67 protein-coding genes (1 of these 67 cut by a window edge) are annotated in these 54,638 nt (G+C 68.9%); 6 read left to right on the plus strand and 61 right to left on the minus strand.

What is annotated here, in order from left to right; genetic code table 11:
* Positions 1-121: 121 nt before the first annotated feature.
* From ACZ4UB_RS09640 to ACZ4UB_RS09745, 22 genes are all read right to left on the minus strand, one after another.
* Entirely contained in the window at positions 122-1,663 is a 1,542-nt protein-coding gene (locus tag ACZ4UB_RS09640; RefSeq protein WP_468069383.1) for a ParB/RepB/Spo0J family partition protein, read from the minus strand.
* A 62-nt stretch (positions 1,664-1,725) separates the two neighbouring features.
* Positions 1,726-2,358, minus strand: a complete 633-nt coding sequence (locus ACZ4UB_RS09645) for a hypothetical protein (protein WP_468069385.1) — start codon at positions 2,356-2,358, stop codon at positions 1,726-1,728.
* 25 nt (positions 2,359-2,383) lie between these two features.
* Complete coding sequence (locus ACZ4UB_RS09650; RefSeq protein ID WP_468069387.1) at positions 2,384-2,743, minus strand: hypothetical protein; 360 nt, start codon at positions 2,741-2,743, stop codon at positions 2,384-2,386.
* A 109-nt stretch (positions 2,744-2,852) separates the two neighbouring features.
* Positions 2,853-3,641 (minus strand): phosphoadenosine phosphosulfate reductase, encoded by a 789-nt coding sequence (locus ACZ4UB_RS09655; protein ID WP_468069389.1) that lies wholly within the window; start codon positions 3,639-3,641, stop codon positions 2,853-2,855.
* Entirely contained in the window at positions 3,638-4,684 is a 1,047-nt protein-coding gene (locus ACZ4UB_RS09660; RefSeq protein ID WP_468069391.1) for an N-6 DNA methylase, read from the minus strand. Before ACZ4UB_RS09660 ends, ACZ4UB_RS09655 begins: the two co-directional genes overlap by 4 nt.
* A 159-nt stretch (positions 4,685-4,843) precedes the next feature.
* Entirely contained in the window at positions 4,844-5,428 is a 585-nt protein-coding gene (locus ACZ4UB_RS09665) for a hypothetical protein (RefSeq protein WP_468069393.1), read from the minus strand.
* On the minus strand, positions 5,425-5,904 hold the full coding sequence (locus ACZ4UB_RS09670) for a hypothetical protein (protein WP_468069395.1): 480 nt from the start codon (positions 5,902-5,904) through the stop codon (positions 5,425-5,427). The genes ACZ4UB_RS09665 and ACZ4UB_RS09670 overlap by 4 nt, the downstream gene beginning before the upstream one ends.
* A 22-nt stretch (positions 5,905-5,926) precedes the next feature.
* Positions 5,927-6,409, minus strand: coding sequence for a hypothetical protein (locus ACZ4UB_RS09675; protein ID WP_468069397.1), 483 nt, complete (start codon positions 6,407-6,409; stop codon positions 5,927-5,929).
* 134 nt (positions 6,410-6,543) lie between these two features.
* A complete protein-coding gene (locus tag ACZ4UB_RS09680; protein ID WP_468069399.1) occupies positions 6,544-8,043 on the minus strand; it encodes a DUF3560 domain-containing protein in 1,500 nt (499 codons plus the stop codon).
* Positions 8,040-8,261 carry a hypothetical protein gene (locus ACZ4UB_RS09685; RefSeq protein ID WP_468069400.1) on the minus strand — a complete coding sequence of 74 codons (222 nt, stop codon included), beginning with the start codon at positions 8,259-8,261 and terminating at the stop codon, positions 8,040-8,042. Before ACZ4UB_RS09685 ends, ACZ4UB_RS09680 begins: the two co-directional genes overlap by 4 nt.
* Positions 8,258-8,671, minus strand: coding sequence for a hypothetical protein (locus ACZ4UB_RS09690; protein ID WP_468069402.1), 414 nt, complete (start codon positions 8,669-8,671; stop codon positions 8,258-8,260). Before ACZ4UB_RS09690 ends, ACZ4UB_RS09685 begins: the two co-directional genes overlap by 4 nt.
* Before the next feature lie 82 nt (positions 8,672-8,753).
* Positions 8,754-9,155 carry a hypothetical protein gene (locus tag ACZ4UB_RS09695; protein ID WP_468069404.1) on the minus strand — a complete coding sequence of 134 codons (402 nt, stop codon included), beginning with the start codon at positions 9,153-9,155 and terminating at the stop codon, positions 8,754-8,756.
* Between the two features lie 74 nt (positions 9,156-9,229).
* Complete coding sequence (locus tag ACZ4UB_RS09700; protein WP_468069406.1) at positions 9,230-9,541, minus strand: hypothetical protein; 312 nt, start codon at positions 9,539-9,541, stop codon at positions 9,230-9,232.
* 61 nt (positions 9,542-9,602) lie between these two features.
* Positions 9,603-9,911 (minus strand): hypothetical protein, encoded by a 309-nt coding sequence (locus tag ACZ4UB_RS09705; protein ID WP_468069408.1) that lies wholly within the window; start codon positions 9,909-9,911, stop codon positions 9,603-9,605.
* Positions 9,912-9,990: 79 nt separating this feature from the next.
* Entirely contained in the window at positions 9,991-10,362 is a 372-nt protein-coding gene (locus ACZ4UB_RS09710) for a hypothetical protein (protein ID WP_468069410.1), read from the minus strand.
* A gap of 96 nt (positions 10,363-10,458) precedes the next feature.
* Positions 10,459-10,950, minus strand: a complete 492-nt coding sequence (locus tag ACZ4UB_RS09715; protein WP_468069412.1) for a hypothetical protein — start codon at positions 10,948-10,950, stop codon at positions 10,459-10,461.
* A gap of 28 nt (positions 10,951-10,978) precedes the next feature.
* Entirely contained in the window at positions 10,979-11,527 is a 549-nt protein-coding gene (locus ACZ4UB_RS09720) for a hypothetical protein (RefSeq protein ID WP_468069414.1), read from the minus strand.
* Positions 11,528-11,584: 57 nt separating this feature from the next.
* Positions 11,585-11,917 (minus strand): hypothetical protein, encoded by a 333-nt coding sequence (locus tag ACZ4UB_RS09725; RefSeq protein ID WP_468069416.1) that lies wholly within the window; start codon positions 11,915-11,917, stop codon positions 11,585-11,587.
* A 110-nt stretch (positions 11,918-12,027) separates the two neighbouring features.
* Positions 12,028-12,894 carry a hypothetical protein gene (locus ACZ4UB_RS09730; protein ID WP_468069418.1) on the minus strand — a complete coding sequence of 289 codons (867 nt, stop codon included), beginning with the start codon at positions 12,892-12,894 and terminating at the stop codon, positions 12,028-12,030.
* An 89-nt stretch (positions 12,895-12,983) separates the two neighbouring features.
* Complete coding sequence (locus ACZ4UB_RS09735; RefSeq protein WP_468069420.1) at positions 12,984-14,135, minus strand: PD-(D/E)XK nuclease family protein; 1,152 nt, start codon at positions 14,133-14,135, stop codon at positions 12,984-12,986.
* 74 nt (positions 14,136-14,209) lie between these two features.
* Positions 14,210-15,301: an AAA family ATPase gene (locus tag ACZ4UB_RS09740; RefSeq protein ID WP_468069422.1), complete on the minus strand. Its 1,092-nt coding sequence runs from the start codon at positions 15,299-15,301 to the stop codon at positions 14,210-14,212.
* 39 nt (positions 15,302-15,340) lie between these two features.
* On the minus strand, positions 15,341-15,682 hold the full coding sequence (locus ACZ4UB_RS09745) for a hypothetical protein (protein ID WP_468069424.1): 342 nt from the start codon (positions 15,680-15,682) through the stop codon (positions 15,341-15,343).
* 228 nt (positions 15,683-15,910) lie between these two features.
* On the opposite strand from ACZ4UB_RS09745, the gene ACZ4UB_RS09750 reads away from it, so the two are divergent.
* On the plus strand, positions 15,911-16,105 hold the full coding sequence (locus ACZ4UB_RS09750) for an antitoxin (RefSeq protein WP_468069426.1): 195 nt from the start codon (positions 15,911-15,913) through the stop codon (positions 16,103-16,105).
* 68 nt (positions 16,106-16,173) lie between these two features.
* Here the strand turns inward: ACZ4UB_RS09750 and ACZ4UB_RS09755 are convergent, their stop codons facing one another.
* The 14 genes from ACZ4UB_RS09755 to ACZ4UB_RS09820 form a co-directional block, all read right to left on the minus strand.
* Positions 16,174-16,767 carry a hypothetical protein gene (locus ACZ4UB_RS09755; RefSeq protein ID WP_468069429.1) on the minus strand — a complete coding sequence of 198 codons (594 nt, stop codon included), beginning with the start codon at positions 16,765-16,767 and terminating at the stop codon, positions 16,174-16,176.
* 279 nt (positions 16,768-17,046) lie between these two features.
* Entirely contained in the window at positions 17,047-17,415 is a 369-nt protein-coding gene (locus ACZ4UB_RS09760) for a MazG-like family protein (protein ID WP_468069432.1), read from the minus strand.
* Between the two features lie 32 nt (positions 17,416-17,447).
* Positions 17,448-17,768 (minus strand): DUF6087 family protein, encoded by a 321-nt coding sequence (locus ACZ4UB_RS09765; RefSeq protein WP_468069434.1) that lies wholly within the window; start codon positions 17,766-17,768, stop codon positions 17,448-17,450.
* A gap of 15 nt (positions 17,769-17,783) precedes the next feature.
* Positions 17,784-19,706 (minus strand): ABC transporter ATP-binding protein, encoded by a 1,923-nt coding sequence (locus tag ACZ4UB_RS09770; protein WP_468069436.1) that lies wholly within the window; start codon positions 19,704-19,706, stop codon positions 17,784-17,786.
* 76 nt (positions 19,707-19,782) lie between these two features.
* Positions 19,783-20,961, minus strand: coding sequence for a methyltransferase domain-containing protein (locus ACZ4UB_RS09775; protein WP_468069438.1), 1,179 nt, complete (start codon positions 20,959-20,961; stop codon positions 19,783-19,785).
* A 201-nt stretch (positions 20,962-21,162) separates the two neighbouring features.
* The gene (locus ACZ4UB_RS09780; RefSeq protein ID WP_468069441.1) at positions 21,163-21,366 is read right to left on the minus strand and encodes a hypothetical protein; all 204 of its coding nucleotides are present in this window, start codon (positions 21,364-21,366) and stop codon (positions 21,163-21,165) included.
* 99 nt (positions 21,367-21,465) lie between these two features.
* The gene (locus ACZ4UB_RS09785) at positions 21,466-22,320 is read right to left on the minus strand and encodes a helix-turn-helix domain-containing protein (RefSeq protein WP_468069444.1); all 855 of its coding nucleotides are present in this window, start codon (positions 22,318-22,320) and stop codon (positions 21,466-21,468) included.
* A gap of 10 nt (positions 22,321-22,330) precedes the next feature.
* Positions 22,331-22,798, minus strand: coding sequence for a DUF6879 family protein (locus ACZ4UB_RS09790; protein ID WP_468069448.1), 468 nt, complete (start codon positions 22,796-22,798; stop codon positions 22,331-22,333).
* Positions 22,799-22,829: 31 nt separating this feature from the next.
* The gene (locus ACZ4UB_RS09795; protein ID WP_468069451.1) at positions 22,830-23,237 is read right to left on the minus strand and encodes a hypothetical protein; all 408 of its coding nucleotides are present in this window, start codon (positions 23,235-23,237) and stop codon (positions 22,830-22,832) included.
* Between the two features lie 172 nt (positions 23,238-23,409).
* The gene (locus tag ACZ4UB_RS09800) at positions 23,410-24,792 is read right to left on the minus strand and encodes a UDP-N-acetylmuramoyl-tripeptide--D-alanyl-D-alanine ligase (protein WP_468069453.1); all 1,383 of its coding nucleotides are present in this window, start codon (positions 24,790-24,792) and stop codon (positions 23,410-23,412) included.
* Positions 24,793-24,799: 7 nt separating this feature from the next.
* Positions 24,800-25,423: a C39 family peptidase gene (locus tag ACZ4UB_RS09805; RefSeq protein ID WP_468069455.1), complete on the minus strand. Its 624-nt coding sequence runs from the start codon at positions 25,421-25,423 to the stop codon at positions 24,800-24,802.
* A gap of 18 nt (positions 25,424-25,441) precedes the next feature.
* On the minus strand, positions 25,442-26,407 hold the full coding sequence (locus ACZ4UB_RS09810) for a D-alanine--D-alanine ligase family protein (protein ID WP_468069458.1): 966 nt from the start codon (positions 26,405-26,407) through the stop codon (positions 25,442-25,444).
* 593 nt (positions 26,408-27,000) lie between these two features.
* Positions 27,001-27,222 carry a DUF5999 family protein gene (locus ACZ4UB_RS09815; RefSeq protein ID WP_468069460.1) on the minus strand — a complete coding sequence of 74 codons (222 nt, stop codon included), beginning with the start codon at positions 27,220-27,222 and terminating at the stop codon, positions 27,001-27,003.
* A gap of 537 nt (positions 27,223-27,759) precedes the next feature.
* Complete coding sequence (locus ACZ4UB_RS09820) at positions 27,760-28,140, minus strand: ATP-binding protein (RefSeq protein ID WP_468069462.1); 381 nt, start codon at positions 28,138-28,140, stop codon at positions 27,760-27,762.
* A gap of 425 nt (positions 28,141-28,565) precedes the next feature.
* Between ACZ4UB_RS09820 and ACZ4UB_RS09825 the strand changes: the two genes are divergently transcribed.
* The 3 genes from ACZ4UB_RS09825 to ACZ4UB_RS09835 all read left to right on the plus strand — a co-directional run bounded on the left by ACZ4UB_RS09825 (position 28,566) and on the right by ACZ4UB_RS09835 (position 30,616).
* Positions 28,566-29,483: a helix-turn-helix domain-containing protein gene (locus ACZ4UB_RS09825; RefSeq protein WP_468069464.1), complete on the plus strand. Its 918-nt coding sequence runs from the start codon at positions 28,566-28,568 to the stop codon at positions 29,481-29,483.
* Positions 29,483-29,686, plus strand: coding sequence for a DUF397 domain-containing protein (locus tag ACZ4UB_RS09830; protein WP_468069466.1), 204 nt, complete (start codon positions 29,483-29,485; stop codon positions 29,684-29,686). Before ACZ4UB_RS09825 ends, ACZ4UB_RS09830 begins: the two co-directional genes overlap by 1 nt.
* A gap of 147 nt (positions 29,687-29,833) precedes the next feature.
* A complete protein-coding gene (locus tag ACZ4UB_RS09835; RefSeq protein WP_468069468.1) occupies positions 29,834-30,616 on the plus strand; it encodes a glutamate racemase in 783 nt (260 codons plus the stop codon).
* A gap of 39 nt (positions 30,617-30,655) precedes the next feature.
* On the opposite strand, the gene ACZ4UB_RS09840 is transcribed toward ACZ4UB_RS09835, so the two are convergent.
* From ACZ4UB_RS09840 to ACZ4UB_RS09895, 12 genes are all read right to left on the minus strand, one after another.
* Positions 30,656-30,934 (minus strand): hypothetical protein, encoded by a 279-nt coding sequence (locus tag ACZ4UB_RS09840; protein WP_468069470.1) that lies wholly within the window; start codon positions 30,932-30,934, stop codon positions 30,656-30,658.
* Positions 30,931-31,686, minus strand: a complete 756-nt coding sequence (locus ACZ4UB_RS09845; protein WP_468069472.1) for an N-acetylmuramoyl-L-alanine amidase — start codon at positions 31,684-31,686, stop codon at positions 30,931-30,933. The genes ACZ4UB_RS09840 and ACZ4UB_RS09845 overlap by 4 nt, the downstream gene beginning before the upstream one ends.
* 57 nt (positions 31,687-31,743) lie before the next feature.
* Complete coding sequence (locus tag ACZ4UB_RS09850) at positions 31,744-32,103, minus strand: hypothetical protein (RefSeq protein ID WP_468069474.1); 360 nt, start codon at positions 32,101-32,103, stop codon at positions 31,744-31,746.
* A gap of 97 nt (positions 32,104-32,200) precedes the next feature.
* Positions 32,201-34,699, minus strand: a complete 2,499-nt coding sequence (locus ACZ4UB_RS09855) for a hypothetical protein (protein WP_468069475.1) — start codon at positions 34,697-34,699, stop codon at positions 32,201-32,203.
* 1 nt (position 34,700) lies between these two features.
* Positions 34,701-35,798, minus strand: a complete 1,098-nt coding sequence (locus tag ACZ4UB_RS09860; protein WP_468069476.1) for a hypothetical protein — start codon at positions 35,796-35,798, stop codon at positions 34,701-34,703.
* Complete coding sequence (locus tag ACZ4UB_RS09865) at positions 35,798-36,733, minus strand: hypothetical protein (protein ID WP_468069478.1); 936 nt, start codon at positions 36,731-36,733, stop codon at positions 35,798-35,800. Before ACZ4UB_RS09865 ends, ACZ4UB_RS09860 begins: the two co-directional genes overlap by 1 nt.
* A 26-nt stretch (positions 36,734-36,759) precedes the next feature.
* Positions 36,760-37,653: a phage tail family protein gene (locus tag ACZ4UB_RS09870; RefSeq protein ID WP_468069480.1), complete on the minus strand. Its 894-nt coding sequence runs from the start codon at positions 37,651-37,653 to the stop codon at positions 36,760-36,762.
* Complete coding sequence (locus tag ACZ4UB_RS09875; RefSeq protein ID WP_468069482.1) at positions 37,650-42,599, minus strand: phage tail tape measure protein; 4,950 nt, start codon at positions 42,597-42,599, stop codon at positions 37,650-37,652. Before ACZ4UB_RS09875 ends, ACZ4UB_RS09870 begins: the two co-directional genes overlap by 4 nt.
* A 93-nt stretch (positions 42,600-42,692) precedes the next feature.
* A complete protein-coding gene (locus ACZ4UB_RS09880; RefSeq protein ID WP_468069483.1) occupies positions 42,693-43,037 on the minus strand; it encodes a hypothetical protein in 345 nt (114 codons plus the stop codon).
* 32 nt (positions 43,038-43,069) lie between these two features.
* Entirely contained in the window at positions 43,070-43,651 is a 582-nt protein-coding gene (locus ACZ4UB_RS09885) for a hypothetical protein (protein ID WP_468069485.1), read from the minus strand.
* Between the two features lie 119 nt (positions 43,652-43,770).
* A complete protein-coding gene (locus ACZ4UB_RS09890; RefSeq protein ID WP_468069487.1) occupies positions 43,771-44,262 on the minus strand; it encodes a phage tail tube protein in 492 nt (163 codons plus the stop codon).
* A gap of 309 nt (positions 44,263-44,571) precedes the next feature.
* Positions 44,572-44,841, minus strand: coding sequence for a hypothetical protein (locus tag ACZ4UB_RS09895; protein WP_468069488.1), 270 nt, complete (start codon positions 44,839-44,841; stop codon positions 44,572-44,574).
* A gap of 338 nt (positions 44,842-45,179) precedes the next feature.
* Here ACZ4UB_RS09895 and ACZ4UB_RS09900 point away from each other — a divergent pair, with 338 nt between their 5' ends.
* A complete protein-coding gene (locus tag ACZ4UB_RS09900) occupies positions 45,180-45,455 on the plus strand; it encodes a hypothetical protein (RefSeq protein ID WP_468069489.1) in 276 nt (91 codons plus the stop codon).
* 47 nt (positions 45,456-45,502) lie between these two features.
* Here the strand turns inward: ACZ4UB_RS09900 and ACZ4UB_RS09905 are convergent, their stop codons facing one another.
* From ACZ4UB_RS09905 to ACZ4UB_RS09950, 10 genes are all read right to left on the minus strand, one after another.
* Positions 45,503-45,931: a hypothetical protein gene (locus ACZ4UB_RS09905; protein WP_468069490.1), complete on the minus strand. Its 429-nt coding sequence runs from the start codon at positions 45,929-45,931 to the stop codon at positions 45,503-45,505.
* Positions 45,928-46,167, minus strand: coding sequence for a hypothetical protein (locus ACZ4UB_RS09910; protein WP_468069491.1), 240 nt, complete (start codon positions 46,165-46,167; stop codon positions 45,928-45,930). The genes ACZ4UB_RS09905 and ACZ4UB_RS09910 overlap by 4 nt, the downstream gene beginning before the upstream one ends.
* A complete protein-coding gene (locus ACZ4UB_RS09915) occupies positions 46,164-46,571 on the minus strand; it encodes an HK97 gp10 family phage protein (protein WP_468069492.1) in 408 nt (135 codons plus the stop codon). Before ACZ4UB_RS09915 ends, ACZ4UB_RS09910 begins: the two co-directional genes overlap by 4 nt.
* Positions 46,568-46,978 (minus strand): DUF6093 family protein, encoded by a 411-nt coding sequence (locus ACZ4UB_RS09920; protein WP_468069493.1) that lies wholly within the window; start codon positions 46,976-46,978, stop codon positions 46,568-46,570. The genes ACZ4UB_RS09915 and ACZ4UB_RS09920 overlap by 4 nt, the downstream gene beginning before the upstream one ends.
* A complete protein-coding gene (locus ACZ4UB_RS09925; protein ID WP_468069494.1) occupies positions 46,971-47,339 on the minus strand; it encodes a hypothetical protein in 369 nt (122 codons plus the stop codon). The genes ACZ4UB_RS09920 and ACZ4UB_RS09925 overlap by 8 nt, the downstream gene beginning before the upstream one ends.
* 375 nt (positions 47,340-47,714) lie before the next feature.
* A complete protein-coding gene (locus ACZ4UB_RS09930; protein ID WP_468069495.1) occupies positions 47,715-48,035 on the minus strand; it encodes a hypothetical protein in 321 nt (106 codons plus the stop codon).
* Positions 48,036-48,096: 61 nt separating this feature from the next.
* A complete protein-coding gene (locus ACZ4UB_RS09935; protein WP_468069496.1) occupies positions 48,097-48,300 on the minus strand; it encodes a hypothetical protein in 204 nt (67 codons plus the stop codon).
* Positions 48,297-49,346 (minus strand): major capsid protein, encoded by a 1,050-nt coding sequence (locus tag ACZ4UB_RS09940; protein WP_468069498.1) that lies wholly within the window; start codon positions 49,344-49,346, stop codon positions 48,297-48,299. Before ACZ4UB_RS09940 ends, ACZ4UB_RS09935 begins: the two co-directional genes overlap by 4 nt.
* The gene (locus ACZ4UB_RS09945) at positions 49,346-49,744 is read right to left on the minus strand and encodes a head decoration protein (protein WP_468069499.1); all 399 of its coding nucleotides are present in this window, start codon (positions 49,742-49,744) and stop codon (positions 49,346-49,348) included. The genes ACZ4UB_RS09940 and ACZ4UB_RS09945 overlap by 1 nt, the downstream gene beginning before the upstream one ends.
* A gap of 139 nt (positions 49,745-49,883) precedes the next feature.
* Complete coding sequence (locus ACZ4UB_RS09950) at positions 49,884-50,555, minus strand: hypothetical protein (RefSeq protein ID WP_468069500.1); 672 nt, start codon at positions 50,553-50,555, stop codon at positions 49,884-49,886.
* A gap of 93 nt (positions 50,556-50,648) precedes the next feature.
* On the opposite strand from ACZ4UB_RS09950, the gene ACZ4UB_RS09955 reads away from it, so the two are divergent.
* Positions 50,649-51,203 carry a hypothetical protein gene (locus ACZ4UB_RS09955; protein WP_468069501.1) on the plus strand — a complete coding sequence of 185 codons (555 nt, stop codon included), beginning with the start codon at positions 50,649-50,651 and terminating at the stop codon, positions 51,201-51,203.
* On the opposite strand, the gene ACZ4UB_RS09960 is transcribed toward ACZ4UB_RS09955, so the two are convergent.
* The 3 genes from ACZ4UB_RS09960 to ACZ4UB_RS09970 all read right to left on the minus strand — a co-directional run.
* The gene (locus ACZ4UB_RS09960; RefSeq protein WP_468069503.1) at positions 51,181-52,848 is read right to left on the minus strand and encodes a hypothetical protein; all 1,668 of its coding nucleotides are present in this window, start codon (positions 52,846-52,848) and stop codon (positions 51,181-51,183) included. The two genes, ACZ4UB_RS09955 and ACZ4UB_RS09960, sit on opposite strands and share 23 nt — an antisense overlap.
* 173 nt (positions 52,849-53,021) lie before the next feature.
* Positions 53,022-53,228, minus strand: a complete 207-nt coding sequence (locus ACZ4UB_RS09965) for a hypothetical protein (protein ID WP_468069504.1) — start codon at positions 53,226-53,228, stop codon at positions 53,022-53,024.
* A 1,330-nt stretch (positions 53,229-54,558) separates the two neighbouring features.
* Positions 54,559-54,638 carry the 3' portion of a terminase large subunit domain-containing protein gene (locus ACZ4UB_RS09970; protein WP_468069505.1) on the minus strand. The gene runs 1,459 nt beyond the window's last position, so the window shows 80 of its 1,539 coding nt (coding positions 1,460-1,539); the start codon falls outside the window, past its right edge — the gene reads right to left on this strand; the stop codon is at positions 54,559-54,561.

Consider the following 54,638-nt stretch of genomic DNA (forward strand, 5'->3'; position numbering starts at 1 on the left):
TAAAGGGTGCTCGTGTTGTTGTGCTTCCCCCCCCCCCCTCCCCCCCCCCCCCTCTCCCCCCCCCCCCCCCCCCCCCCCCCCCCCCCCCCCCCCCCCCCCCCCCCGGGAAGGGGAGTGGGAGCTACTTGGTCTTCTTCTGCTTGGGCTTGTGCTTCTTGATGCCCTCCGCCAGGATCTCGGCCTCGACCTCGCTCAGCTTGTAGCCCTGCTCCTTGAGGAACGAGAGCCAGGTCACCGTGTCCTGGTCGATGTGGCGCCACGCTCCGTCGTGCATGACCTCGCTCTCGAACATGGCGGCCACCTGGGCCAGCAGCAGGCGCCAGCGTCGCGTCTTGGCGGTGGTGGCGATCACCGGCTCGAACGGCTTGGTCACGCGCTCCCAGTGGGTGAGGCCCTCGTTCGGGTCCTTCATGCCGAGGAAGGAGCTGATCAGGTCCGTCTTCGGGCGGGATGCTGCGCGTCCGTAGCTGCTGGAGGTGCCGGTGATCGTGGACAGGATCAGCACCCACGTCGCGTCGTTCGCCTCACCGCCGGCCGCGCACAGCTGGGTGATGTACTCGCGGCGAACCTCGCGGGCGGTCCGCCACGCCTTGTTGTAGCGCCGCACCTGGCGCACGGCTTCCAACTCCTCGGGCGTCGACTTGGGGGCCTTGGCTGCGGCGCTCTTGCTGTCGGTGAGTTCGTGGTCGTACCTCTTCCAGTCGGTGCACAGCCACTCGACCTCGGTGTCTCCGGGGATCAGGCTGACCGCGTGACCCGGGCACTCCTGGTGCAGCTCGACCGTCATGGGGTTGCCGATGTCGCTGACGAGGTCGCTGAGGCTGCGCGAGGTGCCGTGCTCGCGGTGCGCGCTCCAGGCGACGACCGGGATGTCCTTGGCCTTGAGGTCGGCTATGAGGCGGGCCCGCTCCGCCTCGTCCTTCTGCTTCTGACGGAGCTCGGCAAGGGCGTGCGCCCAGTGGCCGCGCGAGGAGTCGCCTTCCTCCGAGTCCTTCGCCTTGGCGCGCTTGAGGATGGTCAGGGCCCCGCCGAGCGTCTCGACGGAGTGGTAGTCGGCCATCTCCACCAGGTCGAAGGCGGCGGCATTGGCTTCACGCAGTGCCCGGTCGCTGAGCTTGGCTGCCTGCGGGGCGGCGGCGACCTCCTCGGGCTTGATGCCCAGGGCGCGGGCGGCGCGCTTCTTGCGCAGCTTGCCGACGGGCATGAGCGACAGCTGCTCTGCGGCGTCCAGGACGTCGAGGGCGGTGGCTTGGCGGCGGTGGACGTTCTCGATGACGGACAGGGCCAGGGCCTCGTCGTCCACGTCGCGCAGGTCGTCGCGGACGATGGCCGGCACGAGGCGGATCTGCTGGCCCGCTTCGATGGCTCGTTCGGCGGCGATGATCGCGGCCTTCATGCGGCGCTGGCCGAAGACGACTCCGAGGGCGCCGTCCTGGGCCCCGGTCTGCGGGCGCAGCAGCAGCGGGGCGTTGACGCCGAACTCCATGACGGAGTCGATGAGGGCCTGGTCGGGTTCGGTGCCGTTGTCGTCCTCGCCCCGGGTCTTGCGGTGGTTGAACGGGTCGATGACCAGTTCGCGGGGGTCGTACCAGCCGAAGCGGCCTTCGTAGGCGGCGATGCCGGTCGTGGTGGTGCCGGTGGGCTCGATCGCGGTAGCGGTCATGTGAGAGGTCCTTTACGGGTTGGGGGTGCGGGCGGGGTCGCCGCCCGCACCGAAGGGGCTCGTCAGGCGGCGGCGGGGGTCTTGCGGGTCGCGGCGCGCTTGGGGGCCGTACTGGTCTTGGTGGTGCGGCGCGGGGTGTCGGTCTTCTTCGCGAGGGTCACCGGCTTCGCCCTGGCCGCGGGGGTCTCCTTCGCCGGGGACTTCGCGGCGGACGGGGCGGGCGGGGCGGGCGGTGCGACGGTAGCGGCGGGAGGGCTGACCGGCTCGGCGGGCTCGCTGCCGGCGGGGGAGTCCGGAGACGACTCACCTTCGGCCGAGGGCTGTGTGCTGGTCGCGTCCTTCGGCGGCCAACGGGTGCCGCTCTGCTGGAGCTTGGGGCGATGGCCGTTGACGGCGGGCAGGAGGCGTTCCTCGATGGCCTTGACGAGGGTGTCACTGGTGGCCTCGGTGTCGCTGAACACGACTCCGGCGTTGTAGGTGGGCTGGCCTTCCATGCGCAGGGAGGTCTGGGCACCGACGCCGTCCCACAGGCGCCGGACGGTGATGGTGTGGCCGTCAGCGTGCCCGAAGTTGATGGTGTGGGCGTCGGCGGTGTCGTCGAACTTCGTCCAGGGCTCGCCGAGCCTGGCGGCGATGAGGTCGCCCACGATGTAGAGGTCGACGAGGGACAGGCGCGGTGCGGTGTCGGTGCTCATGTGGTGCTCTCCAAGAGGTGGTTGGTCAGCGGTTCTGGCAGGCGGCGCGGATCACGGCGGCGGCGTCGGTGGGTAGGCCGGTGAGGTCTCCGGAGGCGGTGTAGCCGACGAAGACGACCTCACCCTCGATCAAGTGCGGAAGGGGGGCGGCGAGTTCGTGTACGGCTCGGGCGGCGTGCAGGTTGGGGGCCTGCCAGGAGCGGTGGGCGCGGGCCATGATCACGATGTCGGGGTCGGTGGGCTGCCGGATGAAGTCGACGGCCTGGATGTTGTCGAGGAGGGCGCGGCCGATGATCCGGATCTGCTGGCTGCGCACGGTGCCGATGTCGAGCTCGCGGATGTTGCCGTTGAGGTCGACGCGCAGTGCGATCTCCGGGTCGGTCACGGTGTGTTCCCTTCGTGGTGGCTGAGGGCTTCCCCCTCAGCTCATATCTAAATTCTACTATGCATAAGGGGGGTGTCAATCAGATCACCGCAGGTCAGGTAGGGGGTGGCTAGGTCATGCACCACCCGGAATCGCAGCCGACATCGAGCGGCAGCTCATCCTGCGCGGCCGATACGGCCTCCGCCAGCGGTCGACCGGTGCGCGTCAGGTACACCGGATCCCGATCCAGCGCGGCCCGCCGGGCGATCAGCGTCTCCTCCAGCTCACACGCCCGCTCGAAGAGGACCGGCCGATCCCGGAGCAGCTCCGACCAGCCCGCCCTCGACTTCAGCGGACAGAACCAGCACGCCGACTTGGACGGCACTTCAAGCCCCTCGTCCGCGATGACCGACAGGCAGTCCGCCCGCCGCATCTTCAAGTCCAGCAGCGGATAGGTCACCTGCTCGTACGGCTCGACGTGCCGGTTCGAAGCCCGGCCGATCTCGTCCAGGGAGATCCCGATCCCCACCTCGGCGGGCGTGCTGGGGCCGGCGCCGTGCGCGCGGAGCCACCTCCCCGTCACCGTGATCTTGAAGTCCTTCGTGCACGAGCGTGTGCCCGGAGCGCCGTTCGACATCCGGACCGGGATGGGCAGGGACCGCGATCCGGGCCGCATCAGTCGCCCCCACAGCGTCTCGCGGCGGCCGGAGCGCGTGACCCGGTCCAGGATGTGCAGGTCGAGGCCGTTCGCGCGGGCGTACGGCGCGGCCACCCGCTCCACGTAGTCGAGCGTGCGCGGATCCTCCGAGTCGTCGCCCACGTTGGCGAAGAGGAACGTACGGTGCGGGATCTGACCGCGGGCCGCCAGGACCATCAGCCCCATGCTCTGGGCGCCTCCGCCGAAGCTGATCGCCTTCACGCCGCGACCTCTTCCAGGAGGCGCTGCGTCCGACGGATGGCCGCGATGATCTTCGCCTTGCCCAGCATCTCGTCCCGGCCGGCGATCACCGCCCGGGCGTGAGCCATGGCATCCTCGACGGCGCGCGCGTTGACCAGGGCGTCGTCACGCGCCACGGTCACCCGCATGCCCATGCCCCAGACGATCATGTTGACGGCCCCGCAGGCGGCGGCGATCCGGTCGATGTCGACCATCGACCACTGGAAGTCGGCGGGGTCGAAGCCGCGGCGGCGCAGCGCCTGTGCGGCCGCGCGAAGCAGGCCGCCGCTTCCGCCGGCCGGGTCGTGGATGTGCTGGCCCGCCTCAGGCTCCTTCGACTCCAGCCCCACCAGTGCGGTGACTTCGGCCAGGGTCTCGGCGATCGGCGGGGGCGTGTGGTATTCGCCCAGGCCCTGCCGGGCGCTGTTGCTGCGCAGCAGCATCATCACGTGCGACAGGACGTCGGTGTGCGACCGCTCGTACGGGTCGGGGTGTCCCGTCAGGTCGAGGATGCCCCCCTGCAGGGCGGCCTGCGTGACGCGCCGGACGGCGTAGATCCGGTCCTTGTCCGGCGCGCTCGCGTCGTTGAGCCACTCGTGCAGGATGCGGGCCCGGTCGATGAGGTCGGGCCGGTGTGCCCAGTGCTGCGCCCAGATGTGCCGGTACATCTCGATCAGCTCGGTCCCGTCCAGGCCGAGGATCTGTGCCTTAAGGCTGGGGCCGGTGGTGTCCTTCTGCCGTATGAGGGAGAGGGCGGCGACGAGTCCGATCGGTACGGCGATGTCCGACCCGCCGTGCGCCTGGTTCCAGGCGTCGGTGACCGCCTCGCCGAGGGCGAATGCCTTGGAGTGGAGGTCGTGCGTTCCGGTGGGCCTCGGCCTGTGGTCGGACCGGAGCGCCGCCGTCGCTGCGGGGGCTGCGGCGGGGGTGGGGCGCGGGGTTCGGGGCGACTTGGCCGTGAACGCCGGGGGAGCCGGAGCGGGGTCGGGCTCGGCGTTCGCGAAGAGGTCCAGTTGAAGGGACACGCGGCTACTCCTTGGTGAGGGGGTGCTGAAACGGGGAGACCCGCCCCGCCGGGGAGGCGGGGCGGGTCTGGAGTCGGAGGGTGGCCCCTCCAACTGATACCTGAATTCTACTATCTATGGGGTGGGGGTCAACCCTGCTCGGAATCGAGTTCGGTCAGGTCAGCCCTGGTCTATCCAGACCATGCCGTACGGCGTCTGCCGCAGCATCGACATCGCCGCACCGTGGATGTCCGCCTGCATCGCGACCCAGTTGACGGCGCCGGAAGCGTCGCGGTACGCCTCGACGTCCCACCGCTGCGGTGAGCCGTCGAGCGCGGCCATGATCTCCGGGAGGCCGTCACCGTGTCCGATCAGGCGCTCATGGAACTCCGCGTGCGCCTCCGCCAGGCGCTCCCTCCATGAGCCGTCGCGCAGCGGCCCCCCGGGGTCCGAGCTGGGGACCCAGCCTCGGAAGGGCGACACCGCGCCGACGTCCCGCAGGGCCGCCCAGGCGAGAGCCCTCTCCCGCGAGCGGAGGACCGGCACGTACGTCAGCTCGTACAGCCGCGCCAGCGGCCAGTCGTCGCCGAACGAGTTCGCGCTCGCGGCGTCGTGTGGCGCCGCAGCCTCCGACCGCGCCCAACCGCGGCCGCCCATGCGCCGAGCGGGCACGATGGTGCGCCACTCCAGCGTGGTGCCCGGCTTGCGGAAGCGGGCACGCCATACCCCCGCAGCCTGCGCAGAGGTCCGGCCGGCGCCGGTCACTGCCCAGCCTCCAGCAAGGCGACCCGCGCGTTGAATGCGGCCATCCACCGGCTGTACGCCGCCGGGTCGCAGATGCGCAGCTGCTCCACGAACATCACAGCCTTGGCGGCGTGGGTGCTGCGCTCCCGTGCCGTCACCGGCACGTGGACCACGTCGCCGTGGCGCCCCGAGGGCCAGGACGGGGCCTCGGCGTCGGGAATGGGCATGGCGACGTGCCAGTCCAGGTTGGCCTCCAGCATTCCGGTCGACTGGGAGGTGATCGGGTCCGCCTCCATGCCGTTGATGAGGTCCGGGTCGGCGGGCATCTCGAGGACGGGGCCGCCGACGCAGTTGTCTGGCATCTCCACCCATACGCGCTGGCCGTACTCGCCGTCCGGTGCGACGTCCAGGACGTGCCGGTTGTAGGCCACGAACGTGCTGTGGGCTGTGGACAGGTATAGGACGCCTACCCGGTCGCCCGTCTTGAAGGGGGTCATGTGCCGCTCTCGGTCTCGTGGGTCAGGTTCGGGGGAAAGTGGCCAGTGCGGCCCGGCCGCGCCGGGCCGTGGCGGGGCAGGCGCCAAGCAGTCGCTCCGCGAGGAGGAGGGCTTTCGCCTCGTCACCATCGCTGTGGGCGAGCAGCAGTTGGTGGGCTGCCGTGAAGAACTCCTGGGCGGTGACGGCGTGACGCGTTCGGCAGGGGCAGGAGCCGCGGGAGGTGGAGGCGAGAGCGTCCAGGAGGGGTGGGAAGTCGGCCTTCGGGGCGCACCCCGAGTGGCGGCCCGGCGGCTGCGCTCGCCGCAGGTGGCTGTAGAAGCGGACGCCCTGCCAGCCGCACAGCATGCAGGCCACGGGCCAGTTCACATCGGAGCCCGGGTAGCCCCGCAGGGGGGCCCATCCCAGGGTGTCGATCCGGGCGAGGGCCAGCGCGGCGGAGGTGACGTTGCGCGGGCTGGGCGGGAGTCCGAACAGGTAGGCATTCAGGTAGGGGTGGTCGGGCATGCATGTCTCCCTGGAGTGGGGCGGATGGAGGGCGGTGAGGGGGCGGTGGCTGTACCACCTACCCCCTCACCTCATACCTGAATTCTACTATGCATGGGGGTGGGGTCAAGCCATCTCAACCCGCCAGCACCCCCCTAGGCGGCGGGCTGGTCCAGGCCCACGAGCGTCCCCTCGGAGGGCTCCAGAACTGCTCGCTCCTCGACCACCGGGACCTCGTCGGCCACGGGAGCCTCGGGCTCCGACGCCCGGACGGGCTCGATGGCGGCGACCAGGCCGCTCCCCGGTCCGCCGCGCCAGCCTCCCCGGCACGCGAACCCCGCCTTGCCCAGCCGTGCGGCGACCTCCGACAGCAGCGACGCCGACCACACCGACTCGGTGAACTTCCCTCCGTCCGGCGCCTTGATCACCATCGCTGGGTGGTCCTTGTGCGGCTGGCTGCGCCCGTTGAGCCACGTCAGCTTGGCCTCGGTGGCGTCCCACCGGCATTCGACCTTGACCCGCTTCGGGACCCTCGGGTCGGTGCGCGGCTTCGGCGCGGCCTTCTTCGCCGCCGCCTGGGCCTCGCGGATGGCCTCGGCCGGCGCGGCCTCGGAGGCTTCACGGGCCGCCTTGGTGCCGGGCACCTTGCCGTCGGCGAGGAATACGCGCATCGCCTCCTCGGGGCATCGCGCCCGGACCTGCGTGTAGTCCACGGTGTGCGTACCGATCCGGCCGCCGTTGAACGTGGCGTCCTCCAGGCTCATGACCTGCCTGGCGGCCAGCCGCAGGTTCCACGCGATGGACAGGCTCTGCGTGTTGACCCGTGCCACCTGGTACCAGGCGTGGCCGGAGTAGAGCACGAAGTCCCCGGGGGCGAAGTCGGCGGGCTCCCAGATTTTCACGCCCTTGTCCTTCGCCTGCTGGACGATCCTCTCCCAGTGGGCGATCTCCTCCGTCAGGTCCTGGATGAGGTGGGCGTGCCGGTCGACGGAGCTGTAGCCGTTCTCGACGGCTTCCGCGTGGTACCGCTCCTGCTCCCGCAGGTCCGCGCCCAGCCGCTTCAATCGCCGCAGGGTACGGAATGGGTCCTGCCTGTGCTTCTCGTAGTTCTCGGCCGCCCGGGTCCGGTCCGACCAGTACGAGGCCCGTTCACCCTCGCGGATCGACTTCTCCATCCCGGCGTGGATGCGGTCACGGTCCCGCTCAGCGCGCCGCTGGGAGTGGTGCCCGGGAAGGATCGGCTGACCGAAGGGGATGCCGTCCGCGATCCGGTGCGATTCGGCGTACGCCGACTCGGAGCGGGAGGCCGCGTTGTCCGCGTACCCCGAGAACCGATCGGCGCGGTCCCCCGCGCGTTCGGTGCGGTCCTCCTCGGCCTCAGTGAAGGTACGCCGAACGCCCTCGTCTATCTCCAGGGTCACCTCGAAGCCCTTCTCCCGCAGCTTCGCCGCGAGGCTCTCCAGGTTCGGCCTGTAGGTGGCCTTGTCACGAGAGAACGGCAGGTACCAGCAGCCCAGCGTCCGCGACCACTTGGCGGGCTGCCGCAAGGTGGCCCCCCACTGGCGCAGCTTCAAGATGTCGGCGGAGCCGTCACCGCGCGCCGTTCCCCCGATGAGGGTGCCTTCGCGGCGGGTATGGGTGATCGTGATCGTCACGATGATGTCCTTCCGGTCAGATCCGGGGTGAGTCGGCCGGCGGGGTGCCAGCCTGCGTAGAGGATGTGAATGACGGGGTCGTCTGAGGCGAGTTCGCAGAGCGTTCCCCAGCGGTGGGTCTGGACCTCGATCACGTGGAAGGACACGGGGTCGCCCTCGTGGTCGCGGACGTTCCTGCCGTCCTGCTGGCGCAGCCACACACGGCATCCGGCTTTCACGCCGACCACCCGGAGGGGATGCGGGCTGCGAGGGTCAGCGTCGCAACGAGCGAAATCGACGTGTCCTCCCGATCGAAAACCAGAGACTGGGCGACCAGGAAATGTGGGCTCTCGAGATGCGTGAAGTCGGACCGCTGGGTCATGCCGCCGCGGACGGCGTCGGCGGCAGCTTCCGCCAGGTATCCGGCGTAGCGCACCGCGTCATCCTCGGCTTCGCCGAGGAACGCACCGCGGGCCTCCCACGCTGCCTGGAGGAGCAGCGTCCGGCGCGTTTCCGGGGAGGTGTGTTCCCACAGCTCCAGCAGCCCCGCGTCCTTGGCGAGTTCCAGCGGGGTGCGGCGCTCGGAGGGCACTCGCAGGAGGTTTGCGGCCATGATCAGCGCCGTGCGGGTCATGTAGAAGTCGAGCACGTGAGGCTCCAGTCGAGTTGAAGTGAGAGCAGGGCAGCCGGGATTCCCCGCTGGCGGGCGGCCTGCGCGGGGCCGGTACCGGTCACTCGTCGAAGGGGATGAGGGTCGTCAGCGCGAGCGAGAGCCGCAGGGACATGTCCAGATCGGGGCCGAGCGTCAGAAGGCGGGAGAGCTCGATCGCCTCGTGCGCGGAGGTGCAGAACTCCTCGACGCCGCCGAAGGGGTGGTCCTCGGCCCAGATCCGTGCGACGGACGTCAGCGCGTCCGCGTGGAGGCTGTCCATCGTTCCGTCCTGGATCACTTCGACAGATCGTGTCCCCCAGCTGACGACGAGCAGGATCGAGCGGCGCTCCTCGGGACTCAGGTTCCGCCAAGACTGCTTCGTGTCCGGGGAGTCGGCGATCTGCCGGTGTGCGTCGCGGGCGGGGTTGGTGGCGAGGAGCCGGGCCGTGGCGCGGATCTGCTCGATGAGGTACTCGGTCATGACGCTTCTCGATCTCCGGTCGCGGCGGGTGGCGCAGGTGAGGTTCAGGGACGTGAAGCCGGGCCGAGCGTGAATCACGGGCGTACGCCCTCGTGAGCGCGGGCCTGGTGGACGAGGCGGGCGGCGGCCATCAGGTTGTCGGCCTCGCAGCGGCGGCCGAGCTGGAGGAGCGCCCCGACCTCGAACATCGTCAGCCAGCTGCAGGCCGGTATCGCGGCGGCGAACTCCTCGTATCCCTGGCCGTGCTTGTGTCCGGGCTGGCGTGCCCAGGCGCGGCGGGCGACGGTGTGCGCCAGAGAGGCGGCGCTCTGGGTCTGGGCATTGCTCAGGTTCAGAGTCGCGATGATCTCCGCCGTTCCGAGGAGCGGCAGGTGCTTGAAGGACATGTGCTTCTTCCGGGTTCCAAGAGGTGCGGGCGGCGCGCCCGTGCCGGCGCGCCGTGGGGGCTCAGTCGTTGGCCCAGCCGAAGAACAGCCAGCCGTTCTCGGCGTTGGACGTGGTGACCGGCAATGCGCCCGCCGGTCCCCACTTGTTTTCGATGCGCGGGTCGTTGGCGTCGATCAGCTCGGAAGCCCGGCGGTATGCGGCGCGCTCGGATCGGCGGGGTTCGTCGATGACGACGAAGCTGTCCTTCTCCGCGATGCTGCCGGTGCCTTCCCGGTGGCCGTGCTCGTACAGGGCTTCGTTGCGGATCGCCTCGAAGGCCTTGTCGGGGTCGTCTCCGGCGGCGATGTCGTAAAAGGTGATGGCGCCCATCAGGTCCTCCATGTGGTGTGTCGGGTGGCGGCATGACGCGGCCCGCCCCGGTGGCGGGGCGGGCCGGGAAGAGGTGCGCTCAGCGGATGTGGACGCGACGGCGGTTGGTGCGCATCGGGCTCGCCGGGCGGCACAGGGACGGGGCGGGAGCGCGGCGCACTTCGGCCAGCAGCTGATCAACTGGCTTGAGTACGGGAGCCGGGGCCGCCGTAACGCTCGCGATCGCCTCGTCCAGCGCCTCGATTTGGACGGTCGGGAACTGCTGGCTCCAGCGGCTCATCGCGTCACCGTCGGCCTCGTCGAGTCCGGCGGCCACGGCGAACTCCGACCACTGGACGGCCATGTTGACCGAGGCCCATGTGAGGGCGACTTCCGCCTGCTGCTCGGTGATGGCGTAATTCCGGGCGACGTGCAGAACGGCGAGCGGGTCGGGGATCGGGATGCTGTCCACGGGCTTCCTTCCGGCGGGTGTTTGGAAGGGGCTTTCCCCCTCCCTGATATCTCCATTCTACTATCTCTAGAGGGGGTGTCAATGTAAACCCGCAGGTCACAGGCTCGGCGCGCTGATGGCTAGGCTGTGGTCGGACGCGGCCTTGCGGGCGCTGAGCGCACCCCGCTTGCGGATCGTGGCCGCCCCCGCCGCCCGGGACTGCGCGCGCTGCGCCGTGACGCGGCACTGCCCGCAGAGCGGCTCACCGTTGAGCCGATGCCCCTTCACACCGCTGCTCTCGCCGCACACGCCGGCCCGCGAGGGCAGCCCCTTCGGGAGTGCGGGCGCCGATTCCGCCGAATCGACGACCCTTCCGTTGATCCACACCCGCGCGGAGCACACGCCGTCGAACTGAGAGCCCCGCGGGCGAACGCGGTCGTAGCACTCCTGCATCACTGGGCAGCCCAGACAGGTGCGCACCAGGGGCTTGGTGATCTCGCCCAGCTCCTTGGCGGACTTGCGGGTCAAAGGCGGATCGAAGACGAACTCCGGGACGCCGACGCACGGCGCCAGCTCCATCCAGGACGTCGTGGCGGTCGAATTGATCACGGCTGTCACCTTCTCGGCGGGCGGGCGGTCAGAACAGGGCGGGCTGGGGGTGTGGTGCGGGCGTGATGGCCTCCTTGGCCGCCGACGCCCTCAGGGCCAGGCCGGCGGCGGTGCGCGCCCACGGCCGGTAGGCGAGGGCCTGCCATGCCTCCGTGTCCCGGAAGGGGACTGGTCCGCGGTGGTAGGTCCGTCCATGCGCCATCGCGGCGTCCACGGCCTGGCGCAGTGCCCCGTAGCGCACGGGCGTCAGGCGCTGGTCGATCAGCTCGGACGCGTCGACCCAGGCCACGAGGCCCGACCGGGCACCGGTGGCCGCCTCGACCCGGTAGGTGAAGCCGCGCACCGCCTGGGTCCAGGTGCACAGGGCTCCCGCCTCCGGCTCGCCGGGCACGCGGCGCATCTGTGGCCGCCGGTCGGGGCCCAGGAGCTGCTGCTCACCCCACTGGGCGCGCTGGTAGTTGTACGGCAGGTCCACGAACTCGGCGAGCTGCCCCGGGGTGAAGAGGTCCCGCACCGCCATGTGGATGTCGTCATCGGTGAGCGCCGTGCCGACAGCCGGGGTGGCGGAAGACTTCATGGTTGCTCCTCGAATGTGTAGCAGCCTATTTCTAGGCCGCCATACGCGGTCGAAGGGTCAGCTGTACTGGAGTGTGCGGGAGTCGGTGAACTCCTGCTCCCGCACCTGCTCAAGGACGGCCGTCAGGGCGGAGCTGACCTGCCACGGCATCGCGGTCATCGATAGGCCGAGCCGGGGTCGGTGGTCGGTGAACTCCCGCACGGAGACCAGTGTCCAGTCCAGCGCGCCTTGGGGCTTCTGTGTCGTGACCTGGAAGTGGTCGACGTAGAGGTGGATCGTCGGCCGCGGGGCGGAGTCCTTGACGTGGATCTCCCAGGCGCGGGTCAGTGTGTCCATCAGGTATTCGGGCGCCACGGTCGCGCGGCCCTGGTTGGTCTGCGGCTGGTTCATGTGTGCTCTCCAAGAGGTATCGCGGGCCCCTTCCGCGCATATCGTAATTCTACTACGCGGGGTATGGGTGTCAATCAGGCGACGGCGTCAGGATACAGAAAGATCGTGGCCTATTTCCTGTTCCGGGGATTCACGGCAGCCGAGGCCTCCTTCGCTGCCCGCGACCGCACACGGATCTCCGCGATCGCATCCCTTGCCACCGACGACAACGGCGCCCCGTCGGAGCGAACTTCACTCAGCACCTTCTCGTCCCGGGCCCTCTCCCGGACGCGAGCCTCCTCCTTCCTCGCACGCTCCTCATCAGCCCTCTGCTGGCGAGGACTCGTTCCGCAGCCACGGCAGGAACGCCCGCCGCCCTCGGGATGCGCCGAGCACCGCCCCAGTCCCGGCGGCGCAGCCGGGGTCTCCTCTGCTGCGGCAGCGGGCTCCCCGGCAGCGCCAGCTGCGGGGGTTGGGGGGTTCTTCTTTGAGTACTTGCTCTGGTTACTACCTATAAGCCCCGGCGAACCAGCGGCCGGAGAACCAGACCTCGGAGAACCGAGCCCCGAAAACCCGGTTTCGGTTCCCACCTCGCCCTCAGGCGCCGGCCCGGCCGGACTCTGGACGGCCGAAGGCGGGCTCCCGGCCTTCCGCCGCCGCGCCGCCCGCCGCTCCTCCGCCTCCCGGAACTCCTCCGCCGCCCACTCCTGGGCCTGGTCGTAGACCTCGGTGATCCGATGGAACGTGCCGTCCGCCAGGCGCTCGGTCACCACCCGGTAGTACCCGGCATCCCGCAACTCCCGCAGCGCCGTCCTGACCGCCTCGATGCCCTCCTTGCCCGCCTTCGAGATTCGATCGGCAGCGACCTTCCACGAGTCCGGCTTGGCCAGCAGGTACGCCAGGATGCCCCGCGCCCGGAAACTCAACCGCGCATCCTCGAGCGTGGCCGTCGGCAGCACGGTGTACCCGGTGCTGAGGTGGCGGCGAAGAATGGTCACGGGGGAGCCTCCAAGGGCGCATGAGCGGTGTAGCAGAGTGCGTTGGGGTCACGGGCCGCCCCGTATGCGCGAGGCGGCCAGGGGTGGCATCAGGCGGCCGGACGGGCCTTCGAGACCTTGATCGAGCGGGGCGACTTCTTACCCGGCGCCTTGCGCATCGGCACCGTCATGCCGGCGCGGCGCATGATCCGGATCATCGCCTCCTGGTCGGGAACCATGGGGACGGCGAGGTCGGCATCCTCGAACGCGCCGACCATCGCCTCGACGTCGGCCTCTTCCTTGTCCTTGCCGCCCTCCCATCCGAGATGGTTGGGGCCGTAGTTGCCCTCCGGCGAGGCATCGACCATGGCGCGGACCAGCTTCTTCACCTGCTCCGCCTCCCGCCCGCGCTCGCGGGCACGGACGTAGCGAGCCAGGGCCTTCGCCCGGTCCTCGTCATCGTGGATGAGAGCCGTCTGCGCGGGTGTTCCGGGCACCGCATCGGGCCAGCACGCAGTAAGAAAGGCGCAGTTGTCGCAGATCGCGGACAGCTCCGGACCGTCATGGTCGCGGCGCAGCTCCTCCGGGCTCTCCGCCTCCATGACCCGGTCCACCCACCAGCGGGCCTCGGCGGCCAGCCACGGGTCGAACGGGAACTCCTCGATGTACTCCTCGCCGGTGTCGCGGTTGACGAACCGGAAGCGGATCCGCTCGACCGGGATCGGCCCGAGCCGGTGCAAGTACCGCTGGCCGGGGATATCCGCGAAACCCACCGTGCACAGCAGGCTCGCGTACAACAGGACCTGGCGCATCTCGGCGGCCGTTGGCCCGAACCGCACCACCCGATCCCAGATCCGGCCCGACTTCGTCTTCACGTCCTCCACCGTCAGCACCGCCGCAGCAACCTTCGGCCGGTGCCGCTTCGGCAGGCGCCCAGCCGTCACCGCGTCCAACTGCACGACATCGATGTTCCCGCGGATCGTGTCGTCCTGGACCGTCCGCTCGACCAGCCACCCGTACTCGCGCCGCGCGTCTTCCAGCAGGCCCGTGTGGATGTACGTGCCGAGGATCGCGGTCTTCTTGTCGGGGCTGTTGGTCCGAGGGGTGCCTGCCAGGATGTATCCGGCACGGCGCATGCAGATCGTGTCCGACGCCCCGAGCTGAGTCTGTACCGACCGGGGCCGACGGGCATCGGCGGCGTGCGCCGCCTCCCAGATGGATACCGGCCCGCGGGGGACTGGCCTTGTTGCCGTGATGGTCATGAACGGACTCCAAGAGGTGTGCGACCGGTCGGGCCCGCCGCAGCAGGCCCGACCGGAAGGAACGGGGGAGAGGGTCAGGCAGCCGCGTACTCGTCGAACGCGGTGTCGGGCGGGGTCTGACCGCCCTCCTCGGCCGCAGCGGCGCGCAGCCGGGCAGCATCACTCGTCGGGTCCACGAGCGGCTTCGGGTTCTGCAACGCGACGGCCTTCTGCTCGATGGAGGCCCGGATCACCACGACCTCGTCGCGGGTGAGGCTCTCGTTCTTCTCGATCTGCTTCCACAGCTTCTTGAGCTCGGCGACGCCGGCCGCAGCAGCCTCGTTGACCTTCGGCAGCCATGCCTGCGCGAGGTCCCCGGTCAACTCGGGGGTCGCCCTAGGCTGGTTGTGGATCGCGCAGCCCATCCACCCGAACACCAACTGCTCGATGGTCAGACCCGGCGCGTCCTTGGGCTCCTCGCCGCGCGGCACCTCGAACTTCAAGGAGCGGGCGCCGACGATCTGCGGGTCCTCGTTGCGGCGCAGCCGCACCCAGACCGTCGCATCGAAGGCGAGGGACTTGTGACCCTCGACCCGCCAGTCCTTGGTGCGGGGGATCGGGTCACCGTTGCCGTCGACGGCCGCGACTTCCTTGCCGCGCGCGAGCAGGATCACGATGCCCGGCATGGTGCGCACCAGGTACATCACCTTGTTCCACCTCTCGGCGGCGTCGTTCCACAGGTTCATCGACGGCTTGACCTCGGCGTCGGGGTCCCTTTTCAGCTTGTTCTGGCCCGCGTTCGAACGCCTGGCCCGGTCGTTGGTCCAGTTCACGAGCATCCGCCACAGCATCGACACCGAGTCGATGACGAGGACCACCGGCTTCTCCTTCGCCGCCGCAGCCCGCTTCGCCTCCGCGTGGACTGCCTCGATCTGGCCGAGGATGTCGAGATAGGTGCCGTTGTGGTCGATGAGCAGGTAGTCCGCGCCGGGGACGTTCGCGTACTCGTCGGCGGTGTCCTCGCCGAGCTCCAGCCAGTACGCCTGCCCGGTCTTGTCGGAGCCGGTGAACGCGGCGGCCGTGTGGCTCTTGCCCGCCTTCTCCTCGCCTTCGAGGAGGATCACCGGCCAGGGGATGACGCCGGTCGGCTTCCGGGTGCGGAGCTTGGGGGTGGGGTGGGTGGGCATGACTCTCCAAGAGGTGGTGAAAATATGTAGTGGCCTATTTCAGGCGCTGCGCAGACCCCGGGTCTCGAAGACCGAAGACCATTCAGGGTGCTGCTCAAGCAGGAGGCGGACGTACCGCGACCGGTAGTCGTTGTTCAACTTCCACACGTCGCCGCGCGTGGCCCGGCCGTACTCGTAGCGCAGGACCTCGAAGAGCATCCCGATACCTACGCGCCGCAGCCCTCGTTCGACGCAGTCGGCGGTCATGGCTTCCAGCTTCCCGAGGATCCAGGGGTTGAGCTGGTGAAACGCCTCGAAGCGATCCTGGATGCTCAGCGGCTCGCCGGCCCGGTCCGGGTGACGCAGAGGCGTCATCGGCAGTTCGAGCTGCATGGAAGCCATGAAGTTCCCCCCTCATAGGTAATGGCCTATTTCTACGTCACTCCGACGCGGCGGATCAACCGCAACACCTGCTTGTATCGCAATTCTACTTCCTTTGGGGGGGTGTCAATCAGCGTCCGGCACGCCCGTGCCGCCCCAGAGTCGGCACGGATCCGCGGCACCCTCCGGATGCGAGCCCGGACAAAAGCCGCCAAGCTATTTCCGCCGACATCCGTAAGGAGACACGCCATGTCGATGATCGACAAGCTCAAAGGCCTACTCAAAGGCCACGAGGGCGCAGCCCGGCAGGGCGTAGAGAAGGCCGGAGACGCCTTCGATGCGAAGACCGGAAACAAGTACCAGAGCCAGACCGACATGGTCCAGCAGAAGCTCAACGAGCAGCTCGGCACCGACAAGCCCGAAGGCCGACCGCCCCAGGCGTAGACGCCAGCACCCCCCGCCGGCCCCGAAAGGGACCAGCGGGGGCGGCCGGTCGAAGCGGAGGAGAGAACCTACGCCTCGAGGTCCTCCCCCAGCGCCTTCTTCCCGCGAGCCTTGATCGACGACCCCGGCCCCACGTACGTACCCGTCCTCAGCTGCTCCGCGACCGACTCGTTCAGCTTCCACTCCCCAGGACTGCGGCGAGCCTCCGCCGAAACCCTGACCGTGTGCTCCGCGCCGGCGAGCACCGTGTCCAGCAGCCACAGCGACGACCCCGACATCGAGTAGTCCGCGACCGGCAGCTGGCCGCGGGCACTCGTGCGGGCCGCCTGGCTCACCTTCACCTGATCCACGCCGAACAGCTCCGCGTACTCCTGCGCACCAACCAGAGGCGGCAGCTCCTCGGCCTTCATCGGCCGCGACGTCGCACCCTGCTCCTCGATCAGCTTCTCCAGTAGACCCAGATCCAGCTGCCGGCCACGGCCCCCCGGCGGAAGCGCCACGTCGATCACCAGGCCGCCAGGCCAGTACGGCTTGCCGGAGACGATCACGGCATCTTCGTACGAGAGCACCCCGCGAGGAACCCAACGATCACTCACGGCCGTGGGTGCGATGCCGTACACCTTGGCGATCTCCTTGCGGCCCATAACCAGCGGCTTCGCCACGACAACCCCACCTCTCTCCCGAATGCTCCATAGTAGAATACGGGTAAAGAGGAGGGGGTGCACGCGGCCCCCGCAAGCGTCCCCGGCGCACCGTTAGACTGGGACCACACTTTCCAAGAGGTGTACGGAACACCCCCGCCCATTCGCCGATGCTCGGGGGTGTCTCCATGCCCGGCGCCGCCATCCGCGCATCGACGGCTCCCCAGGCACTGGACGTATCCTCTTCTGCCCGTTTCCATCGACCGGCAGCAGCCCGCTACGACGGCAGCCACGGGCCCGTCACAGGGCCCCCACCTCCTCGGCCTCATCCAGCGACGGCTGCGGAGGGCCGAGGAACCGGCTCGACTTGTCCGCCAGCACGCCGGCGAAGAACTCGGCAGCGTCGTCCGGCCGCATCCGGGCCAGGGCGACGAGCGCGGTGATCGCGGTGTCCGCCACCTCCGCCTGCACGTCCGTCCACGAATGTGAGAGACCCTTCCTCGGGTTCGTGCCTTGCACGCCGATCACGGCCTGCGCGGCCTCCCCGAACTCCTCCCCGATCTTGAGCACCTGGAGGATCGCCTGCTGCTCGGTAGTCACACCCCGCTCGTCATCCCGCTCCGAGAACCTCCGAGCGAGCTCCTTAATGGTCTTCCATACGGCGTCCATGGGGTTCCTGTCTTCATCGGGATCGGGAGGGGTCAGGTGCGGCGGTGCCGGCCCCGGCCCGCGCGCAGCGGCGCCGGGCTGTAGCCGGGAACGGGGGCGGCCTCGGCGGGGGCGGTCGGGTCGATGAGACGCCGAGCTGCGGCATAGTCGGGGGCGATTGTGATCGGCTCCCAGTCGAAGCCGTCCCAGCGGACTACGGCCCGCGGAAGGTCCGGCTGGACGTGCCCACCTCGAGCCGGACCAGGGGCCAGGGGAATCGCACGCAGTTCACCGACCTTGCGCCGACGGCCTTCCCTGCGGGCGGCCCACACCTCCAGCGGTTCGTCAGCCGGATCATCGGGATCGAAGACCATGGTCGTACTCCTTGCTCAGCTCTGAGTGCGGGGGACGGGAACGGTGCCGGGCCGGTCGTTCTGAAGTTCCACAAGTTCACGGAACAGGCCGGGCTGCGCACAGAGTTCCTCGTACGAACCGTGCTGTACGACGCGCCCTTGGTCGAGGACGACGATTCGGTCCGCGATGGCCACGTTGGCGAGCCGGTGTGTGATCAGGACGATCGGGCGTTCGTCCGCGATGGCCCGTAGCCCGGTGAAGATGCGGTGCTCGGCGCGGGCATCGAGGGCGCTGGTCGGCTCGTCCAGGACGAGGAACCCGTCGCGGTGGAATGCTCGGGCGATGGCCATGCGCTGCCACTCCCCACCGGAAGCTTCCTCCCCGCCGAAGTACTGCTTGGCCAGCAGCGTGTCCAGACCGGACCGGAACCGGGCGATGACATCTGCCGCGCCGGACTGCTCTGCTGCGCGCAGAACGTGCTCGTCGCCGTGGCTCGTCGGCTGGCCGAGGGTGATGTTGTCGCGGGCCGTCAGCGGCCAGCGCGCGAAGTTCTGCGGGACGACCGCCGTGTGCTCCCACAGGCTCTGGGCGTCGTACTCCTTGATGTCGGTGCCGTCCCACGTCACCGATCCGCTCTCGGCTAGGTAGAGGCCGGACAGGAGCTTGGACAGGGTGGTCTTCCCGGAGCCGTTCTCCCCGACCAGCGCCAGGATCTCCCCACGCCGCACCTCCAGGGTGACCTTCTCCAGCGCGGGCCGGTCCGCGCTGGGGTACGTGAAGGACACGTCCTCGACCCGTACGACCGAAGGAGACACAGCCTTAGTCGTTCCCCGGCTGATGCGGTGGCCGCCGGCCTGCTCGGTGAACTCCACCCAGTCGTCGAAGTACAACCCGGTGCGGAACAGCTGGGTGCCGTAGCCGACCATGCCGCGCAGGGCGCTGCCCACCGAACGCAGAGCGAACACGGCGGTTCCTCCAGCCGCGATGCTCATGTGTCCGGTCGCCAGCAGCGCCAGCAGCGCGCCCCAGATCAGCGCCGCGGACAGCCCCGAGGCACCAGCCCCGAGCAGTGCGTAGCGGGCACCCCGATGGATCGCCTCGTCGGTGGTGGCGTCCAGGCGGGCCCCGATCGCCCGGTAGCGGGAGAGGAGGAAGCCGGCCATCGTGCCCGAGCGGACCTGGTCGGCGGTCTCCTTGTCGGCGATGTACCAGCGCAGATGCCCCAGGGTGCGGCGCTCGGCGGCCAAGGATCGGCCCGCTTCGTAGTGAATGCGGGCGGCCTTCATGCTGGCGATGCCCTGCGGCAGGACGGCCAAGAGCAGCAGGGGCAGGAGGACCGGGTGCAGGAGCAGCACCACCCCAGCTGAGGCGATCAGCGAGCCGAGACAGGACATCAGCTGCTGGGACTCGGTGATCAGATCGCGCGCCACGTCGGCGCCCCGGTCGGCGTTCTCCCAGGCGTCGTTGAAGCCCGGATGGTCGTAGGCGACGAGCTCCGAGTTCACCGCGGCACTCAGCATCTCCAACTCCGCCTCGCGGGAGATGCGGGGAGAGAGCCGGTTCGAGATGTTGACGATGGCGATGCCCAGCAGAGCACGGATACCGGCCGCCGCCGCGAGCAGCGAGATCGACGGAAGCGCGTCCTGGAGGCGTGCGCCGATGTCACCGGACGAGATCAGCGCCGTGATCGTCTTCGTTGTCGCCAGCAGCCCGGCGGCTTCGAGAGCGGCTGATACGGCCTGGCAGGCCAAGAGCAGGCTGACGGCCCGCCGGTCCACACCCCACCCCAGCCGGAGGCCCCGGCGCACCAGCTGCGGCAGGCGCCGGGTCATCGCCCACGTGGTCATGGGCCTGCCCTCCAGCGCGGCCAGGTTCCCGGGCCTGAACCGGTACTCCTCGTCGGCCCCGGGTTTCTCCGTCTCCTGATCGGTCACATCGGCTCCCGTCGTCTGCTGCATGTCAAAGTGCCGAAGCCGCCCCCACTCGGGGACGGCTTCAAGGGCGTTCCACTCGTACGGGGACGGCCCCCGAACCTCAGCCAGTGCGGGGCACGAACCGGTCAGGGGTATCGAGCCACGCCTTGTGCGTGCCGTCCGGGCCGACCGTCATGCCGAAGCGTTCCGGGCCGGGCCACCCCTCCGCGTCCCACCAGCGGTAGGCGGCCGTCACCTCGTCCCACAGGCGTCGCGGCCCGTACTCCCACACGGTGAACCGTTCGGAGTCCTTCCCGTCCGAGTCGACGGCCGCCCACGACGTCGCATCCGTGGTGGCCAGCCACAGCCGGGAGACGACGCCTTCGACGTCCGGGTTCTCGTGCCAGGCGTGCCACACGTCACCGAGCTGGAGGCCCACCGCGAACGAGGCGGCCCAGTCGTCCCCCGCCACCGCCGACGGAGGCAGGGCCGTTGTCGACTCGTCGGGTACGTGGTCATCGCGGACCACATCGCGGTAGATCCGCAGGTCGGTGCGCTGCCCCCGCATGAGCATGAACGCCGAGTGCGGGAAGAAGGGCCCGGAGGCCGACCCGGAGTCGTCCACCGTCATCCGCAGCAGGCCATAGCAGAGCCACGGTGACTCCCACGGCGTCAGGATCATTCCCCCCGGCCGGGTCTGCTCGATCCAGGCCGGAGGGATCGAGCGGACTGAACAGGTCGCCAGGACCCGGTCATACGGGCCGCCGTCCTCGTAGCCGAGGGCGCCATCACCACAGATCACCCGGGGCTCCAGCCCCAGCGCCCTGAGGTCGGCCACAGCCCGGGCAGCGAGACCCGGGTCGACCTCAATGGTGACCACCTGGCCGGACCCGAGACGGTACGAGAGGAGGCCGGCGTTCCAGCCGGTGCCCGTGCCGATCTCCAGCACCCTGTGCCCCGCGGACACCAGCAGCAGGACGAGCATGCGGAAGACGATGCTGGGCGCGGACGCCGAGCATGACGCCCACCGTTCCCCAGGCCCCGCAGGCTGCCCGTCGTTGACCTGAGTGACAACGGAGTCGTCCTCGTAGGCGTGCCGCAGCCAAGCATCCGGCGTGGCCTGCCGTGAGCACTCCTCCAGGTCGGCGCCCACCCACACCAGGTCAGGAAGGAGGGCGTGCCGGGGAACCGCGGAGAAGGCTTCCTCCCACGCGGGATCGAGGGCCGCACCCAGGTCCTCGGCGATCGAGCGGAGCAGGCCGCGCATCGCGGCCTGCTCGTCTGCTCTGAGCTGTGTCATGTCGGAGGCGCCTAGTCCTTCTTGTGCTTCGGGTCCGCCTTCGGCTGCTTCGTGTCCGAGCTCGGCTTCGAGGTGCCTGGGTCCTTGTTTCCCGAGTGCTGGCCGTTGCCGCCGCTACCGCCCTTGCCCGTCCCCCAGCCGCCGCCGTCCATAAGACCTCCCGTAGTCCGATCCGATGATGGAGCCGTGCACCCCGCAGGGTCAGGCGCGATCGCTGATCCAGTGCGCCAGCGTGTACGCCGCATCCGCCGGGCAGCCGCCCAGGTTCACGAAGCTGACGCCCTGCACGTTCTCCTCCGCGCGCAGCGACGGAAGAACGATGCCGATGGCCGCCAGCGCCTCACCGAGTTCCCGTGCCGCGTTCAGAGCGATCGTGTCGGCATCCGAGGCTGTGGCAGAGGTCATGAGCATCACCGTCTTCGCGTCGCTGTGCGTGCGGGGGTCGTGACAGCATCGGGAGCGGCATGTGCGCAGCACAAGAAATTTGCACGTGCTTGCAGCCGGTCATTCAAGTGCGTTGATCGCCTCGGTGATCAACGCGCGAGCCGCGTTGCCGTAGACGGCGATCCGGGCGAGCTCCGCGAAAATCCGCACGTAGGTCGCCACTTCGGATGGCTGAACCAACGTCACCTCTGCGGAGGCCAGTTCGATAACGACGCGCTTCCCGTCGTACACCCAGAAGCCTTCGTTGGGCCACATCACTCGCTCCGCACCCATGGGGATCACGCCCAAGCTGACCTGCTGCCACAGCGAGACCGTCATCAGGTGCCCTAGCTGAATCGCCATGGTCTCGGCGTCCCCGAAGCGGGATCGCAGCGCCGTCTCCTCCACCACGATGCCGAACTGGCGCCCGGCATCCCGAAGGGCCGACGCTTTGCGGACAGCCCGCACCTCGGCGGCCCGCTCCGCATCATCAGGGATGTTCCAGAAGTCGATGATCCGCCCCATCAGGGCCCGCGCGTAGGCGGGCGTCTGGAGAAGACCAGGCACCACGCCGGGCTCGTAGATGCGGAAGTGACGGGTGTGTTCGTAGCGCGGTAGAGCAGCCTCCTGCACCGGGACGAGACCGCCACCGAAGACGCGCCGCCACTCCACGTACATCTCTTCGATGCTGCTCGCTGTCGCCAGCAGATCCGCGTAGTCCTCCGGGGCCCCGCAGTGCTCCGCGTAGGTGAGCAGGTCTTCCTCGGTCGGCGACGATGCCGCGGTCTCGAGCCGGCTGACCTTCGACTCGCTCCAGCCGGCACGGGCCGCGAAGGCCCGTGCCGTCTTGAAGCCGCCCGCCCGGCGCAGCTCGCGCAGGCGCGCCCCAAGGCTCCGGCGGGCCTCGTCTACCGCGGGAAGAGGGGACGATGCCATGGGAGGCGGGCTAGCTGGGCTTGTAGTCGGCGTGGGGGACCGCACGCTCCCACACAGCCCCGAACGAGCGGAGGCACAGCTCCAGGACTGCCGGATCGGTGGTCAGCTCCCGCCACTCCGGCTTGATCGTCCCATCGCCGGCGAAGTGCTGAACGAGGACCTGAGAACCGTCGAAGATCCAGAAGTCGTTGCCCGGGAAGCCGATGCCCGTGGTGTTGCGGCGCGACAACCACCGAATGTCCTCACCTGCGGACACGTTGGCGCCGGAGATGAAGTGCTCCCAGCGGATGTAGTCGCTCTCGGGGGTGCAGAACACCCGGGCCCGTCGGATGACCACCCCACGAGCGGTGGTCTCCCGCACCAAGTCCAGCCATGCCTGGAAGTCTTCGTCCCCGGCAAGGAGATCCTGGCGCGAGCCTTCCCGCCACGCATCGAATGCGGGATCGGGCATGTAGGCGTCCCGCATCTCCAGATGCACGGCGGAGTGCTGAGCGGAAGTCAGGAGCTCCCTAAACGTCGGCGGCGCCACGATCCTCCTTCTCGAAGAAGGCCACCATCCTGCGAGGCAGCTCGATCACATCCTCGTGATCGGGAAGGGAGAGCTGGGCACGCCTCCCGGTGTCCAACACTCGTGTGCCCTGCACCACGTACGTGTCGCGTGCCCTGTCCAGGAAGACCGCGGGGCTGTCACCCACCTCGGGGGACGCGCCCCGATCTGCCTTCTCGAAGAAGGGCACCATCCTGCGAGGCAGCTCGATCACGTCCTCCTGGTCGGCCAGCTCGAACTGCGCCCGCCAATCAGCGTCCAGGATCTTCCAGCCCTGCACCACGTAGGTGTCGCGCTCGTCGTCCAGGTAGATGGTGGGGCTGTCGCCCGTCTTGCTCTCGGGGTCCTTGCCAAGCATGCGCAGAGCCATGGTGCCCTCCTCGCTCGGGGTGCTGCCGGGTCACTCGGGTGAAATCTTTGCACTGAACTCAGCGGCAGTGCACGAAAATTGCATCAGTTTGCAGGCGACGGCAATTCGCCGAAAACGGACATGGCTGAGCCCCGCCGCCGAACGAGCGCAGCGGGGCCCAGCCGGACGGCTCCTACCGCGCGGAGATGCCGGCGAGGTCCCGAGCTACCGCTTCGAGCCCGAGCGAGTTGGCACCCTTGACCAGGACCACATCACCAGGCCGCAGCACACGCTGGATCTCCTCGACCAGCGGGACATCCTTGTCGGCCTTCGAGACGGTGAGCCCGGCGGCCTTCATCGCCGTCAGCATCCGATCCATGTGGGTGCGACCGATGCCAATCACCTCAGCCGGACCGAGGCTCACCATGTGATCGGCCACCTGGTCGTGCCAGGCGTCCGCCTCGTCGCCCAACTCCGCCATCTCCCCGAGGACCGCGACCTTCCGGCGGGTGGCGCCCGCGATGTCACCAAGGGCAGTCAGAGCTGCGAGCACGGACTCAGGGCTGGCGTTGAAGGCGTCGTTGATCACGGTGACCCCGTCGGTGCGGGTGGTGACCTCCATCCGGCCGCCGCTGGAAATCTCCGCCTGCCGCAGCCCCTGCGCGATGCGGTCCGCGGGGATCCCGGCGGCGATGGCCGTGGCCGCCGCCGCGAGTGCGTTGAGGACGTTGTGCCGACCGTGGACCCGCAGATCGATACGCCTGCGGTCCTTGCCGTGGACGAGGACGAAGTGGGGGCGACCGTCGTGCTGCACACCCACCTGCTCGGCGCGGACGTCGCACCCCTCACTGAACCCGAATGTGATCACGGTGGCGTCGGTGTCACCGGCCATCGCCGACACGAGCGGGTCGTCGCCGTTGAGGACAGCGGTGCCGTGCGCGGGCAGGGCCCGGACGATCTCGGCCTTCGCCTGAGCGGTGACCTCCCGGGATCCGAATTCCCCGATGTGCGCAGACCCGATCCCCAGCACGGTGGAGATCGTGGGACGGGCGATGGCGCACAGGCTGTCGATGTGGCCCAGGCCCCGGGCGCCCATCTCCAGCAGCAGGTAGCGGCTGCCCGCCTCGACCCGGGAGACGGTGACGGGAAACCCGATCTCGTTGTTGAAGGACCGCGGGGTCGCCACGGTCGGCCCGTCCAGTTCCAGCACGGACCTGAGGAGGTCCTTGGTGCTGGTCTTGCCCGCCGAGCCGGTCAGGCCGATCACCGTGCCGGTGAAGTCGGCGGCGACGCGGGCCGCGATCCGGCCCATCGCCTCCAGGACGTCGGGGACCACGAGGGCGGGAACGTCCACGGGCCGGGCCGCGAGGACGGCGACCGCCCCGGCCGCCACCGCCTGGGCGGCGAAGTCGTGCCCGTCGACGGACTTACCGCCAAGGCAGCAGAACAGGCTCCCGGGGCTGATGTCCCGGGAGTCGAACACCAGGGGGCCGGTGATCAGGCTGTCGGGATCGGCGCCGCCCGCGAGATGGCCTTCGGCGGCGAGCGCGGCGGAGGCCAGGGAGAAGGGGATCACGTTGCTCCTACTGTGCGTGGCCCAAGACGACGCCCCGGCCGGCGAAGAACCGGGGAAGGTCCGCCCTGGGTACCTGATGGAACTTCTGTGACCTCTCCGGGAACCCGGAGGGGTTGTGGATGGTGACGTGGTCGGGGCCGGACCCCACTGCGAGCACCAGGTGGCCACCGCGCTGCGCGGGCTCGGGATCGAGGGTGCGGATCGTCTTGTGGACCGACAGGAGCACCAGGCGGCCACGGGAGACCTCGGTGTCCACCTCCTCCATCGACAGCTCGGTCCGGACCTCGGCCGACAGGCCCCACCGGGAGGTCACCCACGCGGCGAACGGGGCGTAGATCAGCCCCTGGACCTTGTCGCCGTCGCGCACGTACGCGCCGGCGGCCAGCGCCTCACGGACCAGCGGCACCGACGCGGGCACACGCTGCCCGAAGTGCGCGAGCGCCATCCGCAGGCACGCCATGCCGCACATCCGCGGCGCCCAGAAGGCGTACTCCTCCGCCGTGTCGGCACCGGAGGACTCCCAGAGCGGATCATCGACGGCCGAGACGGTGCCCGAGACGAACTCGGGCACCAAGGACGCGGACTCCCACTGGGAGAAGTAGGGGACATGGTGCGTTGTAGCAGTGGTCATGACCCCACTCTGCCGCCGTCAGGGCACGTACGAGACCTTCGTGAACGCCGTGTCCAGCACCCGCTTGATCAGCTCGCTGTAGGACACGCCCGCTGCAGCGGCCATCGTCGCCAGGTTCCCGGCCTCGCTGAGTCCGGGCACCGTGTTCACCTCCAGCACCGGGCAGCGACCGTCCGGGCAGATCAGGAAGTCCACCCGGCTCACCCCGTGCGCTCCGATCAGCCGGTGCACTTGCAAGGCGGTCTCCACGACCCGCTGCTCCACCTCCTCAGGCAGCGCAGCCGGGCAGGTCTCGCGGCGGAGGCCCCGGTCGTGCTTGGCCTCGTAGTCGAAGAAGTCGCGGTCCGTCTCGAAGGTGAGCAGAGGCAGCACGACGGGGGCGCCCTGATCGAGGATGCCCACCGTGCACGGGATGCCGTCGATGTACTCCTCGACCATGTACTCGGCGTACGGCTGGTCGCGGCGTGCCCGCAGCAGATCCGACAGCGTCTCCGCGTCGCGGGCGATGCCGGCTCCGAGGCTACCGCCCCCGCCCGCGGGCTTCACGAAGACGGGGTAGCCGAGGTTCAGCTCGACCGTCGTCAGGGTGGTCTCCACGGAGTGCTCGGGCAGCACCGTGATGGACCTGGGGGTGTCGATGTTCCGGGCCGCCAGCAGGGTCTTGAACGTCGGCTTGTGCATACCGAGCGCGCTGGCCAGAACACCCGAGCCGGTGTACGGGATGCCGAGCTGTTCCAGATGGCCCTGGACCTTGCCATCCTCGCCGCCGAGTCCGTGGCAGGCGAGAAGGGCAACGTCGATGCGGCCCCGCAAGCCGGTGCCGAGTTCGCGGACGTCGCCCAGGTCGATCAGCTCCGCCCTCATGCCGGCGCCCAGTAACGCCTTGAAGGCGGCCTCGGCGCTGGCGATAGAACCGGGACGCTCAGGCGAATCTCCGCCGTACAAGACGCCGATGCGGCCCCCGTAGTGGTGTGGGTCAGACATGTACGCTCCTCGTGATTGGGGTGTTGCTCCGATCGGAGGCGTCCCGGCACGGTGCCGTGCCCGCGTACGCGGTCGAAGGCTGGGCGGGCCGCATACCCGCGCCGGGACGCCGTAGATGCCCCGCGAAGGGGCCGACTGCCAGATGGTCTGTTGGTCTCCGCTGAGGTGCCCCATTGCCCAGCCGCGCTTGATCGCGTACGCGGGTCTGTCGGTGGCGTCCAGGGCGGCCAGGAGATCGCCGTACCTCTCGCGCAGGCGCCACTGCGTCCATCGCACCTGAGCCTGCATGTCCACGACCGTCAGCCCTTCTGCCAGGTAGCGAAGTACCCGGACCTGTCCGGCGGTCAGGGGCACAGGCGGCTCAGGGGCGGGCTGGGGTACCTGGCCAGAGGCGTACGCCTGATGTACCAGGGCGGTGGTCCGCGGCGAGCCGGTCTTCAGCCGGGCGAACTTCAGCCTGGACTGCACCGCTCCGGCGCTGACATCCAGGCGACGGGCTATCGCGCCGATCTTCAGCCCCTCGGCGGCCAGGCTCACGGTCTGGACTTCGCGCTCGGTAAGCCCCAGCTGTCCAGAAGGACGCGCTCTGCCTGTCACGCCGCGGCCCTGCCCAAAAAGAACGGCCGCGGTGAGGCGATGATCCTCCCGTCAGGAAGAAGCAGCGCATCGTCGTCGAAGCTGACGGCGCCGTTGCACAAGAGGTTCCAGCCCTGTTCGGGATGGGCGGACACGATCTGCGCCTCTCCTCGGCTGCGGTCCTCAACCTGCGGACACGGGGGAGCGTGACGACAGGGCGAGGACGGGAGCTGATCCACAAGAAGACCTTTCTGGCTGAGGCTGCCCTCGGGGCAGCGGGTGACGGGGCCGACGGCGCGCAGGTATTGCGCACCGGTACCGGCGGATTCAGAGGGCGAGGGGTAGTAGGCGCACGGCAACCCAGACGGCGACGCATCCCGAGTAGAGGGCCATCGAGCACGAGGTGCCTATCCCGAAGCCCGAGCGGTCCAGAATCCGGAAGGGGTGGCGGACCGCGACCCGGAGCCGGGGAAACTTTTTCGCCGGTGGCTGCTGTGCCCCCTGAACCAGAGATGAGCCTTCAGGGGCAAAGGAGCGACGTGAAAGCACGTCAGGCGCCCTGCGCCGTGCCGGCTTCCGGCCGACGGCGCCGTCTGTACGTGGACCACGGGCAGAGCTCGGCGCTCGGCCGCGTGTCCCGGGCTGGGGGCTGCTCAGCGACCTGCGTGAAGTGCGGCATCGGCTGGAGATCCTGCGCCTTGGCCCACGCGCTGCGAGGGCTGCGGACCTCTAGCCGGTCATGGAGTGTGGACGGCCGTAAGTCATCGTCGTCAATCTCAAACACACTGTCTCTCCTTGCAGATGGGGAAGGTGCACCAGGTGGTCGTGCCGGCGTGGCTGAATCCCAAGTTCCCGCCGGTGCTGCGGACTTCTTGAAGGACAATCCGCATCCCCCGTCCACGCTCGGATGAGGTGTCTGCCGTACGGACACAGGGCAGATCAGGGCTTCCGTCGTCGACGGCCAGCCGCAGCAGCCCGTCTTCCACGCCGAGGCGGAACGAGATGGCGGGGCCGTTTCCGTACCGCAGGGCGTTGGTTACCAGCTCGGAGACCACAAGCTCCACCGAGTCGACCAAGTCCTCCTGGCGGGCCAGCCGAAGCCACGCCTTACTCAGGAGCCGGGCGCGCCGGGGAAGCATGGCGTCCGAGTCGTCCACGGAACCCATCCGTCTGCCTCGCACTTTGAACTGAAGGTCAAGGGCGCTCGGGAACAGGCGTCCTGTGCTCGTCGTCGGGCCTTCGTCGGGGGTCCTGCGAAACGGCATGCCGCACCTCGTCTCGGTCGGTCGCGGTTCCGGGTGGCACGCGGTCCTGAGCTGCTGGAGGCACGCCACACGTCGAGATCACGCTGAGTCGAATCACTCGAACCCAACGTGCTCAACGGGGATCAGCATGGCAGCGCAACGGCTACGGTGGAAGCCTCTTCGCAGAATTCTGCGAGACTCCTTCCATCTTCGAACTTCCGTTCACGTGACGGCAGTTGCAGCCATTCGCGGAACATTCCGCGAAATGACGGAAGGCGCGTTGCGCAGCTCGAATGTCCGCCGTCAGACTGTGAGGCGACACGTAGGGGAGGGTGATCGTGAACGACCTCAGCTCGACGGCTGGTACAGGGGCTTCAGAGGGGCCCGTCATCGAATCCGCTTCACCCGCGCTCTGCCGAGTGCAGCTGGGCGTGGAACTGCGGGCCGCACGTACATCCGCTGGGAAGTCCGCATCCGAAGTGGCCCGCCACTTCTCCTGGGCGCCCTCGAAGCTCACTCGGCTGGAGACGGCGGACAACGGGATAGTCGAGCCTGCCGACGTCGCGGCCCTGTGTGCGCTGTACGCCGTCCCGCCGGAGAAGGCTGCCGAACTGGGCGGCTATGCGACGGTCACCAAGACCAAGAAGGACTGGTGGCAGCGCCAAGACGTGCGGGACGTCATCCAGCCCGGATTCAAGGCGTACTTGGGGCTGGAGGCCATCGCTGACCGCCTGATCAGCTACGAGTGTGAATACGTGCCCGGCCTGCTCCAGACCAAGGAGTACGTCCGGGCCATCATGGGGCGAGCGAACGAGGGCCAGCCGGCCGACCAGCTGGATCTCAAGATCGCAGTCCGCATCACCAGGCAGGAGATCCTGCGTCGGCAGGCTTCACCGCCGGAGTTCACCGCCATCATCAATGAGGCTGTGCTGCGGCGACGGGTTGGTGGCCGCGACGTCATGCGGGCCCAACTTGCGTACATCGCAGAGGTCGCTGAGACCATGCCTCACGTGAAGGTCCAAGTCATCCCGTTCGAACTCGGGGCTCACCCAGGGATGAACGGCAGCTTCACGTTCATGAAGTTCAGACAGCCGCTCAAGTCGATTGTCTACATGGAAAGTCTGGCCGGAGCCGGTGTATCCCGGCGCGACCAGGACGTACGCAAGTACGAAGCCGCAGTCCGCGACCTGCAAGCCATCGCGCCGGGGTATGAGGAATCCCTGGGCATGATCAGAAACGCCTGTAAGGAGTACTGATGTCCATCCGTGCCGACGAGCTGTCCGTCGACTGGTTCTCGTCCAGCTTCAGCAACGACCAGGGGGGCAACTGCGTGCAGGGAGGCCGCTGCACCAACGGCGACATGGCCGTCCGGGACTCCAAGGTGCCCAACGGGGATGCCTTCCGTTTCCAGCCCACGGCCTGGCTGCCCTTCATCGAGCACGTGAAGCGCGCTGGTTAACCCAGCGCGGCCACGCCGACGACCGGGGCCGCCCTCCTCAAAACAGGTGAGGAGGGCGGCCCCGGTCAACTCTGGCCCGCCTTGCAGCCTGCGGCAACCGTTCACGACGTCCCGGCCGTGATGCCGGGTAGACCGCCGAGGTGACCCTTGAAGATCGCGCTCATCGACTCCGGAATCGGCCTTCTCGCGGCAGCAGCGGCCGTAAGGCGCTTACGGCCGGACGCCGACCTCATCCTCTCCTCCGACCCGGACGGGATGCCCTGGGGGCCGCGAAGCGCCCCAGACCTCCGCCAGCGGGTCCTCGCCGCCGCGCAGGCCGCAGCCGCGCATGATCCCGACGCCCTGATCATCGCCTGCAACACCGCCACGGTGCATGCGCTGCCCGCCGCCAAGGCGGCACTCGAACCGGCGATCCCTGTCATCGGGACCGTACCCGCGGTGAAGACCGCGGTCGCGGCCGGCGGACCCGTCGCAATCTGGGCCACGCCGGCAACCACCGGAAGCAGCTACCAAACCGCCCTGATCCACATGCACGCAGCCGGGGTGCAGGTCACACAGATCGCCTGCCCGGGACTCGCGGACGCAGTCCAGCACGCTGACCCGTCCGCCATCAACGAAGCCATCGCCGACGCCGCTCGGCGGACCCCTCGTGGTGTCACCGACGTCGTCCTCGGCTGCACCCACTACGAGCTCGTTGCCAGCCAGATCCGGGCAGCCCTACGACGCCCATCGCTCATCACCCCGGTCCTGCGCGGCTCCGCTGACGCAGTGGCTGCCCAAGCCCTCCGACGACTCGGCGGCCGCCTCCCCCAGACTGGGAGGGGGAACCGCATCCTGACGGTGCTGCTCAGTGGCCGCGAGGAGCCGCTGCCCGCCTCCGCACTGGCCTACCGCGCGGGACGCTACCTCTCGACACCAGCTTGCGCGTGAACGGCAGCGAGCCCCCGGTTCCCCGGGGGCTCGACCTGATCAGTTGTCCACGACGGTCAGCTGTCCACCGCCCTCATTCGAGGTCGGTGGATCGCTGCGGTACAGCCAGTTCGGCAGCAGGTTGTGGACGACGGGCAGCGCCATGACCCGGGTGACGGCGCCGGCCACCGCAAGGGCGACGGCTACGCCCGCGGCGGTCTGAGGGATACCGGCTGCGTCCACGATCAGCGGGAAGCCAGCCGCCAGACCCAGGAAGGTCTGGAACACCGTGCGGATCGTCCGCTGGTTCACATCGGAAGCGGTGCGCGACTTGGTCACTTCGGCACCCGCAGCTTCTGGCCGGGGTGGATGACGTAGGGGGAGGCGATGTCGTTCTCGCGCGCCAGGGCGAGCCAGTTCACGCCGAGCTGCTGCCCGATGCCGGACAGGGTGTCGCCGTCGCGGACGGTGTACGTGGTTCCGCCTCCGCCGCCGGGCTTGCCCGCGAGGCGGGCACCGATGCGCTGGCGCAGACCCGACATGGTGAAGCCCTCCGGGTCGACCTTGCCAGGCTGCCACTCCTTGTGGCCGATCACGCTGGCCGCACCCCACTTGTGGGCCCGGCAGATCGCTGCGGACACCTTCTCGATGGCGTCCAGCTGCGCGCCCGGCCACGGATCTTCGCCGTCGCCCAGGTTCTCGCACTCGAATCCGTAGAAGGCGGTGTTGCCATCGGCATCCGCCTCGTTCGCCGCCGGTAGCGCCCTCTCTGCGATCACCGCGTCCAGGACGTCTGAGTCTCCGGCTCCCGCATGATTCGCCCGGCCGTTGCCGATCAGATAGACCGTGCCGTCCTTGGCGATCACGCCGTGGCAGAGCGGGCCCGGGAGGCCGCTGTACCCGTTCTCACAGATGCTGACCGTGTTCGCGGTGCCGGACGTCACCGTGTGGTGGATCATCACGCCGCGGACAGGACCCCAAGGCCCCTTGTGATTCCGGTTGTGGGTGCGCCAACCGGGGCGCTCGACGATACGCACGCCCTCAGCGCGCAGTGCCGCCACGAGTGCATCAGCACTCAGGGGTGTAGCCATGTTCGGATCTCGGATTCTCCCCGCGCCCAAGATCAAAAAAGGTAGGCGGAACTCGCGTCAGCGAGCCGAGCCCTGTGTCACCAGCCACAGCTGGAGCACCATCAGTAGAAGCGGTGCCACGAACGACGAGAGCACCAGGCGGCGGGTCGCCGCCGCCTGCGCCTGATCCTCGCGGCGCTGCTGCTCCGCCCGCTCCGCGACCTGGTCGTGCTCTCCTCGGAGCCCGGCAAGAGCGGACTCGACAGCGCCGATGCGCTGCTCCGTCGCCCGCTGGTCAGCCCGGTACACGTCCTGGGTGACCACCTGGTCGAGCCGGGCCGCTAGGTGGGCAAGGTCTCCTCGCAGGTCCTCGCGGAGCTGCGAGACCGCGCGATGCAGCTCCCACAGCGTCGGTTCTGCGCTCGGCGGCACGGACACGGACATCACTCTCCCGACAGCCCCGCGCGCCTGATGTTGATCGTACGTGTACGGACAGGGCGCCAGTAAGCCAGTGAGAGCCCTGTCCGCCGAATGGCTACTTCACGTACGTCACTTTCAACTGTGGCGGGTATTGCTGACCGACTCCGTGAGCCCGTCCGTAGAAGTCGCTCGACGTCGAGTTGGGGTCGAGTGCAAATCCGCGGAACCCGCCCTTTCGGACGAGGTCGGTCACGTCTACCCACTTGCCCTCGTTACGCGTCCAGCTGATGGTGAGAGCCTGGCTGTCGCTACTGAAGACGCTCGGTCGCGAGGAGTGTCCGTGGGACTTCACCACGGCCTTGCCTCCTGTCGCGTAATACCAGTGCTCGAAGTACAGGAAGAGCTGAGCCTTCTCAATTACTGCTCCATTCAAATCCGAGAGCAATGTGGCAGGGAATCCAGCGAGTGACGAAGTGGTGCCGTTCGTCGTTGAGTAGAACCCCTGGAGCATCTGGCTTCCGTGATAGGAGCTGTAGGCACTTCGGTTGGTGTAGGTGCCAGACCAGGATGCTTCGTACGTCCGCTCGTACCTTTGGGTTGCCGGAGTCGGAGGAATAGGGTTCTGGCCAGTCGCCGGATTGAGCGATCCTGTTGCCGAAATTGCCGGTCCGACGTCTTCGACATACATGACAGCAGGCTGTTCAGGCCCGCCGAACAGCGACATCTTCCCGCTCGTCACACCCCTCCAAAGGAACGTTGACAGCAGACGATGAGTACCGGCCCCCAGTGTCGCCCCGGAGGTCACCAACTCCAGACGTACACGCTGCCATCCGGGCCCCATGGGGAAGACCGCGCTCTGGACCTGCCGCGATGACAACGTCGGCGCGTTTGCGCCGCCATCCCGGAGAAGTAGTAGCAGCTCTCCGCCGCTAACGGACCGCTCGCTGAGCGCATCGACCGCGATCCGATACTGGCGATCTGCCTCAATCGCTACGGGTAGCTCCACGAAACCGCTCTCGGTACCAACCGGCGTAGTGACCGCCTGGGTGACCGTGTGCAAGGCGATGACGCCCCGGGGGGCCTGCGCCAGCCTTCGATCGATCTGCTCACCCTTGATCGTCAGCTGCCCTGCTATCGCCAAGTCGCCGAACCCCGCGGCGCCGTTCTCGTTGATGCTGGCAACGGGTCTGCCGTTATTCGTAATCGTCAGGTACTGAGGTCTGCCAGTGACGAGGGAGATAGTTTCCTCCCCGTCTCGATCGAACAATCGCATGCCATCCGGCGACAGTTCCGCCCGGGCCCCAGTTCCACCAGCGGAGACAACGATGCGGGCGATTACGTTGTCGAAAGTCACAGTCCCGGCGGTGGCGGCGTTCGCGGCGATCCTTATGCGGCCCAGAACCGTCTGCGCGGGCGCGACGGAGGAGGGGCTCCCTGACATGAAGAGCCATCCCTTGCCCGCCGCATTCTCAGCGTTGACCCTGCTGTACCCGAGGGCACTGCCAGCGGAATCCTCCCACCGGACATAGATCTCGCAATCCTTGCCCACGAAATCCGCACTGACCAGGTAGTCAGCAGCCATCCACATCCTGGTGCCCGGCGTCGCAGGAAACGCACCGAGCGTGTGAATACGGTCGATCGGTGAGGCGCTCGCACAATCGGCCCGGATCGCCTTGGGCGTGGCCTGGCCCGGGCTGACGATGCTCCACCCCACCGTTAGACGTCGGACCGCCGCATCGCCTTCGAAACTGGAGTCGGCCACGAGGTTACCGTCGAAGCCCAGACTGAGCTTGTCAGCGGAGATCGCACCAGCCTTGATGTGCGTCGCGTCGATGGATCCCGCAGCGATAGCCGAGGCAGTCACGGCATTCACAGCCAGCTTCTCCGCCGTGATGAGCCTGGCAGCGAGCTTGTCGGCGGTGATCGTCAAACTGGCGATCTTCTCCGCCGTGATCGCCAGTGCCGCGATCTTCGAGGTCGTGATTGCCCCCGCCGCGACCGCAGGCGAACCAACGGCGGCGACGGCAAGCTTTGTCTCCGTAACTGCCTGCTCGGCGAGCTTGATCTCCGAGACGATGCCGTCCAAGAGGTCCTGCCCGACGGCCTGCCGCGCGGCGGCAACCACTGGTGTTGACGCCTGTCCCGGAACGCCAGCGGTACTGATCGCCACCAAGCGGACGTGCCGGGATGCGTAGTCACTGACCGCGATCGTCACCGTCGCTCCCGACGCGCCCTCGATCGTCGCCGCTGGGTTCCTGATGTCCAACGCCTCGTCCGCGGCCAGCAGCAGGTGGACCTGGACCCGCCCCAGGTTCAGGGGCGGTGCCGCCGCGTCAGCGAATCCTCCGTCCCAGCCGACTCGAAGGCCGCCGAGAACAGGGGCGACGTGAGGCGCGGTGCACTTCGGCGGCGGGGGACCGTTGAACATAGCGACACCGGTCGTCCCGTCGAACTGGACGCCCACCGAGCCCGTCAGAACCCCGTTCTCGTCGTAGACCTCGATCGCGCCCGCCTCAACGGAGGAGTACGCCAGGCTCGCGGTTCGAGTGCGCCCCGTCAGGCGCCGTTCAACATCGTTGAGACGGGCTGCGATCTGCGTCAGGTCGCTCGCCACGTCAACCCCCGTACACAAATCGGTCGGCGCGGGCCAGCGATAGCGTGACTCGCTCGCTGTCTCCGGCCTGCGGGGGACGGATTCGCCACCCGGTGATCCGGCACCAGCCCGTCCAGTCAGCCCACTGGTCGTGGAGCCTTACCTGAACGTCGTCACCGACCTGCCACGACCCGATCGGCGCCGCCGGGTGGTCGACAACCTCGATCTCGCCGACCTCGCCGAGGACCTGCCGCGCGATCCGCTCGCGTCGGGCGCGGGCCGCCAGGCGGTCGCTGCTCTTCTCGCCCGATACTTCGAGGACGTGCTCAAGACGCAGCCGGCCGTCCCGCGTGGCGTCGACAGCGCGGCGCCGCCCCCGCCCCTCTCCCGCACCCAATGCGATGACGACCTGCGCATACCCGTCCCCGTCGTACGTCACCGGCGTAACCCGAACGATGTTGACGCCCGAGGAGAATCCGATGTCCGTGCGCCGGGCTCCCAGGCGCGGCCAGCCAAGACGTATCTGACCGATAGGCCGACCACTTGAGTGCTCGGAGTAGCGGGTTTCCTCCGTCCACTGCGGGCCGCCCTCGACCCGAGTCATGTTGTCGACGATGTCGCCGAGGACAGGGGCCTCCCACCAGTCGACCCGGTACGGCTCGGCCGGCGTGCCCACCGTGGTGCCGCTCGCCGACCCTTCGACCGCCACGTTGAGATCCCCGTCAGGCTGGCCCTGCGCATACGCCCACACGTCGCGAATCACTTGGCAGGCATCCGCATGAACGTACGGTCCGCGGCCATCGAGTTCTCCATGGACGTCATGACGACGGTGGAGGTAGGAGCCCCACCCGCCCGCCTCGATCGGGAACTCGTCGCCTTCCGGCGCGGCTCGCCAGATCACGCCGCCCCACACCACGGTGTCGTCCCTCTCGACCACCAGGACCGTGTTCCCGGGGCTGACCGTGGAGCTGACCAGGCGCTGGAACGGCACCGGAACGCTTCCAGACAATTCACCCGGCTCTGAAAGAGACGGCCCGAACTCTACGTTGGAAAGGGGGAGATGGGCAGCAAGGGTCTCGCCGCTGAGGGCGTCATGGACCCGGTAGCGATAGGTGGGCATCAGGTTCCCTCCTCGAACTCGATGTCCGCGACGATGCTGGTGAGCTGGTCGGTGCGGATCTCGGAGTCGGGGATGTCGGGCGTGAAAAAGAACCGCCCTTGCAGCGTTTGATCGGTGCCCCGCATCGATGGGGGAATGGAGATGGTGTCCGCCACGATGGTGGTGATGCGCATCCACCGGTCCTGAGTGCGGCTTCCGTCGTCGAACCGAATGGACTCGCTCACCACACTGCCCAATCGACAGGCGGCCTCCCCGTAGAGGCTGCCGATCAGTTCAAGGCCCGAGGTCGTCATCAGAACGCGGGCGCGGACGGCCCAGTTGGGGACCCGGATAGTGAACCGAGATATGGGTGGCCAGTCCGTCCACACGGCACTATTCCCCTGCCACTTTTGTACCTCGGCCGGCGTTGACGTGTGGAGTTGCCGGTCCCGCCGCGGGTTCGCCAGGGTCCGTACGTCCTTGATCATTGAGTCCGTGATGACGCGAGCGTTCGCCGGGATGTCGATCCGTGCCAGAGCGACGGCCGTCATCCCCGCAGGCGGCTCCACGGTGTTCGAAGGCACGTTGGGAATCACGTGGAAGTAGCCGATGTCGTCAGACTCGGGGTTCCGCACGCCTTCGTACTCCGGGTCCTCGACGCGCAGGACGAGAAGGTCCGACCGGGCAGATGCACCGGTCGGGGCGATCGGCACGCTGTGGAATCCCACGTTGTACTGCGTGTAGCTGCCCTGCCCCCAGGCCATCGCCCCGCGAATGACCGCCGAACCATCCCCGACACGTACGCCAGTGCCTGGCGTCTCGAGCTGGGCGACCTTGAGGTCGTCTGACTCGGTGATGCCCTGCGCACCGTGGCTCAGGTCCCGCACCATCATGCGGAAGGCGCGCGCCGAGTGGGTACCGCCATGGACGAGGAGAGGGGGATTGATCAACGTCATGAGCACGTATTCCTTGAAGGGGAGGATCACAGGGATTTAAAAGCCGCTCGCCAGGTCACCGACAGGCGGGATGCGGGCGAGTAGCCGCGCGCGGTCCACCACAGCTCGGTGGAGCCCACCGGGATCTGGAAGCGGTCCAGCCGCGAGTCCGTCGACATGCCCACGGCCACGTTCTCGGTGCCGTTGCGCAGCGCCCACCGCGTCCCGGGCCGCGTCTCGACGTCGATGTACTCGCCGGTGGTCAGAGACACGGACAGCTGGAGGAGCTGGCTCGTCTTCGGAATGTAGATACGGGGGTCGATGCACGGGCCGGTGATCCGCAGGGTCGGCCAGGCCGGGAGGGTGCCGTCGTTACGGACCCAGCCGCGCCGTTCGTCCGGCAGGGAGATACCCGTGTTCAGCGGAGCGACCAGCGGCGCCTTAAGCCCACCGAGGTCCTTCCTGGACAGGGACAGTCTCAGCGCGGACATGGTGTCCGCGTAGAAGCGGGGATCGACGGCGACGAACTCGATATCCAGGGGTATCCAGCCAGCAGCCGCGTTCTCCCACGACGGGTCGACCCGACGCAGCCGGCCGAACAGGACGCGCGTTTCGCGGCCCGGCCATTGGATCCGCAGCGGCATCACGGCCCCCGGCGCCGTACGGGCAGCGGCAGCGTCAGCAAGTTCTTGCAGGTCAGCGAGGATATCCACGCCAGCCGCAGGGTCCCCGGGCGTCTTGATACCGCAGTCGATACGGATCGTCCGCGCCTCGTACCAGTCGGTGCCCGCCCACGCCCCGTCCGCACCCGGGCGGGATGCAACATCACCGCGGACCGGGGCGCGGCCCAAGCCCTCGATCTCCGCTATCGGGACGCGCGTTCCGTGCCCGATGACGACCCCGCCCAGCTCCACCTGGAAGTCCTTCAGGCCGGCGGTCATCGCAGACCACCACGCTTCGCCCGGCGCAGCTGGTAGGCCATCGACGCGGCGATGTCGTTCGCCGAGGCCGGGCTGTTCGCCACGTTGATCGTCTGAGTGCCGATCGCGGGGGACTGCTGCACCACCACGACCTGCGGACGCCCGCTGCCCGCGTCTACGAGCTTGCGGGGCACCAGCCCGTAGCCGAACTTCCCCGCCGTCGCACCGAGTACGGCCGCGGCCCTGCCGCGTTTCGCCGCCGCGTGCGGGATGTACGACTCGCCCCCGGTCTCAGGCTCAGCGAACTTGATCAACCCTCGGGAGGCCCCGGCACCGCCGTACACGCCCGGCTCCCAGATACCGCCGTTCGCGTAAGCCAGTCCTCGGTTCGCCTTCATCAGATCCGAAAGGAACCGTTCACCGCGCGCGCCTGTGCTCTGCAGCTGTGCGGATGCCAGGTTCGCCACCTCGATCAGCCGGTCCTCACCGAGCCCGGTCACGTCCGCGACATCGTGAATGCCGCGGCCGGCGCCGAGGGCACCAATCAGCTTCACCAGGTCGGTCAGCTGCTCCCCGTCCAGGGACTTCCCCGCAGCCTCCGCGGCGGCGTTAGCCTTCTCCGCCTTGCCGCGATCGCGCACAGCCTCCTGCGCCAGAGCTTCCGCGCTCGCATCGTTCTGCTTCGCCAGGCGCTCGGCGAGCGCACCGAATCCGCTCGAAGCGAGCTGGGTCAGGGCGCTCTGAAAGGAGGCGTTGTCCTTCACAGCGTTCTGGAGCTGCGCCGTGTAGTCGGCCAGGCTCGCTCGGGCGGTCGCCGACAGCTTCTTCAGCTGGTCCGCCATGTCCTGCACGTAGCGGGTCGAACCGGTGGCCATCTTCCGGGTGAGTTCCACGCCGTCGTCGCCCATGTCCTCCAACGCCTTGGCCACGTCCGTGCCGGCCCGCTGGGCGACGGTCGTCAGGTTGGCGCGCCAGGACTGCGCCGTGGACACCGAGCTACGCAGGTTCGATTCAAACAGTCCGAGGTCGAAGACTTCCTTGTCTCCGCTCTTCCTCTGCGACTTGGACACGACATCGCTGATGGAGAACCCGGAGCCACCGAGCGGCTGGTACGACCAGTCGGACAGCCCGCCGGACGCGTTATAGGTGACCTCGCCGCCGAACCGGCGTGCTACCTGGTCGAGGATCGCCTTCGACCGGGCCCGCTTGCCGGACGCGAACGGGATGTACGCCTCACCTTGGGTCTCGTCCTCCGCCCACACCCGCCACTCACCGCCGCGAGCGATCTGCGCGACGTGGTTCTCCCGGACGCCGCCCGAGGCATACGTGAGGATGCCGCCGCTCGCGAACTGGTAGCCGTCCGCGTACGGGCCCGGCTGCCTGGAAGTCCGCCAGATGTCGTTGTGGACGGTCGTCACCGTCACGGTGCGCCCATAGATGCCGTTGATGGCGTCCTGGATCGTGGCGGCCCCGCTCGTCGCCGACCCGGTCGGCACGGTCACCGACACGTTCTTGCTGCCCGGCACGGCCTCGATGGAGAACCCGAGGTTCAGCAGCTCTTGCCGGGCTGTCTCCGTCGGCGCGCTCACGATGACGGACTTACCGCCCGGGACACCGGCGATGGCCGTCTTTACGTTCTCCAGGCTCGCGATCGTCTCGGCCGTCGATGACGACACGGCCACATGCTTCGCGCCCGGCGTCTGGCTGATCTTGGAGATCAGCGCGTCCAGGTCGGTGCGCGCCAGGTCCGTGGGCGCGGTCACCTGCACCCGCCGGTCCTTAAGGTCGGTGATCGAGAACCCGAGCTTCTTCAAGTCCTCGCGCGCCTCGTTCGACAGCGTCGCGATCGTCACCGTCTTGTTGTCCGGCGTCGCCTTCAACGCCTGCTGCACGGCGATCAGCTCAGCGACCGCCGCATCCATGCCGGCGGTCTGGAGGAGGATCGACACCTGCTCCGGGACCAGGCCCGCCGCATCCGCGAGCTTCCCCGCCTGCTCCGCGGACAGCCCGAACCCTTCGCCGGTGGCGATCGCGGAGTCACGGGCGGACTGCATCTGCTTCTGGGCCGCCTGCAACGCCTCAGGGACGCTCTTCCCGTTGGCCTCCGCGAACTGGTACGCCGCCAGCGCCGCGTCCGCGCTGTTCGTCGACAGCCCTTGCAGAACATCGAAGAGCTTCTGCCCATTGCGGGTGACCGTGGACAGCGAACCGTCCATGTTCAGGAGGACCTTGCCGTACCCCTCGGCGTGGTCGACGCCCCCCCTCAACGCCTCGGACGCATCCAGGACGCTCCGGTTCAGGCGGGCTTCGGCCGCCGACAGGTTCACCGACCCGCCGGCGAGGATGTTCAACGCGTCGTGCAGGGCCCGGGCCCGGGTGTCGGCGTCCGCCGTACTGTCTGAGAGGCGGCGCATCGCGTCGGAGAACTTCCCGAACGGACCCACACTGTCGGCGGCGGACTTGGCACCCGACCCGGTCGCATCCGCCAGGTTCTTGGCGTCCTGCACGGCCTGCGACATCTCGCCCTTGACCGACCCCAGCGCCTCAGCGGCCTTCGCGTAGGCGACACCCTGCTGCGTGTACGTGTACTGGCCGCCACCCGAGGTCATGATCAGCTCGCGGTTGGCGTCGGCGGTGCTCTGCAAGCTCCTCTGGAGGGCGTTGAGGCCGCCGTCCTGCCCGAGGTAGGCGTTGGTGAGCTGGCGGGCGTTGACCCCGGCCTTCTCCATGACGTCGACCAGGCGGGCCTTGCCGTCGAAGACCTTCGCGTCCATGACGGCCTGCGCGGCGGCCCCGCGCACGCTGTCGTTGATCGCGCCGTTCGAGTCCCGCAGCGCCTGGGACAGGCCGCTGATGCGCTGTTGGTGATCGGCGGCAGCCTGCGCGGCCTTCTGCTGGGAGGAGGCCAGCATCGACAGCCCGATACCGGCCGCCGCGATGGCGACACCCCAGGGGCCGCCGAGCGCGCCCATCAGACCGCGGGCCGCGCCACCGAGGCCGACACCGATGGACTTGGCCAGACCAGAAGCCGGGCCCTCCGCGGACCGGAACGCGGCGCTCATCTGCCCGACGATCGGAATTCGGGTCTGGAGCACGGCGAGAGCCGAACCGATGCGGCCCACAGACTGGCCCTGCGCGGCGGCGAGAGTGGACTGCACGCGCATCTGGTCGCTCCACGACCGGTAGGCGCCCACCACCGGCCCGGACACCGTTCCGGCGAGCCGCGTCATCGTCGGAGCGACCCGGCCGGCCATCATCATCGCGACGATCGCGGTCTGCACCGGGCCCGGGAGCGCGGAGAACCCCCGCACCAGCCAGGCCACCACCTCACCGATCGGCTTCAGCGCCCCGGACACGTACGACGCCGCGCTGCTCGTCAGGTTCAGGGCGGTGACGATGATGTCCAGAGCGGTCGCCCCGGCCCCGCTCTCGCTCGCGACGTCGGACAGTGCGTCCGCGACCGGTTCGAGGCCCTCGCCCAGGTTCCTGAGGATGTCGAGACCGGCCCGGCCGGCGTTGACCACCACGTTGATCGCCGAGGCCAGTGCGTCGAAGGCAAGGTCCTTCACCGGCGCCCCGAGGCTGCCGAGGACATCACGGACCTCGGCCAGCCCGCTCGCAGCCGCCTGCGACGCCGACGGCCTCGCCAGGGTGTACAGGTCGTGGAGGTAGTCCAGGGCCCCGGCGACAGCCGGAGTGCCCGAGCCGAGGACCTTCGTCGTCAGTCGGGTCAGCTTCTCCAGCGCGGGCGCCGCCGCCGTGTAGAGGACCTGGCCGCTGTTCTTCGCCTGGCTCTTCAACTGGTTGAGGGCACCAGCGAGGCCCTTGGTCTGGGAGGCGGCGATCTCACCGGCCGCACCGGTACGGCCGATGGCCGTCCGCATCTGGTCGAAGCTCTCCACACCCTGATGGGCGAGCGCCATCGCACCGGCGAGGGCGGGCTTCCCGACGACCTTCGACAGCGACGCTGTGAAGTCCTTCTGGCTCAGGCTGTGCTGGGCCTTCTCGAACCCTTCGACGACGTTCCGAAGGCCCTTGAAGTTGCCCTGTGCGTCCCAGGCTTCGATGCCGAGCTCGGACAGGCCCTCCTTCATCCGCTTCGTCGGCGCGGCCAGGTTCGTGAAGATGCCGCGCAGGGACGTTCCTGCTTGGGAGCCGAGGATGCCGGAGCGGGCCAGCATCGCCACGGACGCCGCCGTGTCCTCCAGCGAGATCCCCAGCTGGGCGGCGACCGGGCCGGTGTACGACATCGCGTAGTAGATGTCCTGGAGGCCACCCGACGCGGCGTTCGCGCCAGCCGCGAGGACGTCAGCGGCACGGCCCGCATTGTTCGAGCTGAGCCCAAACTGGTCCATGACGTCGCCGAGGTACCGGGCGGCGTCGGCCGCGGACAGGTTGTCGGCTGCGGCGAGCTGCATCGCCGCCCTGGCGTTCGCGATGGACGACGTGGACGTCTGGCCCGCCTTCGCGAGCTCCAGCATCGCGTCCGCCGCCTTCGAGGCCGACGTGCCGGGGATCTTGAGGTCGGAGCCAAGCTCACGGGCCTTGGCGGCCGCCATCACCATCTCCTGGCCGGAGGCGCCCGTGACTGCACCCCACTTTTGGATGGCGCGCTGGTACTCGTTGCCCTCCCGGGCGATCTCCGCGAGCCCGGCGACGATGCCGCCACCCGCCACCAGGTTCCGCAGGTGGTGCGCTTCTTGCCGGGCGCCGATGAGTCCACGCCGCAGCTGGCGCATCGACGCGTCGCCGTCCGAGCCGGTCTGACGAAGAGCATGCCGCGCACCGTCGGCGTCGGCGGAGATACCGCGCAGCCCTGAGGAGCCGGAGCCGACACGGCCCAGGGTGCGGTGAAGCGAATCGACATCACGGCCGAGGGACCGCAGCGCACCGGAGGCGCCACGGATGCTGGACAGCAGGTTCGTTGCGTCGGCGCGCATCTGCACGCTGAGCGTGTAGCTCGACACCTGGCCGGTGCCCTTACTCCCCGCGCGCCTACCTCGTGCGCCCCACCGCCCCCAAGCGGTGCGTGCGGGCCGCCAACGGCCCCCACGTCCAACTCAGTCCACCGTAGTGCTCCCTGCCGCACGGTCCCCCGCCTGTGCTTCGGCAGCCGCACGGGGGATCAGCCCGATCCGTACGCCGAACCCATCCGGGCCGTCGGGAACCTGCTGCTGCTCCGTGGCGATCAGCTCACAGCCCACGCACCGGACGGTCGTGCTCACGTACGCGTGCCGATCACCGCCCGCGTCCTCGTCCCACTCCGCGCCCCGGGTGCCGCACTGCTCGCACACGCTGCGCCGGTACGCCTCGAAGGCGAGTGCCTTCGCCCGGTCGCTCTCCGACCACCGGCCGTCTCCGGCGCCGAGGAATAGGCTGTGCGGGATCCGGTACCGGTCGCACACCTCCAGCTCGGCCCGGAGCTGACCGTCAGCGATCAGCCTTTTCCCAGCTCCGTGACCGTCGACCTGTTGATCTGCTGCGCCTGCCAGGCCGCCGCGAACAGTGCGTTCGACTCCGCGATCGGCCAGCTGTCCAGGAGACCCTGGGCGTCCTCCACGGTCAGGCCCTCCACCACCTGGCCGTCCTCGTCACGCTCGATGTGCGAGGCGGCCACCAGCGCCGGCGGGAAGCTCTCGGGGTTCCAGGCGTCACCGCTCTCTGCCTGGTCCTCCGTCGGAGGGTTCTGCCGTATCAGCCCGTCGAGAACCGGGCGCGGCAGCGCCCTGAACACGAGCCGATCCGACACCTCGTCGTAAGCGGCCTGCGCCGCGACCAGCTCGGCCTGCGCTGCCTCAAGTTCGGCCTGCTCACCGCCGGTCTCCGCATCAGCCATGCGCAGACGGGCCAAGGTCAGCTTCGCCTGGTCGAGACGCTTCTGGGCGGCCGCGTCGTCACACAACTGGAGGACCTGCTCCGGGAGCTGTCGGGCGCGGAGACGTGCGAGCTTGCTGGCCCAGTGGGCATCGCGGGCAACAGCAGGCTCGGGCGGGGCGGTGGACGTGGTGGTGCCGGACATCAGGGGAATCTCCAGGGTGAGGGGGAGGGACCCGGCCGGGCCTGCGCCGAGCGCACGCCAACAAGGGATGGGGCGCAGAGGACGCGGCAGGCCCGGCCGGGAGTTCAGGGGGAGAGGAGCTACGGGGTCTTCGGCGCAGCGGGCGGCACGGGGGCGTCCTGCAGCGGCTTCTCCGTAATTGAGAACGCGACCGTGAACTTGGCGGCCTCGTTGTCGACGGAGTACTGGGGGGACCGGGAGCCGATCCGTACCGGGAAGACGTCCATGGACCGGCTACCGGGGATGTCGCCCTTGCGGAGGATCACCACCCAGCCGGTGGAGTCCTTCGTCAGGAGCTGCTCGATCTCGTCGGCGACCTTGTCCTCGTAGAAGCCGAGGGATGAGTCGTCCGCCTGATCAGTGCCGGGGATCTTCGACTCGAACGTCGAGCCCAGGTCCGGCGTCTCGATCGCCTGGTTCGACAGCGACCAGCCGTCGATCGCAGCGATGGCGTTCGTCAGGTCGGTGCCGGCGGTCAGTTCCGCCCGAGTAGGAAGGTTGCCAGCGTCTTTGACGGCCTTAAGCCACAGGATGCGCGTGATGCCGCGCCGCGAGTATTTCTGGATCTGCAAGGGTCTGCTGTCCGATTCCGGGACGGCAGCCAAGCGTGAGGGAGGCCCCGTCCCTCGACGATGTCGGGGAACCGGCCCGTCCCGAGGTTGGGTTGGGCGTCCGCGCAGGGGCCTCCGCGGTGAGGGTGACGCAACTCCGGTGGGTGCCAGTGGCGACCCGGGGCCTCACCTAGGCCAACTTACTGCGGTCAAGGCGATGGTCGCCGTCGCAGTCGCGTCCAGGCACAAGGGCGCTAGGATCGACCTGTGACCGACTCAAGTCGTAGCGATAGGCACGAAGTGCCGCCTACGACTTCGGCGTTCCCGACTTCACCTGTCGATCAGGCTTGGCAGAAGCGGGAAGAGGAGCAGTCCTCGCTCGTAAAAGTGGCGCTCTGGCTCGAAGCGGAATCGAAGGACGCCGCCAGTGGGCCGCTGCTCATTGCCCACGCTGGTTCCGGGAAGACTGCGCAATTCACCGCTCTTATCCGGCGGGCAACCTTGCTGGACAGAGCCAGCGATGCGGTCGCCGCCGAGCGGATTGCGCGCGGTAACGGGCTTCGTGAACTCCGCGACGATGTCGGCTTGCGCGAGCAGCACGTGTGCGACGCAGTTTCAGACCCGATTGATGGACTGCGGTACCACCTGAGGCCATTGTCGCACTCTGACCTAACGAACTTGCTTCGTAAGCTGACCCGGCTCCGGCGACGGGTCCAACGGCTCTTGGAAGGGCTGTTGGGATTCGCTGGCTATGAGTTCACCTCACACGCCCCTCGCCACGACACGTCGCCCTGTGGTGTGCTCCGGATGGCCTCGCCAAGGATCCCGCGCGGGCCGCAGCCCGGTCTCCACTCCGATGCCCCTGCACGTTCCTGGGTGCTGGCTGCCTGATCTCCGGAGCAGGCGCCTATGCGCCCGCTCATCGACATGGAGACGCAGTGCAAACCATCACCATGACCCTGTCCGTGGTCGCGGAGAACCGCCTCGAAGCAACCCTGATCGGCATCGGTGCGGCGATCGCCGGTCCGCCCATCATGAAGCGCCTGGCCGTGCTCATCCGGGAGTTTTGGGGACCCAAGATCACCCGACTCCGACGGGTGATTGCGGACAGCGTCGCCCCGGCCGAGCCGGAGGCCCCTGTCGACCCGCCCGTCCCGCTGGCCGTCGTCGAGGATTCGGACGAGGGGATCACCCGCCTCCACGAGCCGGTCTGACCCTGCTCGATGCTGGCGGGTCCCTTCAACCTTCGGGCCCGCCAGCATCAGGCCGTTGCCGTCGCGGCGAGCTTGTACCGCTGGATGTACGTCACGACGTCCCCGCCGGCCGGGTCGGCGCCTTCGTCCACGAGGAGTTCTCGGGCCCACACCTCCAGGTCCGGGGCGGTGACCGGGTGCTCCCAGTCGCCCGCCGGCGTGCGCTGGAGGAAGGCGCGACGCACCTGGTCAGCCAGCCACTCGGCCTGATCGGTGCGGGCGCCGACGACCGTCACCTGAAAGACGGGGTACGCGTCCTCGGAGGCATCTGTGAACGGCGCGCCATCCACGGGCCCGCCGAGCGGGTAGAGGACGCTGTACGGGAGCGGCGCCGGTTTGCCGTCCACCAGCGGAAGCACCCCGACTCCGCAGGGCCGACCGGTCGCCGCGGCCAGCATGGTGCGCACGGCGGCCGTCACGGGGGCGCGGTCGATCACTCGGTGTCCCGAGTGAAGTAGGCGGCGGCCGGTCCCTCGATGCTGAGGACGCCGTACCGGCACAACCCGAGCGCGTCCCACTCGCTGAGGCCCGGCGTGGTGATTACCGACAGGGAGCGTTCGCCTTCCACGTCCAGGACCTCCGCCACGACCACGGCACGGGACAGGATGCCCCGCTCGTGCCCGCCCAGGACCTCGGTCAGCACCGTCTCCACGTCGGTGGCCAGATCGCTCACAGGGCACGCTCCACCGCAGAACCGAGAATCCGTGCGACGACCGGCCCGGACGCCTCCACAGCAGGCCCGACGTGGGGGAACGGGGGCTGCGCGTACCGGCGGCCGAGGCTGTCCGTCCCGACGAACCCGTACTCCAGCCTCCGGGCCTGCGGCGCGTCCGAACCGATCTGCGCGACGAACACCGGCCCCGCTGCGGAGACCTCCGACTGCCACGACGCCCTGTACTTGCCGGTGATGACCCGCGGTCCCGGCCGGCCCGATGCCCGCTGCCGGATCGACGCCACCAGCAGCGCCGCGCTGACCCGGGCCGCAGCCTCCGACTCCGACCGCAGCGCGAGCCCCTTCTGATCGAAGAGGGCTGCGAGGGCCGCCGGATGGTTGAACGAACCCTTCCCCCGGCTCATCGGACCCCCCGGTCCCGCTGCTCGAGCCACACCGTCCGCAGCACCGGAAACGACGACACCTCGCCCAGCGTCGTCACCTCGTACGTACGGCCCACCGCCTGCTCGTCACGGGCCTTGATCACCAGCACTACGTCGTGGTCCTCCAGCTCCGGCGCCGACAGCGGCAACAGCAGCTTGTACCCGGCCCGGATCTCCTCCGCCCAGGCCCCGTCACGGCCTCGGCTGCGGATCTTCTCCTGCTGCGGATACAGCCCGGCGTCCCCGTTGTAGACCACCAGCGGCGGCCCGTCGATCAGCTGGCCGGTCTTGGGGTCGAGGACCTGCTCGCCGACATCACGCGTCACCTTCACCGTGTCCGGCATCAGGTGCCGCTCCGCGAAGCGGGCGATGCCAGCCTGATCAAGCACTGAGGGCCCACTCCCGCAGCTGGGCCAGCAACCCGCGGGTCAGCTCACCCGGCCGGCCGTCAAGGTCATTGCGGTTCAGCACGGCCTCGTCGAGCTTCTGCGAGTCCACGGCGTCCAAGAAGCCGATCACGACGTGCCTCAGGTCGGACGGCTCGGCCATCACCTCCGCCAGCCCGTCGAAGCCCATGCCCTCCCAGCCCGGAGTCAGATAGAGCGTGATCTCGGGGCCCTCGTCCACGGTCTGCGTGATCCGGTAGGCCTCCACAGCTCCGGCCACGTCCTGCCCATCGACCTCGATCACGGCCGACTCATCCGGACGGGCGGCTATACGGACACGGCGGGGTTCATCGAAAACGCTCATGATCCGGAGCGTAGGTGCGCGTGGCGCACGCCCCGTCTACGCAAACTGGCTGCTCACACCGGGCCGCAGCGTGAGGCGGATGACGACTCAAGGACCGTCACGTTCGCTGCCCTAGCGTGGGACACGTCCATTAATCAAAGCTGGCTGCTGTGCTTATCGGACCCGGATGTCCCGCCCCACTCCGGGGGGCGGGACATCGCCGTTTCACCCCGGAGGGCCGCGGAGGTCCTGTCCGTTTCCTCTTCTGCCCGTTACGCCGTTCCCGCAGACCGGACGATGTTCAGGACGCGATCGGCCTCGGCGTCGGCGAGTTCGGCGGCGAGGGCCTTCCCAAGGGCTTCCGGTCCGCCGCCGAACCGTCCGTGCGGTGGTTCGTCAGCGACGGGGGCGCGCGACGAGTGGGACGCTCAGGACCACCTCCGACGCCCCCACGGGCCCGTCGTCGGGAGCGGCCTGCGAGGCCAGCTGAGTGAGGCGGCGTTCGAGCGCGGCCACGTTCGAGGCGTGATCGATGGTCGCGACCCCGTTCACGGTCACCCGCAGAGGCTCAGCCAGCAGGGCGGCGATCCGCTCGTGAAGCATCTCGTCGGCAACGGCACGCGCCGAACCCAGACGCTCGTACCGCTGGGCCAGGTCGACCGGGTCGGTGTCGGGGCCCAGTTGGGCCGTCAGCCAGTGAAGGACATCGGTGTGCACGAAGCTCCTGCTCTTTTACGAAGGAGGCGGGGAGGAGCGGTGTGCTCCTCCCCGCCAGGGGTCAGGCTGCGGGTGTGCCCTTACGGGCGGGCTTCGCCTTCGGTGGCTCGCCGTTCTCCCAACAGCTCGGGTTGGTGATCTGCTCGGCGATCTCCGGATCACTGATCTCCGTGCCGGCGATCAGCACGAGCGGCACGCGCTCTACCGGGTCGACGACGTGGACGGTCGCGGCCAGGACTCCGAGGGCGTGGACGGCCGCGCTCACAGGACAGTCGCGGTGATGTGGCAGTCCGGTGCGGCCAGCACGGGCATCGCGACGGCGGCGCCCTTCGTCCAAATCTGAACGGGGTCGTCCTGCGCGCCTCGGGTGATGATGATGCCCGGGGCTTCCTCCCGCTCGATCTGTGCACCGGTACCGCGGGACAGGGCCAGCGACTCGGCGGTCGTGCCGTACTGGGTCTGTCCCCACTTGGCCCGATCCGGCGGAAGCAGGATCCACTTGTCCTCGGGGAGTACCCGCTTGGACACGTCGTCCTGCCAGACCTGCGCTTTGTAGAGCGTGATCGGCGGCAGACCGTATGTGCCGCGCACCGAGTTGACCTGCTCGGGGGTGAGGGCTGACGTCGGGGTCTGGGCGCCGGCCGGGGTGCCGTAGTACGCCGACCGGTACGAGCCGTTCCCTGCGAGGTGGGACCACGCCTTCCGGGAGGTGAGGACCATCTCGGGGGCCGGGGCGCCGATCGAGTCGAGGTAGTCGATCCACCGCAGCTCATCCGCGAGCGGGTCGGACGCCGGATCACTCCACGGCTTGGGAGCGGTCGGCATGTTCGCCGCCGGGACGCCGTAGTCGACTTCGACGGTCAGCCCGTTCTCGCCGGCGAGGGAGAACTTGCCGTCGAGAAGCACGTCACCGGCCGCCAGCTCCAGACGCGAACGGATCGCTTCGACGTGCCGTTCGACGTCGTCGTAGAGGAGCTCGACGAGTCGGTCTTCGTCGGCGCCGCGCGCAGCGTCCAGGAGGAGCTGTTCCATCTCGCCCACCAGGAGCTTTTGGCCGAGCGCGGGCAGGGTGCCCTCGGTCTGCGTGGCTTCCGCTTGGCGCTTCGCGAACGGGACGCTCGTGTCGTAGGCACGGTAGGAGGCGGTGTTGACGCGCCGCTTCGAGTTCCTGATCCGCCACTTCACGTCCTGGACCTGCGTCTCCGCGAAGACGGTCTGAGTCAGGAGGAAGTCGCCCGGGTTGGGGATGGACCGCGCGTACACGGTCAGGTCGGCGACGGAGACGCCCTTGAGGAGGTCAGCGATGCTCATCAGCTCACCGCCAGGAAGCGGAGCTGCGCGCCCGCCGGGTTCGCGGCGATCTTCGCCGGGTCAATGCCGCCGGGAATCTTCGCCGTCTTCACCGTGCCGTGCCAGAGCAGGGCGGCCGGGACCTTCACGGTGCCCGGGGTGAACGCGGCCTCCGCGTAGACGACGCCGGCGAGGACCTGGCGGCCGTCGGTGGCCGCCGGGTCGTAGGCGCCGTACAGGCCCGATGCGGTGATCCGTCCGACGGGTACGCCGGAGCGCACGAAGCCGTGCGGGGCCGTCGCGGTCGGCTCGGAGTAGTGGGTGCTCTTGGTGAGCTTGGCCAGGTCGAGGGTGATCGTCTCGGTGGAGTCGGTGCCGTGGCGGGAGGCGAGCCAGTCCCGGTCAGCGGTCACGGTCACAGAGGTCGTGTACGGCTGTATCAAGCCGCTGTCTCCTGTAGTGCTGGTGGCGACGCGCACGCACCGGAGTTGGTGGAGCGGTCCACGAGAAGAGAGCGGGGCGTGGTCCCCGCAGCGTGCAGCGGTCGCTGCGCGCTGGCTACGTGGCCGGGGGGAGGATGCCGCGCCGCCGGGCCATCGCGAGACCGGCAGAGCCGGGCTTGCTGGTCTGGCCGCCCGGGCGGGGCGGAGGCACGGACGCAGGCGCACCGCCGGGCGCCGGCGGGATCGCTCCGGGGGTCTTCGAGGCAGTGGTGAACAGCTCGGGGCGCCGCTCGCGAAGCTCGCTCGCGGCCTGGGCCACAGCGGTGTCGTCCGCGTCGTCCGGGACGCGGAGCAGGGCCGCAGCGTCGCCGAGATTCTCGCCCGTCGCACCGAGCCCCGCGAGAACGGAACGGCGTGCGGCGTCCCGCTCACGGGAGGCGGCTGCGGCTTCACGGCGAACGGTTGCGGCCTCGCGGGCGTCGAGCGCCTGCTCGCGGCGCTGGGCTTCGCTGAGCTGGGCCTGTTCAGCCTCGCGCTGCGCGGTGATGAACTGCTCCAGCTCGCTGGCCGAGGTGAAGCCGAGCTTCTCGACGAGGGCTCGGGCACCGGACCGCTGCCCCTGGTCCTTCTCGCGGGCCATCAGCTGTTGAAGCTGCTGCTGGTCGAAGGTGACCTTCGCCGGAGGGTTGGACGGGTCCTCGGAGGAGGCGCCCAGGATCGGCAAGATGGGTCGGCCGTCGCGGCGGTAGCCGAGGACGGCACCGGGAGTGGGCAGGGTGCGGGACATCAGGACGTGCAGCTCCTCGACGTCCCCGCGCCGTCACCGAGTCTACGTATGTCAGCGTGACGCCCTTCGGGCTTCCAGCTCCCCTCACCTGGCATGATCAACACGAACATCCAGGTGGGGGGCATCGTGGAAGAGATCGACGGCGTATCGCTGGAGAAGACGGCGGCGGGCGGCCGGCGGCCGAGGACGGCGTGGGTGGCCGCCGGTGTAGCGGCTGTACTGGTCGCCGGTGGCGCCCTGTGGCTGTGGCAGCCGCGGGTGGACCGGACGCCGTTCACCGCGTACACGGCCGCCCTCCAAGAGGCCCAGTACACAACCCCCGGGGCCTCACCGGGCTCCTGCGTACGGACGGCCGCATCCGAGGAAGAACGCGTCATCTACGACGAGGACGGCAACTGGCTCGCAGCCGGCCGCGACCCGCGCGAAGGCCAGGTACTGGGGCCGGAGTTCGGCGAGTTCGCAGGCGACTGCCTGTTCATCTCCCACATCGACAACGTCCCCGGGGGGAAGGGCACCTACGTGACGCAGTGGGGCGGCGGCAACAAGCAGGCCGTCTCCGAAGAGGACATGCGCGAGTCCGCCGAGTCACAGAAGGACCGGTTCAAGACGAAGCGGAAGACCGACTTCAAGCTTCCTCCGGCGAAGTAGCGTCCTCCTCGTCGCTGGGCTGGGCAGAACGGGCCCCGGCCGCCACCTTGTTCGCCTGGCGCGCAGTGATCCGTTGCACCTCTTCGCGGGCGTCCTCGATCGGGTAGCCGGAATCCTGCAACATCCGTACGCCGGTCTCCAGGCTCAGCACGCTGGCTCCGACACCCCGCACCACCTCGTCCAGGACAGCACTGCGGTCCGTCGGAGTGTGCGGCCCGAAGGCCAGCCGAACCGGCAGGTTCTCACCGGCGGGCCACCCCTCCGCCTGCCCGGCCTGATGGAGCCGCTGCACCATCTTGAAGAGCAGCCCGTACTTGTGCGCGCGGGCAAGACGCATTGCGTCCACGAGGGAGTCCAACGGCCCCAGAGACAGCTGGAGGGCGTATCCGCTGGGGACGTCCGACGGGTCGACGGTGCCCAGACTCACCGCGGGCAGACGCGCGTTGACCGCTGCCCGCTCCCGGATCTCCTCCACGCGGGCGCGGAGCTCCGCCAGCTGCCCGGAGGTGTCCAGGACGTCCATGCGCCCGCCATCGGCCAGCTGGAAGATGGTGCCCGGCTCCACCGACAACGGGCGGGGCCTGCCGGTGACCCGGTCTACCTCGGCTCGAGCACCGGCCAGGCCGATGATCGGGGCGCCGGTCGTCGCAGAGGCGCGCGCCGAGTCAGTGTCCGTCTCCGCGAGCTCGTCCAGTACCTGCATGACGGGAGCCAGAGACGACTGCCCGAAGTGCTCGCCGTCCGCGACGGTGTTGCTGATGTGGATGATCGGCAGGAAGTCCAAGCGCAGGTCGAGCCGGTGCAGGACCTCCCCGTCCGAACGGGCCCGGAACCGGGCCTTGTCGAGCGGCAGATCATCAAGGCTCTGACCGTGGCGCAGGTCATCGAGGTTCCACTCCGCGTCGGTCAGATAGCACGTGGTACGGGAGGGCCGGTCCGACCACGGGTAGGTCCGCTCGATGATCCCGCTGTCCGTACGGAACACATCACCAGTCTCCAGCAGCCATCCGCCGGTCCCGTCGGCCACCAGGTCCCGGCCGGGGCGTCCCGCATCAGGTGTCGTGCTGCGCGTCGCCGCGGTGATCGGCCCCAGCTCGTAGGTGATGCGCCGGATCCGCGCCTTGACCCCGCGCTCGGCGTCCTCGGGTATTTCCCAGGCGAGATGGACCCGCCGCGGGTAGTCGCCTGGGTCAGCGTCCTCCTCCAGCACGGGGAAGTAGAACCCCGGGTCGAAGGTCCGCAGACGGGCCCGACCCTTGTCCGGGTCCCAGGCGAGAAGGTAGACCGCATCCCCGAGCAGCACCGCCTTCCGCTCGGCGGCCTGCATCCGCAGCGGCAGCAGCTCCTTCTCCGCCCAGCCCCGCAACAGCAGCTGCACGGCAGCCGCCGCCTGCGCCTGAGGGCCGGGATCGTCGGCCCCGGCGTGCTCGGCGCCCGCCACCACGATCTGCTGGGACTTGCCCAGGAGGTGCGCGAGCGCGGTATCCACGAACACGGCGGCGTCACCGAACTCGCGGCGCTCGGCGCCCGCCTCGTTGCCGGTGAGGACGGCCAGTTCCCCGGCCTGGTTCGCGTCGTACGCGGCGAGGATCTTGTACGCGGCCAGGCGGCGAAGAGCATCACGGGGAACCCATGTTGCCTGCACCTGAGGTGCGAGAGACCCATGAGGTTGCCCGCCGCTGGCCGCCGTCATCATCGGCTTGTAGTTCAGCCACGACCAGGCATCGGACACGAAAGTGCGCAGGCCCACGAGAAGATCACCCTCGACAGCCCCACGCCACCTACAGCGTAGGGGAGCGAACGCGCGCTCCCAGGTGCTCACTCCCTGTTGGGCTCAGAGGTCGCCCGCAGCGCCATGCTGTGCGTGAGGAGCTTGTCCCAGACACCCATAGCCACTCCGCAGAGCCCCACCCAGCCAGCTGAGGTCATGGACGGGCTGGTCAACAGGCTGTAGAGGGTCATGCAGCCGAAGAGGATGCCGAGGCTGAGGGAGAGGGCCAGACCGAGGCGGATCGAAGGGGGCAAGGGTGAACGCTGGGGGGACGCTGAGGGGTTTGACATGCAGAACTCCAAAGGAGTGGTCGCTGTTGGGAGCCCGGCCGGGGCATGTCGAACCTAGGTGTCACGCGATGTCCCCCAAAAGCCTCCTCAGTAGGCCAGAATTAGTAAACGTCGGAGGGGGTGAGCGAGTGGACGTGCAGGTGATGTCCGGTGGCGATGGCTCCGCGGATGGTGAAACGGTCGGCGTGGAGCTTCGAGGAGCGCCGGGACTCCCAGGCTTGTTGGTGACGATCGGCTTCAAGTCGGGGCAGCACGGCATCTTGCGGGCCTTCTGCCTGACCGTCTGCTCCGAAGACGGGCGGCCACTGCCAACGGAGGGCAGGCACTCGTTCCGGCAGGCAGGCGACAGGATGCTTGCTGTCGCAAGCACTGCGGCGAACCTCGGCACAGAGGTTGCACGGGAACTCGACCAATCGTGGTCTAGGCGCCCCCGCGGAGGCGGAGAGTCACACTCTCGAATGGTCGCCGCGGTGTACAAGGCTGCTGTGCACAGAGGGCTCCCGCCTCGACACGTCGTTGCAGCCGTGTGGAGCCGGAGTCTCGGATGCGTCAACAACTGGCTGCGCGAAGCGCGAAAGCACAAGGTCCTTGGCGTCATCACGCAGGCCAGCAGGCCCGGGCGGGGCGAGCCTGCCGAGGAGGCCACCAGACGGTCAGGCCACCGAGAGGGGCCCTCGGAGGCATCCCCTCGCATGGATGCAACAAGCCAAGGTGCGCGAGTGGGAGGTGTGACGGGATTTGAGGAGTGGGAGTTCCACGTGAAGTTCTCCCGCCGTGACCATCACGTTTGCGCGCTGACGATGGAACCGGCCCGACCGGAATCCCCTCACGCCCTCACGCCCAAGGCGGTCGGCGCGATGCCGGTCTCTCAGATCCTGCGGCTGGCTGTTCCGTCCGTGGACTACACCGAGAGCATCTGCCGGTATGACTTGCGCCCTCATCTGGAGACGGCCCGTCTTGTAGCCGGCCCGCTCGGCGCGCGGAACCGTGGCGAGCAACATCTCCGTCAGGTAGCCATCCTGTACAGATTTGCCCTTTCGCAACGCAAGATGGTGACGGACAAGAAAACAGGTCGTCGGCGCCCGAAGGCTCCTCTTCCTCCGCTGAAGTTGATGCGCGCGGTGTGGGGGGTTGATGCGGTTTCCTACTCCACGGCAAGCCGCTGGACCATGCGGGCCCGAGCAGCGGGGGTCCTCCCCAAGGATCTCCGATGGAGCCCCCGGTTGGACCCCCGCACGACCGGTGACCAACCCCGCAAGCGGACATCTCGCCCCGCATAGCCACCCCTTCACAGCTACCTACGTCCTGACAACCTCCCGTCCTGGTAGCCGGTGGATGCGGCGCCGCTGCGTTGCGGATCGGCGAGCTCGGTCA

It is taken from the genome of Streptomyces sp. NPDC028419 (assembly GCF_055565515.1).

Excerpts from the sequence above, each read along its gene's own strand:
- ACZ4UB_RS09640 (WP_468069383.1), bottom strand. The coding sequence starts at position 1,663 with ATGACCGCTACCGCGATCGAGCCCACCGGCACCACCACGACCGGCATC.
- ACZ4UB_RS09645 (WP_468069385.1), bottom strand. The coding sequence starts at position 2,358 with ATGAGCACCGACACCGCACCGCGCCTGTCCCTCGTCGACCTCTACATC.
- ACZ4UB_RS09670 (WP_468069395.1), bottom strand. The coding sequence starts at position 5,904 with ATGACCCCCTTCAAGACGGGCGACCGGGTAGGCGTCCTATACCTGTCC.
- ACZ4UB_RS09675 (WP_468069397.1), bottom strand. The coding sequence starts at position 6,409 with ATGCCCGACCACCCCTACCTGAATGCCTACCTGTTCGGACTCCCGCCC.
- ACZ4UB_RS09695 (WP_468069404.1), bottom strand. The coding sequence starts at position 9,155 with ATGACCGAGTACCTCATCGAGCAGATCCGCGCCACGGCCCGGCTCCTC.
- ACZ4UB_RS09700 (WP_468069406.1), bottom strand. The coding sequence starts at position 9,541 with ATGTCCTTCAAGCACCTGCCGCTCCTCGGAACGGCGGAGATCATCGCG.
- ACZ4UB_RS09705 (WP_468069408.1), bottom strand. The coding sequence starts at position 9,911 with ATGGGCGCCATCACCTTTTACGACATCGCCGCCGGAGACGACCCCGAC.
- ACZ4UB_RS09720 (WP_468069414.1), bottom strand. The coding sequence starts at position 11,527 with ATGAAGTCTTCCGCCACCCCGGCTGTCGGCACGGCGCTCACCGATGAC.
- ACZ4UB_RS09725 (WP_468069416.1), bottom strand. The coding sequence starts at position 11,917 with ATGAACCAGCCGCAGACCAACCAGGGCCGCGCGACCGTGGCGCCCGAA.
- ACZ4UB_RS09735 (WP_468069420.1), bottom strand. The coding sequence starts at position 14,135 with ATGACCATCACGGCAACAAGGCCAGTCCCCCGCGGGCCGGTATCCATC.
- ACZ4UB_RS09740 (WP_468069422.1), bottom strand. The coding sequence starts at position 15,301 with ATGCCCACCCACCCCACCCCCAAGCTCCGCACCCGGAAGCCGACCGGC.
- ACZ4UB_RS09745 (WP_468069424.1), bottom strand. The coding sequence starts at position 15,682 with ATGGCTTCCATGCAGCTCGAACTGCCGATGACGCCTCTGCGTCACCCG.
- ACZ4UB_RS09750 (WP_468069426.1), top strand. The coding sequence starts at position 15,911 with ATGTCGATGATCGACAAGCTCAAAGGCCTACTCAAAGGCCACGAGGGC.
- ACZ4UB_RS09760 (WP_468069432.1), bottom strand. The coding sequence starts at position 17,415 with ATGGACGCCGTATGGAAGACCATTAAGGAGCTCGCTCGGAGGTTCTCG.
- ACZ4UB_RS09765 (WP_468069434.1), bottom strand. The coding sequence starts at position 17,768 with ATGGTCTTCGATCCCGATGATCCGGCTGACGAACCGCTGGAGGTGTGG.
- ACZ4UB_RS09770 (WP_468069436.1), bottom strand. The coding sequence starts at position 19,706 with ATGCAGCAGACGACGGGAGCCGATGTGACCGATCAGGAGACGGAGAAA.
- ACZ4UB_RS09775 (WP_468069438.1), bottom strand. The coding sequence starts at position 20,961 with ATGACACAGCTCAGAGCAGACGAGCAGGCCGCGATGCGCGGCCTGCTC.
- ACZ4UB_RS09780 (WP_468069441.1), bottom strand. The coding sequence starts at position 21,366 with ATGACCTCTGCCACAGCCTCGGATGCCGACACGATCGCTCTGAACGCG.
- ACZ4UB_RS09785 (WP_468069444.1), bottom strand. The coding sequence starts at position 22,320 with ATGGCATCGTCCCCTCTTCCCGCGGTAGACGAGGCCCGCCGGAGCCTT.
- ACZ4UB_RS09795 (WP_468069451.1), bottom strand. The coding sequence starts at position 23,237 with ATGGCTCTGCGCATGCTTGGCAAGGACCCCGAGAGCAAGACGGGCGAC.
- ACZ4UB_RS09805 (WP_468069455.1), bottom strand. The coding sequence starts at position 25,423 with ATGACCACTGCTACAACGCACCATGTCCCCTACTTCTCCCAGTGGGAG.
- ACZ4UB_RS09810 (WP_468069458.1), bottom strand. The coding sequence starts at position 26,407 with ATGTCTGACCCACACCACTACGGGGGCCGCATCGGCGTCTTGTACGGC.
- ACZ4UB_RS09830 (WP_468069466.1), top strand. The coding sequence starts at position 29,483 with ATGTCCATCCGTGCCGACGAGCTGTCCGTCGACTGGTTCTCGTCCAGC.
- ACZ4UB_RS09845 (WP_468069472.1), bottom strand. The coding sequence starts at position 31,686 with ATGGCTACACCCCTGAGTGCTGATGCACTCGTGGCGGCACTGCGCGCT.
- ACZ4UB_RS09860 (WP_468069476.1), bottom strand. The coding sequence starts at position 35,798 with ATGCCCACCTATCGCTACCGGGTCCATGACGCCCTCAGCGGCGAGACC.
- ACZ4UB_RS09865 (WP_468069478.1), bottom strand. The coding sequence starts at position 36,733 with ATGACGTTGATCAATCCCCCTCTCCTCGTCCATGGCGGTACCCACTCG.
- ACZ4UB_RS09870 (WP_468069480.1), bottom strand. The coding sequence starts at position 37,653 with ATGACCGCCGGCCTGAAGGACTTCCAGGTGGAGCTGGGCGGGGTCGTC.
- ACZ4UB_RS09885 (WP_468069485.1), bottom strand. The coding sequence starts at position 43,651 with ATGTCCGGCACCACCACGTCCACCGCCCCGCCCGAGCCTGCTGTTGCC.
- ACZ4UB_RS09915 (WP_468069492.1), bottom strand. The coding sequence starts at position 46,571 with ATGAGCCGGGGGAAGGGTTCGTTCAACCATCCGGCGGCCCTCGCAGCC.
- ACZ4UB_RS09925 (WP_468069494.1), bottom strand. The coding sequence starts at position 47,339 with ATGAGCGTTTTCGATGAACCCCGCCGTGTCCGTATAGCCGCCCGTCCG.
- ACZ4UB_RS09940 (WP_468069498.1), bottom strand. The coding sequence starts at position 49,346 with ATGAGCATCGCTGACCTCCTCAAGGGCGTCTCCGTCGCCGACCTGACC.
- ACZ4UB_RS09950 (WP_468069500.1), bottom strand. The coding sequence starts at position 50,555 with ATGTCCCGCACCCTGCCCACTCCCGGTGCCGTCCTCGGCTACCGCCGC.
- ACZ4UB_RS09955 (WP_468069501.1), top strand. The coding sequence starts at position 50,649 with ATGATCAACACGAACATCCAGGTGGGGGGCATCGTGGAAGAGATCGAC.